The organism is Flavonifractor porci, assembly GCF_037572415.1.
GTDB lineage: Bacteria > Bacillota > Clostridia > Oscillospirales > Oscillospiraceae > Flavonifractor > Flavonifractor porci.
The window spans coordinates 54,801-112,027 of sequence record NZ_JBBHLB010000010.1; the positions used below are offsets into that span (position 1 = coordinate 54,801).

At 61.0% G+C, this 57,227-nt stretch carries 55 protein-coding genes and 1 other annotated feature (2 of these 56 cut by a window edge); of the genes, 41 read left to right on the forward strand and 14 right to left on the reverse strand.

The genetic code is table 11. The features are described 5' to 3' along the window. On the reverse strand, positions 1-138 hold the 5' end (the start) of the coding sequence (locus WHJ28_RS10255; RefSeq protein WP_340042037.1) for a D-2-hydroxyacid dehydrogenase. 819 nt of this gene lie to the left of the window's left edge; the window shows 138 of its 957 coding nt (coding positions 1-138); the start codon lies at positions 136-138; its stop codon lies beyond the left edge, outside the window. Between the two features lie 267 nt (positions 139-405). Continuing rightward, complete coding sequence (locus tag WHJ28_RS10260; protein ID WP_340042095.1) at positions 406-3,834, reverse strand: pyruvate carboxylase; 3,429 nt, start codon at positions 3,832-3,834, stop codon at positions 406-408. A 263-nt stretch (positions 3,835-4,097) separates the two neighbouring features. Between WHJ28_RS10260 and recG the strand changes: the two genes are divergently transcribed. Then, positions 4,098-6,185, forward strand: coding sequence for an ATP-dependent DNA helicase RecG (gene recG / locus WHJ28_RS10265; RefSeq protein ID WP_340042038.1), 2,088 nt, complete (start codon positions 4,098-4,100; stop codon positions 6,183-6,185). Between the two features lie 23 nt (positions 6,186-6,208). Beyond that, a complete protein-coding gene (locus WHJ28_RS10270; protein WP_340042039.1) occupies positions 6,209-6,595 on the forward strand; it encodes a C-GCAxxG-C-C family protein in 387 nt (128 codons plus the stop codon). A 57-nt stretch (positions 6,596-6,652) separates the two neighbouring features. Here the strand turns inward: WHJ28_RS10270 and WHJ28_RS10275 are convergent, their stop codons facing one another. The 3 genes from WHJ28_RS10275 to WHJ28_RS10285 all read right to left on the reverse strand — a co-directional run bounded on the left by WHJ28_RS10275 (position 6,653) and on the right by WHJ28_RS10285 (position 10,512). After that, positions 6,653-8,026, reverse strand: a complete 1,374-nt coding sequence (locus WHJ28_RS10275) for a DUF4179 domain-containing protein (protein WP_340042040.1) — start codon at positions 8,024-8,026, stop codon at positions 6,653-6,655. A 3-nt stretch (positions 8,027-8,029) separates the two neighbouring features. Then, positions 8,030-8,494, reverse strand: a complete 465-nt coding sequence (locus WHJ28_RS10280) for a sigma-70 family RNA polymerase sigma factor (protein ID WP_340042041.1) — start codon at positions 8,492-8,494, stop codon at positions 8,030-8,032. Between the two features lie 107 nt (positions 8,495-8,601). Further along, positions 8,602-10,512, reverse strand: a complete 1,911-nt coding sequence (locus WHJ28_RS10285) for an FUSC family protein (RefSeq protein ID WP_340042042.1) — start codon at positions 10,510-10,512, stop codon at positions 8,602-8,604. Positions 10,513-10,671: 159 nt separating this feature from the next. Here WHJ28_RS10285 and mutY point away from each other — a divergent pair, with 159 nt between their 5' ends. The 34 genes from mutY to ftsZ all read left to right on the forward strand — a co-directional run bounded on the left by mutY (position 10,672) and on the right by ftsZ (position 43,855). Beyond that, positions 10,672-11,748, forward strand: a complete 1,077-nt coding sequence (gene mutY / locus WHJ28_RS10290; protein WP_425461125.1) for an A/G-specific adenine glycosylase — start codon at positions 10,672-10,674, stop codon at positions 11,746-11,748. Further along, entirely contained in the window at positions 11,718-12,293 is a 576-nt protein-coding gene (locus WHJ28_RS10295; protein WP_340042044.1) for a thymidine kinase, read from the forward strand. The genes mutY and WHJ28_RS10295 overlap by 31 nt, the downstream gene beginning before the upstream one ends. 30 nt (positions 12,294-12,323) lie before the next feature. Further along, complete coding sequence (locus tag WHJ28_RS10300; RefSeq protein ID WP_340042045.1) at positions 12,324-13,196, forward strand: radical SAM protein; 873 nt, start codon at positions 12,324-12,326, stop codon at positions 13,194-13,196. Positions 13,197-13,296: 100 nt separating this feature from the next. Further along, positions 13,297-13,578, forward strand: a complete 282-nt coding sequence (locus WHJ28_RS10305; protein ID WP_087188098.1) for a YabP/YqfC family sporulation protein — start codon at positions 13,297-13,299, stop codon at positions 13,576-13,578. 16 nt (positions 13,579-13,594) lie between these two features. Then, positions 13,595-14,824 (forward strand): sporulation protein YqfD, encoded by a 1,230-nt coding sequence (locus WHJ28_RS10310; protein WP_340042046.1) that lies wholly within the window; start codon positions 13,595-13,597, stop codon positions 14,822-14,824. Beyond that, entirely contained in the window at positions 14,821-15,786 is a 966-nt protein-coding gene (locus WHJ28_RS10315) for a PhoH family protein (protein WP_340042047.1), read from the forward strand. Before WHJ28_RS10310 ends, WHJ28_RS10315 begins: the two co-directional genes overlap by 4 nt. Then, positions 15,783-16,268: a hypothetical protein gene (locus WHJ28_RS10320; protein ID WP_340042048.1), complete on the forward strand. Its 486-nt coding sequence runs from the start codon at positions 15,783-15,785 to the stop codon at positions 16,266-16,268. The genes WHJ28_RS10315 and WHJ28_RS10320 overlap by 4 nt, the downstream gene beginning before the upstream one ends. Then, entirely contained in the window at positions 16,265-16,762 is a 498-nt protein-coding gene (gene ybeY, locus WHJ28_RS10325) for an rRNA maturation RNase YbeY (RefSeq protein ID WP_340042049.1), read from the forward strand. The genes WHJ28_RS10320 and ybeY overlap by 4 nt, the downstream gene beginning before the upstream one ends. Continuing rightward, positions 16,755-16,958 carry a hypothetical protein gene (locus tag WHJ28_RS10330; protein ID WP_340042050.1) on the forward strand — a complete coding sequence of 68 codons (204 nt, stop codon included), beginning with the start codon at positions 16,755-16,757 and terminating at the stop codon, positions 16,956-16,958. Before ybeY ends, WHJ28_RS10330 begins: the two co-directional genes overlap by 8 nt. A 199-nt stretch (positions 16,959-17,157) precedes the next feature. Then, complete coding sequence (locus tag WHJ28_RS16525) at positions 17,158-17,430, forward strand: transposase (protein WP_425461126.1); 273 nt, start codon at positions 17,158-17,160, stop codon at positions 17,428-17,430. A 9-nt stretch (positions 17,431-17,439) separates the two neighbouring features. After that, entirely contained in the window at positions 17,440-18,333 is an 894-nt protein-coding gene (gene era, locus WHJ28_RS10340) for a GTPase Era (RefSeq protein ID WP_087334516.1), read from the forward strand. Between the two features lie 83 nt (positions 18,334-18,416). After that, the gene (locus WHJ28_RS10345) at positions 18,417-19,814 is read left to right on the forward strand and encodes a S41 family peptidase (RefSeq protein WP_340042052.1); all 1,398 of its coding nucleotides are present in this window, start codon (positions 18,417-18,419) and stop codon (positions 19,812-19,814) included. A gap of 69 nt (positions 19,815-19,883) precedes the next feature. Beyond that, positions 19,884-20,639 (forward strand): DNA repair protein RecO, encoded by a 756-nt coding sequence (gene recO / locus WHJ28_RS10350; protein ID WP_340042053.1) that lies wholly within the window; start codon positions 19,884-19,886, stop codon positions 20,637-20,639. A gap of 1 nt (position 20,640) precedes the next feature. Then, on the forward strand, positions 20,641-21,504 hold the full coding sequence (locus WHJ28_RS10355) for a PhzF family phenazine biosynthesis protein (protein ID WP_340042054.1): 864 nt from the start codon (positions 20,641-20,643) through the stop codon (positions 21,502-21,504). Between the two features lie 67 nt (positions 21,505-21,571). Next, positions 21,572-23,944, forward strand: coding sequence for an endonuclease MutS2 (locus WHJ28_RS10360; protein ID WP_340042055.1), 2,373 nt, complete (start codon positions 21,572-21,574; stop codon positions 23,942-23,944). A 305-nt stretch (positions 23,945-24,249) separates the two neighbouring features. Next, on the forward strand, positions 24,250-24,513 hold the full coding sequence (locus WHJ28_RS10365) for an HPr family phosphocarrier protein (RefSeq protein ID WP_007495691.1): 264 nt from the start codon (positions 24,250-24,252) through the stop codon (positions 24,511-24,513). Between the two features lie 65 nt (positions 24,514-24,578). After that, positions 24,579-25,421 carry a VanW family protein gene (locus WHJ28_RS10370; RefSeq protein WP_340042056.1) on the forward strand — a complete coding sequence of 281 codons (843 nt, stop codon included), beginning with the start codon at positions 24,579-24,581 and terminating at the stop codon, positions 25,419-25,421. 266 nt (positions 25,422-25,687) lie between these two features. Continuing rightward, positions 25,688-27,526, forward strand: a complete 1,839-nt coding sequence (gene uvrC, locus WHJ28_RS10375) for an excinuclease ABC subunit UvrC (protein WP_340042057.1) — start codon at positions 25,688-25,690, stop codon at positions 27,524-27,526. Beyond that, positions 27,523-28,080: a 16S rRNA (guanine(966)-N(2))-methyltransferase RsmD gene (gene rsmD, locus WHJ28_RS10380; protein WP_087188109.1), complete on the forward strand. Its 558-nt coding sequence runs from the start codon at positions 27,523-27,525 to the stop codon at positions 28,078-28,080. Before uvrC ends, rsmD begins: the two co-directional genes overlap by 4 nt. 7 nt (positions 28,081-28,087) lie before the next feature. Continuing rightward, entirely contained in the window at positions 28,088-28,585 is a 498-nt protein-coding gene (gene coaD / locus WHJ28_RS10385) for a pantetheine-phosphate adenylyltransferase (RefSeq protein WP_087188110.1), read from the forward strand. Next, positions 28,585-29,094, forward strand: coding sequence for a hypothetical protein (locus WHJ28_RS10390; RefSeq protein WP_340042058.1), 510 nt, complete (start codon positions 28,585-28,587; stop codon positions 29,092-29,094). The genes coaD and WHJ28_RS10390 overlap by 1 nt, the downstream gene beginning before the upstream one ends. A 327-nt stretch (positions 29,095-29,421) precedes the next feature. Next, complete coding sequence (gene mraZ, locus WHJ28_RS10395; protein WP_087188155.1) at positions 29,422-29,838, forward strand: division/cell wall cluster transcriptional repressor MraZ; 417 nt, start codon at positions 29,422-29,424, stop codon at positions 29,836-29,838. Position 29,839: 1 nt separating this feature from the next. After that, the gene (gene rsmH / locus WHJ28_RS10400; protein WP_340042059.1) at positions 29,840-30,790 is read left to right on the forward strand and encodes a 16S rRNA (cytosine(1402)-N(4))-methyltransferase RsmH; all 951 of its coding nucleotides are present in this window, start codon (positions 29,840-29,842) and stop codon (positions 30,788-30,790) included. A gap of 36 nt (positions 30,791-30,826) precedes the next feature. Continuing rightward, a complete protein-coding gene (locus tag WHJ28_RS10405; protein ID WP_340042060.1) occupies positions 30,827-31,378 on the forward strand; it encodes a hypothetical protein in 552 nt (183 codons plus the stop codon). Between the two features lie 185 nt (positions 31,379-31,563). Beyond that, the gene (locus WHJ28_RS10410; protein WP_340042061.1) at positions 31,564-34,008 is read left to right on the forward strand and encodes a penicillin-binding transpeptidase domain-containing protein; all 2,445 of its coding nucleotides are present in this window, start codon (positions 31,564-31,566) and stop codon (positions 34,006-34,008) included. Positions 34,009-34,044: 36 nt separating this feature from the next. Beyond that, positions 34,045-35,508, forward strand: a complete 1,464-nt coding sequence (locus WHJ28_RS10415) for a UDP-N-acetylmuramoyl-L-alanyl-D-glutamate--2,6-diaminopimelate ligase (protein ID WP_340042096.1) — start codon at positions 34,045-34,047, stop codon at positions 35,506-35,508. Positions 35,509-35,604: 96 nt separating this feature from the next. After that, positions 35,605-36,585 carry a phospho-N-acetylmuramoyl-pentapeptide-transferase gene (mraY, locus tag WHJ28_RS10420; protein ID WP_340042062.1) on the forward strand — a complete coding sequence of 327 codons (981 nt, stop codon included), beginning with the start codon at positions 35,605-35,607 and terminating at the stop codon, positions 36,583-36,585. Positions 36,586-36,619: 34 nt separating this feature from the next. Then, a complete protein-coding gene (locus WHJ28_RS10425) occupies positions 36,620-37,831 on the forward strand; it encodes an FtsW/RodA/SpoVE family cell cycle protein (protein WP_340042063.1) in 1,212 nt (403 codons plus the stop codon). 243 nt (positions 37,832-38,074) lie between these two features. After that, positions 38,075-39,208, forward strand: a complete 1,134-nt coding sequence (gene murG, locus WHJ28_RS10430; protein ID WP_340042064.1) for an undecaprenyldiphospho-muramoylpentapeptide beta-N-acetylglucosaminyltransferase — start codon at positions 38,075-38,077, stop codon at positions 39,206-39,208. A gap of 63 nt (positions 39,209-39,271) precedes the next feature. Beyond that, the gene (murA, locus tag WHJ28_RS10435) at positions 39,272-40,519 is read left to right on the forward strand and encodes a UDP-N-acetylglucosamine 1-carboxyvinyltransferase (RefSeq protein WP_340042065.1); all 1,248 of its coding nucleotides are present in this window, start codon (positions 39,272-39,274) and stop codon (positions 40,517-40,519) included. An 89-nt stretch (positions 40,520-40,608) separates the two neighbouring features. Further along, positions 40,609-41,520 carry a cell division protein FtsQ/DivIB gene (locus WHJ28_RS10440; RefSeq protein WP_340042066.1) on the forward strand — a complete coding sequence of 304 codons (912 nt, stop codon included), beginning with the start codon at positions 40,609-40,611 and terminating at the stop codon, positions 41,518-41,520. Positions 41,521-41,536: 16 nt separating this feature from the next. Continuing rightward, the gene (locus WHJ28_RS10445) at positions 41,537-42,289 is read left to right on the forward strand and encodes a DUF881 domain-containing protein (protein ID WP_340042067.1); all 753 of its coding nucleotides are present in this window, start codon (positions 41,537-41,539) and stop codon (positions 42,287-42,289) included. After that, a complete protein-coding gene (locus WHJ28_RS10450; protein ID WP_340042068.1) occupies positions 42,290-42,679 on the forward strand; it encodes a small basic family protein in 390 nt (129 codons plus the stop codon). Between the two features lie 60 nt (positions 42,680-42,739). After that, positions 42,740-43,855: a cell division protein FtsZ gene (gene ftsZ, locus WHJ28_RS10455; RefSeq protein ID WP_340042069.1), complete on the forward strand. Its 1,116-nt coding sequence runs from the start codon at positions 42,740-42,742 to the stop codon at positions 43,853-43,855. A gap of 74 nt (positions 43,856-43,929) precedes the next feature. Here the strand turns inward: ftsZ and WHJ28_RS10460 are convergent, their stop codons facing one another. Both WHJ28_RS10460 and fumC read right to left on the reverse strand, forming a co-directional pair. Further along, entirely contained in the window at positions 43,930-45,099 is a 1,170-nt protein-coding gene (locus WHJ28_RS10460; protein WP_340042070.1) for an NAD(P)-dependent malic enzyme, read from the reverse strand. Between the two features lie 18 nt (positions 45,100-45,117). Next, positions 45,118-46,482, reverse strand: coding sequence for a class II fumarate hydratase (gene fumC, locus WHJ28_RS10465; RefSeq protein ID WP_340042071.1), 1,365 nt, complete (start codon positions 46,480-46,482; stop codon positions 45,118-45,120). A 328-nt stretch (positions 46,483-46,810) separates the two neighbouring features. On the opposite strand from fumC, the gene glnA reads away from it, so the two are divergent. The 4 genes from glnA (at position 46,811) to WHJ28_RS10485 (ending at position 50,811) form a co-directional block, all read left to right on the forward strand. Then, positions 46,811-48,142, forward strand: coding sequence for a type I glutamate--ammonia ligase (glnA, locus tag WHJ28_RS10470; protein ID WP_340042072.1), 1,332 nt, complete (start codon positions 46,811-46,813; stop codon positions 48,140-48,142). Positions 48,143-48,174: 32 nt separating this feature from the next. Further along, positions 48,175-48,687: an ANTAR domain-containing response regulator gene (locus WHJ28_RS10475; RefSeq protein ID WP_340042073.1), complete on the forward strand. Its 513-nt coding sequence runs from the start codon at positions 48,175-48,177 to the stop codon at positions 48,685-48,687. A gap of 93 nt (positions 48,688-48,780) precedes the next feature. After that, positions 48,781-49,575, forward strand: a complete 795-nt coding sequence (dapF, locus tag WHJ28_RS10480; protein ID WP_340042074.1) for a diaminopimelate epimerase — start codon at positions 48,781-48,783, stop codon at positions 49,573-49,575. Between the two features lie 18 nt (positions 49,576-49,593). Further along, positions 49,594-50,811 carry an LL-diaminopimelate aminotransferase gene (locus tag WHJ28_RS10485; RefSeq protein ID WP_340042075.1) on the forward strand — a complete coding sequence of 406 codons (1,218 nt, stop codon included), beginning with the start codon at positions 49,594-49,596 and terminating at the stop codon, positions 50,809-50,811. A 49-nt stretch (positions 50,812-50,860) separates the two neighbouring features. On the opposite strand, the gene WHJ28_RS10490 is transcribed toward WHJ28_RS10485, so the two are convergent. Next, on the reverse strand, positions 50,861-51,430 hold the full coding sequence (locus WHJ28_RS10490) for an ECF transporter S component (protein ID WP_340042076.1): 570 nt from the start codon (positions 51,428-51,430) through the stop codon (positions 50,861-50,863). A gap of 148 nt (positions 51,431-51,578) precedes the next feature. Then, positions 51,579-52,961: a uracil-xanthine permease family protein gene (locus WHJ28_RS10495; protein ID WP_340042077.1), complete on the reverse strand. Its 1,383-nt coding sequence runs from the start codon at positions 52,959-52,961 to the stop codon at positions 51,579-51,581. A 319-nt stretch (positions 52,962-53,280) separates the two neighbouring features. Between WHJ28_RS10495 and WHJ28_RS10500 the strand changes: the two genes are divergently transcribed. Continuing rightward, the gene (locus WHJ28_RS10500) at positions 53,281-54,540 is read left to right on the forward strand and encodes a diaminopimelate decarboxylase (RefSeq protein ID WP_340042078.1); all 1,260 of its coding nucleotides are present in this window, start codon (positions 53,281-53,283) and stop codon (positions 54,538-54,540) included. A 90-nt stretch (positions 54,541-54,630) separates the two neighbouring features. Here WHJ28_RS10500 and rplL read toward each other — a convergent pair whose 3' ends face one another. The 5 genes from rplL to nusG all read right to left on the reverse strand — a co-directional run. Beyond that, positions 54,631-55,005 carry a 50S ribosomal protein L7/L12 gene (rplL, locus tag WHJ28_RS10505; protein ID WP_065534595.1) on the reverse strand — a complete coding sequence of 125 codons (375 nt, stop codon included), beginning with the start codon at positions 55,003-55,005 and terminating at the stop codon, positions 54,631-54,633. 51 nt (positions 55,006-55,056) lie between these two features. Further along, entirely contained in the window at positions 55,057-55,590 is a 534-nt protein-coding gene (gene rplJ / locus WHJ28_RS10510) for a 50S ribosomal protein L10 (protein ID WP_340042079.1), read from the reverse strand. A 45-nt stretch (positions 55,591-55,635) separates the two neighbouring features. Further along, positions 55,636-55,771 (reverse strand) — a sequence feature (ribosomal protein L10 leader region). Between the two features lie 115 nt (positions 55,772-55,886). Then, positions 55,887-56,579 (reverse strand): 50S ribosomal protein L1, encoded by a 693-nt coding sequence (gene rplA / locus WHJ28_RS10515; RefSeq protein ID WP_087188133.1) that lies wholly within the window; start codon positions 56,577-56,579, stop codon positions 55,887-55,889. Positions 56,580-56,600: 21 nt separating this feature from the next. Next, positions 56,601-57,026 (reverse strand): 50S ribosomal protein L11, encoded by a 426-nt coding sequence (gene rplK, locus WHJ28_RS10520; RefSeq protein ID WP_340042080.1) that lies wholly within the window; start codon positions 57,024-57,026, stop codon positions 56,601-56,603. Positions 57,027-57,118: 92 nt separating this feature from the next. Next, on the reverse strand, positions 57,119-57,227 hold the final stretch of the coding sequence (gene nusG / locus WHJ28_RS10525; protein ID WP_087328325.1) for a transcription termination/antitermination protein NusG. The gene runs 413 nt beyond the window's last position; only the last 109 of its 522 coding nucleotides appear in the window; its start codon lies beyond the right edge, outside the window; the stop codon is at positions 57,119-57,121.

The following is a 57,227-nucleotide window of genomic DNA, read 5'->3' on the forward strand; positions in this document are numbered from 1 at the left end:
CCGCCAGTCCTGGGGGATGGCCGCCGACCCCCGACGGTCGCTGGTGGGGAGAAAGAGGTGCTCCTCGTTGGGAGCGGCGGTACGGAAGCGGTCCTGCTCTTCCAGGGTGAGGGGAAGCAGGTGGAGAATGGTTTCCATAGGATAAGCCTCCAGATATGGATAATGTAGAAAAGAGGGCTGGTTGGAAAACCAGCCCTCTTAAGCAATTACTTAATGGTAATGAGCAGCTCGCCGGCCTTGACAGAGCCGCCTGGCCCGCACAGACTTGCCTGTGCGGGAACCCGTGAGAATTTAAATCAGGTATCACGGAGCGGAAGTGAATCCCGCCCCGCTCCGCCGCAAAAGCGGCGGTTCGCTGCGCTCACAGGAAGGCGGCGAGGTGTTGAAAAGCCAAGGAAACCGGTCTTACTTAATGGTGATCAGCAGCTCGCCGGCCTTGACAGAGCCGCCTTCCTTGATGAGTACCTCGTCCACGGTACCCGCCATGCGGGCTACCACGGAGGTCTCCATCTTCATGGCCTCGATGACGGCCAGGACCTGGTTTTCCTCCACCTTGTCGCCGGGCTTGACGTTCACCTTGGACACCATGCCGGGGATGGAGGCGCCCACCTGGCTCTTGTCGGAGGGATCGGCCAGATTGACCTTGCGGGCCTGGGCGGTGGCGCTCTTGTCGGGCACGGCCACCTCGCGGCGCATACCATTGAGCTCGAACTGCACGTTGCGGGTGCCGTCCTCGTTCAGGTCGCCCAGACCCATATACTTGATGACCAGGGTCTTGCCGTCCTCGATGTTGATCTTGTTGGTCTCGCCCAGAGCCATGCCGTTGAAGAACACATGGCTGCCCATGCGCATGATATAGCCGTACTCCTGACGGTGACGGTAGAAGTCCTCCACCACCTTGGGATAGAGGCACCAGGAGATGACGTTGTGGTCGGAGGCGTCGGGATAGAACTTGCGGACCTCCTCCCGGGCCTTCTCAAAGTCGATAGGCTCCAGCAGCTCGCCGGGGCGGCAGGTAATGGGCTTCTCGCCCTTGAGGACCACCTTCTGCAGATCCTCGGGGAAGCCCCAGGCGGGCTGGCCCATCATGCCCTTGAAGTAGCTGACCACGGAGTCGGGGAAAGTGAGGGCCTCGCCCCGCTCCACGATATTCTCGGGAGTCAGGTCGTTCTGCACCATGAAGATGGCCAGGTCGCCCACCATCTTGGAGGAAGGGGTCACCTTCACGATGTCGCCCAGCATATGGTTGACGGTCTTGTACATCTCCTTGACCGCCTCGAACTGGTGGCCCAGGCCGATGCTCTCCACCTGGCTCTTCAGGTTGGTGTACTGGCCGCCAGGCATCTCGTAGCGGTAGATGTCGGTGGAGGGGTTCTTGATGCCCGCCTCAAACTTACTGTAGCGCAGGCGCACGTCGGCCCAGTAGTCGGACAGCTTCTGCAGCTTGTCGCCGTCCAGGCCGGTGTCCCGCTCCTGGCCGTGGAGGGCGGCCACCACCGCGTTCATGGAGGGCTGGCTGGTCATGGAGGACATGGAGTCGATGGCGCAGTCCACAATGTCCACACCAGCCTCGGCGGCCATCAGATAGGCGGCCACCTGGTTGCCGGAGGTGTCGTGGGTATGCAGGTGGATGGGAATGCCGATCTCCTGTTTCAGGGTGGACACCAGCTTCTTGGCAGCGTAGGGCTTCAGCAGGCCGGACATATCCTTGATGCACAGCAGGTGCGCGCCCCGCTTCTCCAGCTCCTTGGCCATGTTGACGTAGTACTCCAGGGTGTACTTATCCCGCTTGGGGTCCAGGATGTCGCCGGTGTAGCAGATGGTGGCCTCGCACAGCTTGCCCTGCTTGAGGACCTCATCCATGGCCACTTCCATGCCGGGGATCCAGTTCAGGGAGTCAAAGATGCGGAACACATCGATGCCGCCGATGGCAGCCTCCTTGATGAAGGCGCGGATCAGGTTGTCGGGGTAGTTGGTGTAACCCACAGCGTTGGCTCCCCGCAGCAGCATCTGGAAGGGGATGTTGGGGATCTTCTCCCGCAGCAGCCGCAGACGCTCCCAGGGGGACTCGTGGAGGAACCGGTAGGCCACATCGAAGGTGGCGCCGCCCCACATCTCCAGGGAGAAGCAGTCGTTGAGGATCTCGGCGGTGCCCTCGGAGGCCTTCAGCATATCGCGGGTACGCACCCGGGTGGACAACAGAGACTGATGGGCGTCCCGCATGGTGGTGTCGGTGATAAGCAGCTTCTTCTGGTCCAGCACCCAGTCCCGCACCGCCTCAGGACCCTTGCTGTCCAGCAGCTGCTTCAGGCCGGTGCACTTGGGCGGGGTGTTCTCGTAGGGCGGGAAACGGGGGATGTCATGCTGAGGACGCTCGGCAGAGGGGGAGTCCACCTGGATCTGGGCAATGTATTTGAGGATCTTGGTGGCGCGGTCCCGTCCGGTGTCGATATCGAAGAGCTCGGGAGTCTCGTCAATGAACTTGGTGTGGCAGGCTCCCGCCCGGAAAGTGGGGTGAGCCAGAATGTTGGTGACGAAGGGGATGTTGGTCTTGACGCCGCGGACATGCTCCTCGCTGATGGCACGCATGGCCTTGCGGCAGACGCCCTCGAAGGTGTTGTCCCAGGAGGTGACCTTCACCAGCAGGGAATCGTAGTAGGGGGAGATCTCAGCGCCGGTGTAGGCGTTGCCGCCATCCAGACGGACGCCGAAACCGCCGCCGGAACGGTAGGCGGTGATCTTGCCGGTGTCGGGGGCAAAGTTGTTGGCCGGATCCTCGGTGGTCACCCGGCACTGGAGGGCATAGCCGTTCATGTGGACGGCATCCTGAGAGGGAATGCCGATCTCCGGGGTGGAGAGGGGATGCCCCTCGGCGATGAGGATCTGGGCCCGCACCAGGTCCACGCCGGTGACCATCTCGGTGACGGTGTGCTCCACCTGGATACGGGGGTTCATCTCGATGAAGTAGTGATCGCCGTTCTTGTCCACCAGGAACTCCACGGTGCCGGCGGAGACATAGCCCACGTGCTTGGCAACCTTGACGGCGTCCTCGTACAGTTTCTGGCGGGTGGCCTCGGGTACGCTGAAGGCGGGAGCAAACTCCACTACCTTCTGATAGCGGCGCTGCAGGGAGCAGTCGCGCTCACCCAGGTGGACCACATTGCCGTGCTTGTCGCCCAGGATCTGCACCTCGATGTGCTTGGGCTCCACCAGGTACTTCTCAATGAAGATATCCTCGTTGCCGAAGGCCTTCTTGGCCTCGCTCTTCACCAGATTGAAGGCGGGGATGACCTCCTCCGGCTTGTCGCAGCGGCGCATACCGCGGCCGCCGCCGCCGCCGGCTGCCTTCAGAATGATGGGGAAGCCGTAGGAGATGGCCTTCTCCAGGGCCTCTTCCCCGCTTTTCAGGGGTTCAGAGGAGCCGGGGATGGTGGGCACATTGCAGGCCTTGGCGATGGCCTTGGCGGTGAGCTTGTCGCCCATCTGAGCCAAAATTTTGGAGGAGGGGCCAATGAAGGTGATGCCGGCGTCCTCGCAGGCCTTGGCAAAGTCGGCGTTCTCGCTCAAAAAGCCGTAGCCGGGATGGATGGCGTCCACGTTGCGGCGCTTGGCCAGATCGATGATGGAGGGAATGTCCAGATAGGCCCCCAGGGGGGACTTGTTTTCTCCGATGAGGTAGGCCTCGTCCGCCTTGGTGCGGAAGAGGGAGAAGGTGTCCTCGTTGGAATACATGGCCACCGTGTGCAGGCCCAGATCGTAGCAGGCCCGGAATACCCGGATGGCGATTTCGCCCCGGTTGGCCACCAGGACTTTGTTGAACTTACATTCCGCCATGCTGTCCTTCCTTTCTGAATCAATGTCATCATAATCTGTCATAAACCCCCGCGTATCAGATACGGCGGGGGAAGGCGCGCCCGGCATCCCGCCAGGCTGTAATTCCAGTCATATGTGTAAGTGTATTATATCTGTACGCTAAAGTTTTTGCAATCATTTTTTGGCGGAATTGCAATTCTTGGCGGGAACAACAGGAATTGCAGGGGCCGCTTGCCGGGAAATAGGAAATATGCTACACTGAATTATGCAAAAGAGGTGAGATCATGTCGCTGACATTAAAGACTGGCGTGGAGGCCCTGCCTGGGGTGGGACCAGCCCGGGCCAAAGCGCTGGCCCGGCTGGGGCTGACTACCGCGGGTGATCTGCTGGGCTACTATCCCCGGGACTACGAGGACCGGCGGAAGAGCGCTTCCATCGCCTCGGCGCCGGCGGATGTGCCGGTATGCCTCACTCTGATGGTGGCCGAGCCGCCCCGGCTCTCCCGCATCCGAAAGGGGCTGGAGCTGGTGAAGGTGCGCATGGTGGACGATACCGGCAGCCTCACCGCCACCTTTTTCAATCAAGCCTATTTGAAGGATGCCCTGCGGACGGGGGAAACTTACGTCTGTTTCGGCAAGGTGGAAGGTGAGGGCAGCCGGCGGCAGATGACCAACCCGGTGTGCGAGCGGGTGGATCGGGTGCGCTTCACCGGCGGCATTTTGCCGGTATATTCCCTGACCCACGGGGTGTCCAACAACCTGCTGGCGGGGCTTACCCTCCGGTGTGTGGAGGAGTGTGCCGCCCAGGTGGAGGAGAGTCTGCCCCATGACCTGCGGCAGGCCCACCAGCTGGCCGAGGCCGAGTTTGCGGTCCGCAATGTCCACTTCCCCGCCGATGAGGATGCCCTGGCGGTGGCCCGTCGTCGGCTCATCTTTGAGGAGCTGTTCTACCTCACCTGCGGCATGGCCCTGCTGCGTACCCGGCGGGACAAGGCCGCAGGGCTGCCCTTTGAACAGTTCCCGGAGGAGAATTTTCTGAATCTGCTGCCTTTTGCCCTCACCGGGGCACAGCGGCGGGTGATTGGGGAGATGACTGCGGATCTTACCTCAGGCTCCCCCATGAACCGGCTGGTCCAGGGGGACGTGGGCTCGGGCAAGACCATGCTGGCGGCCTATGGAGCCTGGCTGGCGGCGAAAAACGGGTACCAGTGTGCCCTGATGGCTCCCACCGAGCTGTTGGCTGAGCAGCACTACCGCTCTTTGGCTCCCTTGCTGGAGCGGGCCGGGCTGCGGGTGGGGCTGCTCACCGGCGCGGTGAAGGGCAAGGCACGCAAGACGGTGTATGCCGCCCTGGAGCGCGGCGAGCTGGATCTGGCCATCGGCACCCACGCTCTTTTGAGCGAAGGGGTGACCTTTGCCAGATTGGGTTTGGTGGTCACCGACGAGCAGCACCGCTTTGGCGTGGGTCAGCGGGCTGCCCTGGCGGCCAAGGCCAACGGCACCCCCCACGTGCTGGTCATGTCGGCCACACCCATCCCCCGTACCCTGGCCCTCATCATTTACGGCGACCTGGACGTGTCGGTGGTGGACGAGCTGCCTCCCGGCCGCTCCCCGGTGGAGACCTATGTGGTGGGAGAGGACAAGCGGCAGCGGATGTACAATTTTGTGCGCAAGCTGGTGGGAGAGGGCCGTCAGGCCTATATTGTCTGCCCTGCTGTGGAGGAGGGAGAGACGGATGGAGAGGAGCCGGGTCCCGGCAGCCCGGCGGCTGACCTGAAGGCCGCCGTCACCTACGCCCAGACCCTCCAGACTCAGGTTTTTCCCGACCTGCGGGTGGGACTGGTCCACGGAAAAATGAAGAGCAAGGAGAAGGACACGGTCATGACCGCCTTTGCCACCGGGGAGCTGGATGTGCTGGTGTCCACCACCGTCATCGAGGTGGGGGTGGATGTGCCCAACGCCGCCCTGATGATCGTGGAGAACGCCGACCGCTTCGGCCTTTCTCAGCTCCATCAGCTGCGGGGCCGGGTGGGCCGTGGCAGGCACCAGTCTTACTGCGTGCTGGTCACTTCCACCCGCAGCCAGGACAGCCGGGAACGACTGCGGGTCTTGTCAAAAACCAACGATGGGTTTAAAATCGCGGAGGAGGATCTGCGCCTCCGTGGCCCGGGCGACTTTTTCGGCTCCCGCCAGCACGGCCTGCCTCAGCTGGGTATTGCCGATCTGGCGGGGGATATGCGGGTGCTGAAGGAGGCTCAGACTGCCGCCGAGGAGCTGCTTCGCTCCGATCCCGGCCTGATTCTGCCGGAGCACGCCGGACTGCTGGGGCGGGTAAAACGCCTCTTTGCCGAGCAGGGGGACGTATTCAATTAACAGAAAAGGAACGAAACTGTTTTATGGACCGTATGGAAGAAACCAAGGGTCTGCGTGAGCGGACCGATATCCACTTTAACTGCTGCCAGTCGGTGCTGGTGCCTTTTGCAGACCAGTGCGGACTGAGCAAGGAGGCGGCCTATCAGCTGGGGGCCCACTTCGGAGCCGGCATGAAGCACGGCGGCACCTGCGGCGCGGTGACCGGGGCCCTGATGGCCCTGGGTATGGCGGAGGCCGACAACAACGCCGCTCTGGAGCTGATGCGCCGGTTCCGGGCGCACAATCAGGCTCTGGACTGCGCCACCTTGCTGCGGTTGGCGTCCGAGCGGGGCGAAGAACGCAAGTGCCACTGCGATCGGATGGTATATGAAGCGGTGGAGCTGCTGGAAGAGCAGCTGGAGCAGAAATGAGCATGAAAAGGGGCTCGGCCTGTTCACACAAAACAGGCCGGGCCCCTTTTTGTCGGTTTAATTCAAAGAAAGCACGATGAGGGTATCCAAAGTGGTGACATGGTAATCCAGAATCTCCAGCTCCACCTGATCGAAGGGATAGTCTTTCAGGGGAATGGACTCTTCAAAGATGCCCTCGACCTCCGTGCCGCTCTCATCCATGGCAATGGTGTGGGAGGCCATATTGAAGTCGTATTCGCTCCCGTCGGGTGCCCGGCAGGTGGGACCCACCACCTGGCGGAACATCATGCCGTCCGCCAGGGTGGGGGCCCGGAAGGTGAGGGTGGGGATACCGTCTATTTCCTCGATGCGGGCCAGGGTGATGCCGTCGGGCAGAGGATCGGTCCGGCCGGTGGTCAGATCCACCGTGACCCAGTGCTCCTCCTTGTCCTGCCAGATGGCCCCTTCGATATGGAGGGTCAGGTGCTGGGCATCCTCAAAATAGCTGCTCTCGAAGCGGTAAGAGGTGACCCGGGGGGAGCCGCCGGAGCCGTGGGCAACCAGCCCCTGGGGCCGGTCATAGCGCACGCCCTTGTCGTCCTCCAGCCAGCAGCTCAGGCTGTGGAGTTGGGCGGCGTTGGCTTCGTCCTCCTGGATGTCCACCCGGACGTGGGTGGGGTAGATCTCCAGTCCCACCACCTTCAGCTGCTGGCCGTCCAGGGTAAAGGGCTGGTCCAGGGTGATCTGGCTGCCCTGGCTGGTAAAGTTGGGATCGAATTGCAAGGTAAAGGAGAAGTTGGCCACCGCTTCCGGCTCGGCGGGGGAATCATCCCACAGGCCGGAACCTTTCGACGGAGCAGCGGCTTCGGTGTCGTCTGCCGCCCACACCTTGTAGTCCAGAATCAGGGTATCGGGGACGTCCTCCTCCTGGAAGTCGATGGAGATCCGCCGCAGCCCCTTCGGGTCGCTGGGGGTCTGGGGGAAGGAGAGGCTGACGGAGGCCTGCTGGCCGTCGGCCATACGGATATCCCCGGAGCCGTCCAGATGGGAATAGCGGTCGCTGTGGAGGGAGAAAAAGACGTTGACCTGCTTCTGATCCACGATAAGATACTCCACTGTCATAGTCACGTCGCTGTCGGTCTGGCTCTGTGCTACCCGCTGGACGTATTCGTGCTCAATGGCGGCTTTCAGGCTGGGGGAGAAGGCAACGGCGGCGGTAAGCTCCTTCAGGATGGGGATGTTGGAGCAGGCCAGGGCAAAGGGGGTCACCAGGTTGACCAGCAGCACAAAGACGGCAAACATAGCGGCCACGCTGCTGGCGGGGGCTGCGATCCAGCGGCTCAGCCGGCGGCGCCGACATCTGGCTCTGGCCCGGGGCAGGGCGGACTCCAGCCCGGGGGGCGTCTGCTCCAGCTCATCCAGGAGCAGGCGGTATTCTTCCATACGGTCCATGGTTCAAGCCTCCTCGCTTAATTCCAATTTCAGCAGGGACAGGGCTTTGCGCTGCCGGGTGGAGACGGTGCCGGTTGGGATATCCAGGGCTTCCGCTGTCTCCGCCAGGGTGAGACCCTGGAAGTAGCGCAGGATGATGACTGCCCGCAGGTCCCGGGGCAGGCGGCCCACCGCCTCTCTCAGTGGCAGGGCATCGTAGGCCTCGGCCGAAGTCTCGGGCAACTCCTCCACCGCCAACTCCCGCTTGCGGCGTCGGAGCTCGGCGTTGCAGGCGTTGATGAGAATGCGGGTGAGCCAGGTATTGAAGTGTTCCGGCTGGCGCAGCCGCCTATAATGCAGCAGCCCCAGATAGATGGCCTCGTCCACCGCATCCAGGGCATAGGCCTCGCTGCCCAGATAGAGCCAGGCGGTGCGGTACAGCCGGGGCTTCAGGGCCTCGGCACGGGTCGCAAATTCCTGTTCGGTCAAGGGTGGCGCCCCCCTTTCTGCCTATTAGAGTATTTGGCGGGCCCTTTTCATTGCGTGGCGCGAAAAAATCAGCCGCGCCGCAAATTGCATCTGCGGCGCGGCTGTTATCATGCGTTCGCCAGGGTCTGGGCGTTTTCCATATAACGGCGGACCACATAGCACAGTTCCCCTTCGGGCAGCGTCTCCACCGGGACGCCGTTCAGATCGGTGAGGGGACAGATCCGGGCGCCAAGGGCGGCGGCCACGCTGTCCAGGGCGGTCTGCTCCTCCGGAGTGACGGCCCCCGACTGGATGAGCCCTTCTGTCTGCTCCAGTTCGGAGAACATATTCCACAGGATCACCAGCCGTTTCCGGTGGTAGTCGGCCTCCTCCGGAGACTGGTGGTCGGTGTACTGAGCAGCTTCATGATAGACCATATGGAACTGGGAGAGCAGTTCGCTGAACAGGGCGGGGTCCACCGGTTGGCGGAGGCTGCGGCGGATGACTTCCCAGTAGTAGGCCTGGAGCCGGTAGAGTTCTTGGAAATTCCGGCGGAACTGGGGTTCCTTCCGGTTGGGCAGCAGGAAGGTGTTGACCACCAGCACCAGCGCCACCGCCATACCCAGATACATGAGCCGCAGGCCGATGGCTTCGGTCTCCTGTACCGTCAAAGTGGCCATGGTGAGGGCGAAGGAGGTGGAGAAGATGGGGTGGACCCAGGTGCCGGGGGTGCAGCAGTACATCAGGGAGATCATAAGGAGGGAGAATACAAAGATACCCGGCAGGCCGGGCAGCCAGGGGTAGACCAGGTGGACGATGATACAGCCGATGGCGGTGCCCACGGGGCGGGTGACCATCCGGTGGGCGCTCTCCTCATAGCTGGGCTGGAGGAGCAGGAAGGCGTGGAGGGGGAACCAGTAGGTGTGCTCAAATTCCCACAGGAAGCTGACGGTTTCACTGATGGTCATGACTACCGCCAGACGCAGGGCGAAGCGGAACTCGAACCGGGCGGGGGAGAACCGCTGGCACAGGCTGCTCCAGGCCGCTCGCCAGGGCACCCTGCGGAAGAGGGGGTCGCGCTGTGCATGGAAGGACTCCCGGCACAGGAGCAGCAGAGTGTGGAGTACGCTGCGGTAAAAGATACGCAGCCGGCCCTGGGGCAGGTCGGTGTGGTCCAGAAGGACCTGGATGCGGGCGGCCAGCCGCTGCCGGGCGGCGGGCTCCCAGGCGCTTTGCAGCTGCCGCACCACCTCCGCCAGGGTGTGCATGGCATGGGAGAAGGCGGGGGTGTTTTTGGCGTCCTGCCAGGCGGGACCGTCGGTGACCAGATAGGAGGCCCGCTGGAACAGCAGGGCCAGCAGATGATAGCACCGCTTCTGCCGGTCAGGCAGGTGGAGCAGGTGCCGCCGGTCATAGCCCTTCCGGTGGAAACTGCGGGCCAGGTCGTAGAGCTCCTTGCCGGCAGCTTTGTCGTTCCCGCCGTCCGCCAGCCCGTCCAGCAGATCGGCCAGGCGCAGCAGGCTGGCGGAGATCTGACCCGCCGGGTCGCTGGTGATGTGGGTCACCCTGGCGTTGATGAGCAGAGCGATCACCAGCAGCACGCAGCAAAAGCCTACCGCCTCCAGCTGAATGGGCAGCTGCTCCAGCGTGGGTGGACGCAGCTCCAGAAAGACAAAGGTCATAGCGTAGCCGATGTGGCCTTTAGGGGTGAACTGGCTGCACTTCCAGAACACCAGGAAGAAGGGTACGGCGAAATTCAGGATGGCGCACAGCCACATATTAAGGGCGGCAACAAAGGCCAGCAGGCACAAAAGCAGGGACATGAGGCACATGGCCGCATAGTCCTCCAGCCGGTTGGCCTCCTTCCGGCGGAGCTGAAACAGGGTGGTGGAGCAGGAGACCACCATAGCGTAGGTGCTGCCGAAGATCCAGATCACCAACAGGAACTGGATCACGTAGAACAAAATGGTGGAAAAGGCCCCCTTCCAGCGACGCCAGAACAGCGCCGGAAAGCCCCTGATGCCGGAACCCGCGGCCACAGCAGATACCCCCTGTCGAAATTGATTGCTTATCTAACATTATAGAGGTAACCTGTCGGTAAGCGCAAGGGGGCGGAGAAAATTTTGTAGAACCGTGGGAATTGAAAAAGGAGGGCGGCCATTATATAATGAGCGGGATAACGATCAGACTTTGGAGGAATGCCCTTGGAACCCCTGGAACTGCTTCCCATCCCGCTGCTGCAATGGTATCGGGAAAATGCCCGGGTGCTGCCCTGGCGCAGCGACCCCACCCCCTACCATGTATGGATCAGCGAGATCATGCTCCAGCAGACCCGGGTGGCGGCGGTGCTGGATTATTACCGCCGCTTTCTGGAGGAACTGCCTACCGTGGCCGACCTGGCGGCGGTGGAGGAGGATCGGCTCATGAAGCTGTGGCAGGGGCTGGGCTATTACAACCGGGCCCGCAACCTGCAAAAAGCGGCTCGCCAGATCATGGAGGACCACGACGGCGTGTTTCCTGATACCTATGAGGCTATCCACGCCCTGTCCGGCATTGGCGACTACACCGCCGGGGCCATATCCTCCATCGCCTTCGGCATCCCCGAACCGGCGGTGGACGGCAACGTGCTGCGGGTGACGGCCCGCATCACCGGAGACGATGGGGATATCATGAAGACGGACACCAAGGCCCGGATGGGCCAGGCCCTGAAGCGGGTGATGCCGGTGGATGCCCCCGGGGACTTCAATCAGGCCCTGATGGAGCTGGGGGCCACCGTATGCCTGCCCAACGGCGCCCCCCTGTGCGATCAGTGCCCGGCCAAAGAGTTTTGCGTGGCCCGTTTGACGGACCGCACCGGGGAACTGCCGGTAAAGGCGGCCAAAAAGGCCCGGCGCTTGGAGGAGCGGACGGTGTTCCTCATCTTCCGGGAGAAGTCGGTGGCCCTCCGGAGACGAAAGAGCCGGGGGCTGCTGGCGGGGCTGTGGGAGTATCCCAACGAGCTGTCCCCCGCACGCTGCCCGGTGGAGGCCCTCTCCCTGGAGCAGGGACCCTCCGGCAAACATATCTTTACCCATATTGAGTGGCGTATGGAGGCCGTGCTGGTCCAGGCGGCTGACGATACCCTGCCCGAGGGCTGGGTGTGGGCCACTCTGGAGGAACTGGACCGGGATTACGCCGTGCCCAACGCCTTCCAGGCTTTCAAGCCTGCGGTGGAGGGACGGCTCAAAGGAGAAGGAGAGGAACCATGGCAAAGCTGTATTTCCGGTATGGAGTGATGGGCTCCAGCAAAACTGCCAACGCCCTGATGGTGCGCTATAACTACGAGGAGCGGGGCCAGGACGCTCTGCTGGTAAAGCCAGCCATCGACCAGCGGGACGGGGCCCGGTTCGTGGCCTCCCGGGCGGGACTGAGCCACGACTGCATCTATTTTTCCGACCTGATGGAGATGACCCCCCGGGAGCTGAAACCCTATGCCTGCATCATCGTGGACGAGGCTCAGTTCCTCACCCGGGAGGAGGTGCGCTACCTCACCGACCTGGTGGACGACTGGAACATCCCAGTGATCTGCTACGGCCTGCGTACCGACTTCAAGGGGGACCTGTTCCCCGGCTCGGCGGAGCTGCTGGCCAGCGCCGACGTGATCGAGGAGGTTAAGACCATCTGCTGGTGCGGCAAGAAGGCCCTGTGCAACGCCCGTTTCGACGAGCACGGCAATGTGCTTAAGGAGGGCGAGCAGGTGGTGCTGGGGGCCAACGACCGGTACATCGGCCTGTGCCGCAAGCACTGGAAAGAGGGCAACCTGGGCCCCAAGCAGAAGTAAGTCCCAGGAAAACGGAAAGGAACCATCAAAATGATCTGTAATCTCTGCCCCCGGAAGTGCGGGGCGGTGCGTACGGCGGACCGGGGCGAGGGCCGTTGCCGGATGCCAGAAGCCCCGGTGGTGGCTCGGGCGGCGCTCCACCTGTGGGAGGAACCCCCCATCTCCGGTACAAAGGGCTCGGGCACCGTGTTTTTCTCCGGCTGCTCCCTGGGGTGCGTGTTCTGCCAGAATGAGCAGATCAGCCACCGGGACTTCGGAAAGCCCATCACGGTGGACCGGCTGCGGGCCGTCTTCTTTGAGCTCATCGAACAGGGGGCCCACAACATCAATCTGGTGAACCCCACTCACTACGCCCATGTGGTGCGCTCGGCTCTGGCCGAGCCTCTGCGGGTGCCGGTGGTGTGGAACTCCGGCGGCTATGACCGGGTGGAGACACTGAAAGCTCTGGAGGGCAAGGTCCAGATCTATCTGCCCGACTACAAGTACCGCACCGGCGACTATGCCGGGCGCTACTCCGACGCCCCCGACTATCCCCAAGTGGCGGAGGAAGCCATTTTGGAGATGTTCTGCCAGACCGGCCCCGTCCGGTATCAGGACGGGCTGCTGAAACAGGGCGTGGTGATCCGCCACCTGCTGCTGCCCGGCAAACTGGCCGAGGCCAAGCGGGTGATGGACTGGGTGGCGGAGCATTTTGAGCCGGGGCAGGTGCTCTTTTCCCTGATGAGCCAGTACATCCCCTGGGGCCGTGCGGCGGAATTCCCGGAGCTCAACCGCCGGGTGCGCCCCTCTGAGGTGCGGGCGGCGGAGGCCTACATGGCGGACCTGGGGCTGGAGGGCTTTACTCAGGGAGCGGAAGCCGCCCAGGCGGAGTATATCCCGCCCTTTGACCTGACCGGCGTATAAATACTGCATATCCCATTCTGGGGCGGGCCGCTGGCCCGCCCTTTTCCTGTCAAATGGGACAACCACCCCGCATAAGCATAGGTGGGAGGGGGTGGAGGCCATGGAACGAGACCGGAAACGGCCCGGTCTGCTGGAAAAGACGGCGGAGGTGCTGGACCTGCCCGGGGACGTGGTGGCCGGCCTGCCCAGGGTGGAGCTCACCGGCAGCCGGGAGCTGCGGATGGAAAACCACAAGGGCATCCTGGCCTACGGCAGCCAGGAGATCCACATCTCCGGCGGCAAGCTGGTTATCAAGGTGCGGGGCAGCAATCTGGAATTGAAATCCATGAACGCCAGCCAGCTGCTCATCACCGGCGAGATCGACGGGGTGGATCTGACCTGAGAAAGGAGGTGGAGGAATGCTGCTGCGGCTGGTGAACGCCCTGCGGGGGAGCGTACGTCTGGAGGTGGAGGGGGCTTTTCCCGAACGGTTCCTCAACCTGTGCGCTCAGCGGGGTATTTTGTTCTGGAATGTGGAGTGGATGGAGGCCACCCGCCTGCGGCTCACCGTCACCCGCCGGGGCAGCCGTCAGGCCGCCGCCCTGGGGGAACGGACGCTGTGTACCGTCACCCATGCCGGACGAAGCGGGATGCCCTACTTTCTGGCCCGGTTCAAAAAGCGCTATGCCTTCTGGGTGGGGATGGGCCTGTCCATGGCGGCGGTGTGCGTTCTGTCCTCCTTTGTGCTCACCATTGAGGTAAAGGGCAACACCAATGTGCCCACCGCCCAGATCCTCACCGAACTGCGGCGACAGGGGTTAAGTATCGGTACCTTTGGCCCCGGTTTGGACGAGCGGACCGTGGGCAACAAGGTGCTGCTCCAGCTGCCCCAGCTGTCCTGGCTGTCCATCAATCTGTACGGTACCCGGGCGGAGGTGCTGGTGCGGGAGGCGGTGGAGGCTCCGGAACTGGTGGACGCCCAAGAGTACGGCAGTGTGGTGGCCCGGGCTTCCGGCATTGTAACCCGTGTGGAGGCCCTCACCGGCGAGGCGGTGGTGAAGGTGGGGGACACGGTGCTGGAGGGGGAGACCCTGATCTCAGGCACTGTCCACCTAAAGGGACCGGCCTACAGCGAGATGCCGGAGATCGGGCAGATGCAGGTGCGGGCCTCCGGCCGGGTGTACGCCCGGACCTGGCGTACCATGGCGGCTCAGCTGCCTCTGGAGGCCCAGGTGAAGCGGTACACCGGGGAGGAGACGGATCTGTGGTCAGTTACCGCCCTGGGCCGTCGGACCGATTTTTTTGGAAAGGGTGGAATTTCTTTTGACAGGTATGATAAAATAAGCCGTACCTGGACCCTGACCCTGCCTGGCGGCGAGGAGATGCCCCTGGCCGTTCAGCGGGAGACCTGCCGGGCCTATGAACTGGAGACGCTGGCCGTGGAGCCGGACGCGGCGGAGGCCATGCTGAAAGAGCGCCTGCTGGAGGCGCTGGAAGAGGCGGTAGGGGAGGGGGAGATCGTCAGCACTGAGTTTGCCGTGGAGACGGAGAATGGGATGCTGAAAGTGACCCTCCAGGCAGAGTGCCGGGAAGAGATCGGGACATTTGTGCCCGATCCCATCACACAAGAAAACGAGGTCGATCCATGATAGAACAGACCATCAATATCGAGCGGATGGAGGACGTGGTAGACGTCTTTGGATCCTTTGACGAGAATATCAAGCTGGTGGAGCATGAACTGGATGTGACGGTGGTGAGTCGGGACGACCAGCTGAAGGTGTCCGGCGAGGCGGAAAATGTGATGCACGCTGTTAAGGCCATCGAGGGCCTGCTGGGCCTGGCCGGGCGGAAGGAGACCATCACCGAGCAGAACGTGCGCTACATCATCAATCTGGTAAAGGCGGGCAACGAGTCCCACATCAACGACATCGCCCGGGACGTCTTGTGCGTCACCGCCAAGGGCAAGCCCATCAAGGCCAAGACCCTGGGCCAGAAGCGGTATGTGGATGCCATCAAGAAAAATACCATCACCCTGGGCATCGGCCCGGCGGGCACCGGCAAGACCTATCTGGCGGTGGCCGCCGCCGTGGCCGCCTTCCGGGACAAGCAGGTCAACCGCATCATCCTCACCCGGCCCGCCGTGGAGGCGGGGGAGCGGCTGGGCTTTTTGCCCGGCGACCTGCAAAGTAAGGTGGACCCCTACCTGCGGCCCCTGTACGATGCTCTCTTTGAGATGCTGGGGCCCGAGACCTACCAGAAGTACCTGGAGCGGGGCAACATTGAGGTGGCCCCCCTGGCCTATATGCGAGGCCGTACCCTGGACGACTCCTTCATCATCTTGGACGAGGCCCAGAACACCAGCCGGGAGCAGATGAAGATGTTCCTCACCCGCCTGGGCTTCGGCTCCAAGATCGTCATCACCGGCGACATCACTCAGATCGACCTGCCCCGGGACACCGTGTCCGGTCTGAAGGAGGCCATGCGGGTGCTGGACGGAGTGGAGGATATCGCCATCTGCCGCCTGAACGAGTCCGACGTGGTGCGCCACGTCATCGTCCAGCGGATCATCAAGGCCTATGAGGCCGATGAGAAGAGGAAGGGCAAAAAGTGAAACGTTTGACCTGGGAAGGGTATACGGTGGAGGTGGACGAGGAAGTTACCCGAAACTGGTATGCCCGGGGGTCGGAGTGGGGCTGTACCTGCGGTCACTGCCGAAATTTCCTGGCCCTGGCCCGGGAGCGGAAGCTGCCGGAAGAAATTCTGAACATCCTGGACAGCCTGTCCATTCCGGCAGAGAAAGCCACCTATGTGTGCGAGCTTTATCATGATGAGAACTGGAGAGAGAAGGGGCTGCTCTATGAGATCAGCTGGCGCGTGGCGGGCGTAGTGCTCCAGCCGCCGGAAGGGAAAGAGAATAACGGCACCGCCTGGGGCCCGCCGGTAGAATTCCCTGGATTCCAGATGATGCTGGGCCACGAGTATTATAATATCGAGCCGGAATTTCCCGAGCCAAGCTTTGATTTGGATATCAGTCTGTACCTGCCCTGGGTACTGGACGAGCCCGTTGAGGGGCCCGAGGAGGAGGAACCATGAACCACGAGATCATCATTGAGACCGAGGTGGACGGGGCGGAGGAATATGCCGACCTGCTGCGGCAGGTGATCCCCGCCGCTCTGGATGCCCAGGGGGTGGACGTGCCCTGCGAGGTGGACGTGCTGTTCACCGACGACGAGGGCATCCACCAGATCAACCTGGAGCAGCGGGAGGTGGACAGGCCCACCGACGTGCTCTCCTTCCCTATGTTTGAGCTCCAGCCTGGAGAGAACCCCACTGAGGAGGACGCCGACCCCGGCGCCGACCTGGTGCCCCTGGGGGATATGGTGATCTCTCTGGAGCGGGCAAAGGCCCAGGGGGAGGAGTACGGCCACGGTACCCGCCGGGAGGTGGCCTATCTGGCCGTCCACTCGGTGCTCCACCTGCTGGGGTACGACCATATGGACGAGGGCCCCATGAAGGCCCAAATGAGAGCCCGTGAGGAGGCCATCCTGGGCCAGCTGGGTATTGTCAGGGAGGAACAGGATGGGTAATGTTGGACGGTACGCCGCCGCCGGCGGGGCCATCTCCATTGGTATCTGCATCCTGCTGTGCATGGTGTTAGGCAGCATGGTGGAAGATGCCATGACGATTGTGACCTGCGGGGTGCTCTTTGCCCTGCCAGGCATTGTGGTCGGGTGTACCCTCTGGCTCCGGGAACAGTCCCAACGCCATGAGGGCGGCAAATGACCGCAAACCCCTGCGGCTGAAGGGGTGTGGTTACAGCCTGGGCGGGTACTATTTTGTCACGGTCTGTACCAGGGATCGTGTACCCCACCTGCGTAGGGGCGCACATTGTGCGCCCGAACCGCTTCCGCCTTTGACAACCGCTGGCCTGATTGCGGAGCAGGCCGTTCGGCAAATTTCTGCTCATTATCCTGGTGTGACCGTGGACACATATGTGGTCATGCCCAACCACGTCCACATGATTCTGGTGCTTCCTAATGGCGGCGGGCGCGCACTGCGCGCCCCTACGGTCTCCCGTATCGTCCGGGCGTGGAAGGAAACTATTACCAAAATGCTTGGAGAAGCAATTTGGCAAAAATCTTTCTACGACCATATCATTCGGGATGAAAATGACTATCTCCGCATCTGGAACTACATCGACACCAACCCCGCCAAATGGGCGGAGGACACATATTATATTGCTCAAGAAAGTTGAGGATCACCTATGGAAATTAAAAAATCTGGAATGATCAGCATTGTGGGCCGGCCCAACGTGGGCAAGTCCACCCTGACCAACGCCCTGGTGGGCGAAAAAATTGCCATCGTCTCCAATAAACCCCAGACCACCCGCAACCGCATCAGCGCCGTGGTCAACCGGGGGGAGTGCCAGTATGTGTTCCTGGACACCCCCGGCCTCCACAAGGCCCGCACCCGGCTGGGCGACTACATGGTAAAGGTGGTCAAGGAGAGCGTGGCCGATGTGGACGCCATCCTGCTGTTGGTGGAGCCCATCCCCCACATTGGCGGACCTGAGGCCGAGCTCATCGCCCGCATCAAGCAGCTGGGGGTGCCCTCCATCCTGGTCATCAACAAGATGGACACGGTGGAGAAGGAGGCCCTGCTGGCCGTCATGCAGACCTACGGCCAGGCCCACGACTTCAACGCCATTCTGCCCATCTCTGCCAAGCAGAACGAGGGCGTGAACGAACTGCTGGACCTGCTGGCGGAGTTTTTGCCCGAAGGCCCTCAGCTCTTCCCCGACGACATGGTCACCGACCAGCCCGAGCGGCAGGTATGCGCCGAGATCATCCGGGAGAAGCTGCTGCTGTGCCTGGACAAGGAGATCCCCCACGGCACCGCCGTGGAGATCACCCGCTTCTCCGAGCGGGACAACGAGATCATCGATCTGGACGCCACCATCTACTGTGAGAAGGCCAGCCACAAGGGCATTATCATCGGCAAGGGGGGCGCCATGCTCAAGAAGATCTCCACCCTGGCCCGCACCGACATCGAGGCCTTTATGGGCACCAAGGTGTTCCTCCAGACCTGGGTGAAGGTCAAGGAGGGCTGGCGGGACAACCTGAATCTCATCCACAACTTCGGCTACCGGGACGAGTAACAGATGTTGTGAATGGAAAAGCGTGTTCCGACGTGGCTCGGAACACGCTTTTTGCCAGACAAACGAAAAGAAGGTGTAGCATAATGAAATGGGTGCACAGAGCGGGAGCAGTGTGTCTTGCCGCCGGACTGGCCCTCCTGTCCGCCTGCGCCCCCTCTGAGGCGGAGCAGAAGCAGGCGGCGTGGAACGATTTTCTCTCTCAGACCGATGAACTGCACAAAACCAGCGTGACCCAGGGGACAGCTCCCGATCTGACCGCCTATCCATACCCTGATGCGCTGGCTGGGACCTACGATACCCAGGACGCCTGGTATCTGGACAGCGGGGAGGGCAAGTCCATCCTGACTGCCCAGGAGGCCAAAGAGGACGCGGAGGCATTTTTCCAGCTGCTCCACGATTTTTACGGCGGATACGGCTACTTTGGCGGGGATGAGACCTTTCAGCCCGCCCTGGAGCAGGTGCTGAACGACCTCTCCGGCGAGACGATGGTCAGTGCCAAAAGCCTCCAGCAGAGTCTGGAGGGTGCCCTGAGGCCCCTGATTCTGGACGGCCATTTTGCCATCAATGGGCATTACCTCTGTGCGCCCCAGCGGCAGAATATGTACTATGTGCCTGACCTCTATCTGGACGAGGAGCAGGCGGCGGCTATGGATTCCACCTACGTGAAGCCCACCATCGGGCCGGACGGGGCGCTGGCCTGGTGCTTTGCCACTCTGAGCAGGGATGGCAGCAGCCTGCCGGAGGAACTGGGGGAGTATACCGGCCTAGACTGGACTCTGGCGGAGGCCGCCCCCAATGCCGGCACTATCGTATATGAGCGGCGGGAGACGGACGGCCTGACAGTGCTGGTGAACCAGGTCCTCTCTGATGTGGGCACAGAAGGCGACAGCTGGTATGAGCGCATGGACCAGCTGAATGAATTTGCCGACAGCGGGGAGAGCTACCGGGATTTACCGGTGTTTGTTATTGATCTGCGAGGCAACATCGGCGGACAGCCCGCCTTTGCCCGGCGGTGGTTTGAGGGCTTTACCGGCGCCGCTCCCAGCCCCTGCCAGAGCACCCTTATCCGCTGGTCCCCCCTGAATGGCTACATGGAGGCGCTGGGCTATCCGGTGCCGGAGAAGCCGGGGGAGACTGTGATTCAGAAAACGGAAGGGGCCTGGATGGAACAGGACAGTGTGATCTTTTGCCTGACCGATTATGCCACAGCCTCAGCGGCCGAATGGTTTGTGGGGGATCTGCGTACCCTGGAACACATGGTCTTTGTGGGCAGCAACACCTGCGGGGCCACGCTGATGGCCAACAACCAGACTTATTGTCTGCCCCATTCCCACCTGAGCGTCTCCTTTGGAACCAGCCTGATGCTGACCCCTGATGGCAATCAAGAGGAGACCGGTTTTCAGCCCGACCTGTGGGCGCCGCCTCAGGAGGCACTGAAGGCGGTATCCCGGCTGTGTGAGTATTACGGCCTGAACCCCTGACGGGGGCCGCTTGCGTCCGCCATTCCCCGATGGTATAATGCAGCTACAAGCAACGGGGGAGGGACGGAGATGCACATTGCCACACAAGGCCTGGTACTGCGGGAGGTCAACTACAAGGAATCCGACAAGATCCTCACCGTCCTCACCGCCGAGGGGGGCAAGCGCACCGTAAAGGCCAGAGGCTGCCGCCGGAAGAACAGCCCCCTGGCGGCCTCCGCCCAGCTGCTGGTCTATTCCGACATGACGCTCTTCGCCTATCAGGACCGGATCACCCTCAATGAGGCCGAGTCCATCCGGCAGTTCTGGCATCTGAAATCCGATGTGGAGCTGCTGGCCCTGGGTTCCTACTTTGCCGAGGTGATGGAGGTAGTGTCGGTGGAGGGACGGCCCGATCCCGCCGCCATGTCCCTTATTCTCAACAGCCTCCACGCCCTGGACAAGCTGAACAAGCCCCAGGCTTTGGTGAAGGCGGCCTATGAGATGAAACTCATGGCCCTGGAGGGCTATGAGCCCCTGGCTGACGCCTGTGCCGTGTGCGGCAGGGCTGACCCGGAAAAGCCTATGCTGAACCTGGCGGAGGGTGTGCTCCACTGCGCGTCCTGCAAGTGCGAGGTGGGGGAGGGGCCCTCCCTGCCTCTGACAGAGGGGGCATTGTCCGCCCTGCGGCATATTCTCTACGGCGATCCCAAGCGTCTATTCTCTTTTCAACTGGACCAAGGGGGGCTGGACTGCCTGGCCCGGGTGTGCGAGGGCTTCCTGCGTACCCAGCTGGACCGGGGGTTCCGTACTCTGGATTTTTATCATGAACTGAAAGCGGGGATGTAACATGGAACTGTATGTGGCAGATGCCTTTACCACCGTGCGCTTTTCCGGTAACCAGGCCGGCGTAGCTCTTCTGGGGGAAGGGAACTTCCCAGAGGAATCCCTGATGCGTGCTCTGGCCGGGGAACTGAAGCACTCCGAGACCGCTTTTGTCCGCCGGACCGGGGACAAGGCCTTCCATATCCGCTACTTCACCCCCGCCGAGGAGGTGGACCTGTGCGGCCACGCCACCATCGCCGCCTTCGCCGTCCTGCGGGACACCGGGGCCATTGTTCCCGGAGATTACGCCCTCCATACCCGCTCCGGGGATCTGGAGATCGGGGTGGGAGCGGACGCCGTGTGGATGGATATGGCACCCCCCACCGATGGCCCCACCTTCTCGGAGGAGGAGCAGCAGGCGATCTACGCTGCCTATGGCCTGTCCCTGGCTGACCGGCCGGAGGGTCTGGAGCCCCAGGCGGTGAGTACCGGGCTGATGGATATCCTGCTGCCGGTGAAAGACCTGGCGGACCTGGACCGGGCCGTCCAGAACGAGGCTGAGGTCACCCGCCTGTCGGAGCACTACAACGTGGTAGGGGTGCATATGTTCTGCCCCAACACCCCGGACGCTGCCGCCCACTGCCGCAATTTTGCACCTCTGTACGCCATTCCGGAGGAGGCGGCCACCGGCACCTCCAACGGGGCCTTGACCTACTATCTGTTCCGCCGGGGCCTGATCCAGGCCGGGGCGGATAACCGCTTTGTACAGGGGGAGAAGATGAGCAAGCCCTCCGAGATCCTGAGCCGCATCACCGAGGACAAGAACGGCATCAAGGTAAGAGTGGGCGGCCGGGCGCTGATTACTTTGAGATGTGAATTGCTGGGATAAGACCGGGCCGATGAGGGCATCGGCCCCTACATCCTGTTGCTATGAAACCAACGATTTGGAGAACCGTATGACCGATTTATTTGAAAAATCCATACAGACCCTGGAGCTGCCCCGGGTGCTGGAGAAGCTGGCCGAGCAGGCGGTGACCGAGGAGGGCAAGGACCGCTGTCTGGCCCTGCGGCCCCTGACCGACGTGGACGACGTGCAGCGGGCTCTGGACGAGACCACCGCCGCGGTGAATATGACCGCCCTGCGGGGCTCTCCCTCCTTCTCCGGTGTGCGTCCGGTGGGGGCTTCCCTCCAGCGGGCCAACATGGGGGGCTCCCTTAACACCCGGGAACTGCTGGACATCGCCGCCGTGCTGCGCTCCGCCCGCTCCGCCAAGGAGTACGGCGAAGGGGAGGGGGACCGGGCCAAGACCTGCATCGACCACCTCTTCCGCTCCCTCACCTCCAACCGCTTCCTGGAGGAGCGCATCACCGGGGCCATCGTGGGGGAGGACGAGATCGCCGACGCCGCCAGCCCGGAGCTGGCCTCCGTCCGGCGGCACATCCGGGCCACCGCCTCCAAGGTGCGGGACATCCTGAACAAGCTGATCTCCTCCAACCAGTCCAAGTACCTCCAGGAGTCCATCATCACCCAGCGCAACGACCGCTATGTGGTGCCGGTGAAGTCGGAGCACAAGAACGACGTGCCCGGCCTGGTCCATGACGTGTCCTCCTCCGGCTCCACCTTCTTCATTGAGCCCATGGGAGTGGTGAAGGCCAACAACGAGCTGCGGGAGCTCCAGGCCAAGGAGGAGAAGGAGATCGAGCGCATCCTGGCGGAGCTGTCCGCCCAGTGCGCCCAGTACAAGGAGGACATCAGCCAGGACTATGACCTGCTCATTATCCTGGACGTGATCTTTGCCCGGGCCAAGCTGGCCTACCGGATGCGGGCGGGCGCGCCCCGGCTGTCCGACCAGGGCCTCTATCTGCGGAAGGCCCGCCACCCCCTGCTGGACCCCAACAAGGCGGTGGCCAACGACCTGATGCTGGGGGAGAACTTCGATACCCTGGTCATTACCGGCCCCAACACCGGCGGCAAGACGGTCACCCTCAAGACCATCGGCCTTCTGACCCTCATGGCCCAGTGCGGCCTCCACATCCCCGTGGGGGACGGCAGCTGTGTAAAAGTTTTTGACCGGGTGCTGTCCGACATCGGTGATGAGCAGTCCATTGCCCAGAACTTGTCCACATTTTCCTCCCACATGGTGAACATTGTGGGCATTTTGCAGGAGGCGGACGACCGCACCCTCATCCTTTTTGATGAGTTGGGAGCGGGCACCGACCCCATCGAGGGCGCGGCTCTGGCTGCCGCCATCATCGAGTCCGCCCGGGAGATGGGGGCCCTGGTGGCCGGCACCACCCACTATGCCGAGCTGAAGGTATACGCCATGACCACCCAGGGGGTGGAGAACGCCTCATGCGAGTTTGATGTGGACTCCCTGGCGCCCACCTACCGGCTGCTCATCGGCATCCCCGGCAAATCCAACGCATTTGCCATCTCTGAGCGGCTGGGCCTGCCCAAGTCCATCATCCAGAAGGCCGCCGCCCGCATTGACGCGGAAAACGTCCGCTTTGAGGATGTGCTCACCCAGCTGGACGAGCAGCGCCAGGAGATGGAAAAGGAGAAGGAGGCCGCCGCCAAGCTCCGCCGGGAGATGGAGGAGACCGCCAAGGCCTCCCGGGAGTACAAGGCCCAGATGGAGGCCCAGCGGCAGAAGGCGGTGGAGAAGGCCCAGGCGGAGGCCCGGGCTATTCTGGACGAGGCCAGAGACACCGCCGACCAGGTGTTCAAGGAACTGAACGAGATGCGCCGCCGCCAGCGGAAGGAAGAGGACTGGCAGAAGATCAACGACGAGCGGGCGGGCCTGCGCCACCGGCTCAACGAGGCCGAGGGCAAGCTGGGCCAGCGGCCCGAGGCGCCTGTGCCGCCGCCCACCCGTCCCGCCCAGGCTGGCGATACAGTGGAGCTGGTGAAGATGGGCACCCAGGCTACCGTGCTCTCCGTCAACAAGGACGGTTCCCTCCAGCTCCAGGCGGGTATCCTGAAGATCACCGCCAAGCAGGATGAGGTCCGGGTGGTGGAAGGGGAGAGCGTCAAGGCCGCCAAGAAGGTGGTGGCCCGGGCCGAGCACAAACTGCGCTCCCTTGGAGCATCTCCCGAGGTGGACCTGCGGGGGATGATGACCGACGAGGCCATTGGCGCGTTGGATCTGTTTTTGGACAACGCGGTGCTGGGCCGGCTCAACGAGGTGCGCATTATCCACGGCAAGGGCACCGGCGCGGTACGCAAGGCGGTGCGGGAGCACCTCAAGCGCAGCCGCTATGTGAAGTCCTTCCGTCCCGGCCGCTACGGCGAGGGTGAGGACGGTGTGACCATTGCTGAACTGAGATAGAACAGCCCCACGTCCCCTCGGAGAGCGGAGGGGGGCACGCGGGGGGGACTGGTTCCCGCCCGCGAGGCGCGGCTTTGGAGCGAAGCGACGGGCTTTCCGCAGAAAGCCTCCGCGCCGTGAGGATGGCGTGACCATCGCCAAGCTGCGGTGATGGAGTTTCTGTTCTGATTCGGAAATAAAACCAGGCGGTTCGTCATTCAAAACAGATTCTTGCACGGATTTTGTGCATTTTGTCATTGACGGTTTGGGATAAATTTGCTATCCTATAATACGAAGTATGCGAATGCATCTTGGGGGGAAACGCTATGTATATGAAAGAGGCAGTTGTGAACAACCAGGTCGGCCTGCACGCCAGACCGGCTACGTTCTTCATCCAGAAGGCCAATGAGTTCAAGAGCTCTATTTGGGTGGAGAAGGACGAGCGGAGAGTCAATGCCAAGAGCCTGCTGGGTGTGCTTTCTCTGGGAATCGTCAAGGGGACTTCCATTAACCTCATTGCAGACGGCCCCGACGAGAAGGAAGCTGTGGAGGCTCTGATCGAGCTGATCTCCTCCAACTTCTCTGAGTAAGCGACCAAAGCGAGAGAAAAAAGCGCCGCATCTGCGGCGCTTTTTTTGATAGTGGGGGTGGAACCATGAACGTATCCGTAACGCCCAAGCCCCGGAGCAGAAGCGGTTGGCGCCTGCGCCTGGGTGTGACCTTGTTCTGCCTGCGGCGCCGTGTCTTCTGGCATACCGGCGGGCTGCACTTTGCCCGTTTCAGACCGGAACTGGACCTGCCTCACCTGTGGGCGGAACACTGTACGCCCCTGTTCCGTCCGCTGCGAGGGGAGGAGATGGCCCTCCAGCGAAATAAGATCACCAACCTCCGACTGGCGCTGGCCAAGCTGGATGGGCTGACCCTCCTGCCTGGGGAGACCTTGTCCTTCTGGCGGGCGGTGGGAAAGCCCACCCGGCGAAAGGGCTATGTGGAGGGGATGGTCCTGCGCAACGGCCAGGTGGCTGCCGGCGTGGGGGGCGGTATGTGCCAGATGACCAATCTGCTCTACTGGATGACACTTCATACGCCCTTAACGGTGACGGAGCGGTGGCGGCATGGCTATGATGTCTTTCCCGATTGCAGCCGTACTCAGCCCTTCGGCAGCGGAGCCACTTGCTTTTATAATTATATGGACCTGATGGTGCGCAATGACACAGAGCACGCCTGGCGGCTCATCCTGCGCCTCACCGACACACATCTGGAGGGAGAGTGGCGGGCTGACGTTCCCTGTGATCGCAGGTATGAGGTGTATGAAAAGGAGCACTATATTCAGGGTGAGTATTGGGGTGGCTTTACCCGGCACAACACCCTGTACCGTCGATGCTTTTCCAGGGGTGGGGAGTTGTTGGAAGATGATTTCCTTGTGGAAAACCATGCCATGATGATGTATGACCCCATGCTGCCCGGTAATACCCCGGAGACCACAGCCTCCAAGTAAAACGGGCCGATGTGGGCATCGGCCCCTACGATCCATGACCTTTGACGAGTTAAAAGAAAAAACCATGCCCCATCCCCCCAAAAAGCGTGGTGCGCTTTTGGGGACCCCCAGGGGATGATCTCGCATCCTCGGGGCAAGTGAATTGCCCCTGCGGCGAGGTTTGGCCTGCGGCCAAACGCTCGGACGGCGCAGAGCGCCGGGTCGCTGGCACTCCCAGCGGCAGGGCATGATAAGTCTGGCAGAGAGGAGGGCCTGTAGCTTCTATTATGACCTTCGATGAACTGAAAGAAAAAGCCCATGCCCTGCCGCTGAAGCCGGGCGTATATATCATGCAGGACGCCAAAAATGTGGTCATCTACGTGGGCAAGGCCAAGGCCCTGAAAAACCGGGTCAGCCAATACTTTGCCAACCTGGCCTCCCACACCGAAAAGACCCGGGCCATGGTAAGCCAGATCGACCACTTTGATGTTATCGTGGCCGACTCGGAGTTTGAGGCCCTGGTGCTGGAAAACTCCCTCATCAAGCGCCACCAGCCCCGGTACAACATCCTGCTCAAGGACGACAAGGGCTACCCCTACATCCGTCTGACGGTGAAGGAGGAGTACCCTAAATTCTCCCTGGCCAACAAGGCGGCGGAGGACGGGGCCCGGTACTTCGGCCCCTACGGCAGCCGGGGCAATACCCAGAACATCATCGACGCCCTGCGGGTGGCCTTACGCCTGCCCTCCTGCAACAAGAAGTTCCCCAGGGACATCGGCAAGGAGCGGCCCTGCCTCAACTATCACATGGGCCAGTGCGACGGCTATTGCCGCAAGGATATGGACCAGAGCCGCTACCGGGAGGCCATCGACCAGGCCGTCCGCCTGCTGGAGGGTAAATTCCAGGAAGTGGGGGACGAGCTGAAGGCGGAGATGGAGCTGGCCGCCGAGGAGCTGCGCTTTGAAAAGGCCGCCGAGCTGCGGGACCGCTATAAAGCCATCGAGCTGCTGGGCAAGCGGCAGAAGGTGGTGGCCGGCTCCCTGGCCGACACCGACGTGGTGGGCTTCCATAAGGGGGAGGCCACCAAGAGCTGCTTTGTGGTGCTCCACTTTGTGGAGGGCGAGCTGGCCGCCAAGGACTGGGACCTGATCGACACCCCCATAGAGGAGGAAAATGCGGACATTTTGTCCGCCCTGGTACGGCAATACTATGGAGGCCGGGGAAACCTGCCCCGGCAGATCCTGCTGCCCTGTGAGTTGGAGGACGAGGTGCCTCTGATGCGGATGCTGTCCGAGGATGCTGGCCGCAAGGTGGAGCTGGTTACCCCCCAGCGGGGAGCCAAGATGGACCTGATCCGTCTGGCCAACAAGAACGCGGTAGAGGAAGTGGAGCGCTGGACCACACGGGAGGAGCGGCAGAGCAAGCTGATGGAGCTGCTGGGGAAGATGCTGGACCTGGAGGCCCCGCCCCGGCGTATCGAGTCCTACGACATTTCCAACCAGGGCGCCGACGACATCGTGGCCTCCATGGTGGTGTATGTGAACGCCCGTCCTCTGAAGCGGGATTACCGCCACTTCAAGCTGAAGGACATGGATGGTCCCGACGACTATGCCTCCATGGAGCAGGTGCTGACACGGCGGTTCAAGCGCTACCTGGACGGGGACGAGAAATTCGCGGACAAGCCCGACCTGCTGCTCATCGACGGCGGCGTCAACCACGCCAATGTGGCGGTGAAGGTGCTGGAGACGCTGGGACTGTCCATCCCCATCTTCGGTATGGTGAAGGACGACCGCCACCGTACCCGGGCCCTGGTGACGCCGGAGGGCCGGGAGATCGGCATCCAGGGCAACCAGGCCATCTTCTCCCTCATCGGCCAGATCCAGGAGGAGACCCACCGCTTTGCCATCGAGTTCCACCGTCAGCAGCAGAACCAGCGGGTGAAAGGCTCGGTGCTGGACCAGATCCCCGGCGTGGGGGAGAAGCGGCGGAGCGACCTGCTCAAACACTTCAAAAGCATTAAGAAAATCAAGGAAGCCACCCAGGCCCAGTTGGCGGAGGTGGTGCCCAAGAACGCCGCTCAGGCGGTATTTGACTATTTTCATCCGAAAGGGGAAGGACCCACATGAGAGTGATCACCGGAATTGCCCGGGGCCGTAAGCTGAAGGAGCTGCCCGGTCTGGAGACCCGGCCTACCACCGACAAGGTGAAGGAATCGGTGTTCAATATCGTTCAGTTTGATATCGAGGGCCGGCAGGTGCTGGACCTGTTTGCCGGCACCGGCCAGATGGGCATCGAGGCTCTGTCCCGGGGGGCGGCCTTCTGCACCTTCGTGGATCTGCGGCGGGAAGCGGCGGCGGTGGTGCGGGAGAATTTGGCTCACACCAAGCTGGCGGACAGTGCCAAGGTGATCCAGGGGGATTATCTGGCTTTTCTCACCGGCTGCCGGGAGAAATTCGACCTGGTGTTCCTGGACCCGCCTTACGGCACCGGTATGCTGGAAAAGGCCCTGGAGACCATCGCCAAGATTGACATCATGACGGAAAATGGTATAATAGTCTGCGAAAGCGCCGCCGAGTCGGTGCTGCCGGAGCTGGAAGGCCCCTACGAGAAGGGCCGGGAGTACCGCTACGGCAAGATCAAACTCACCCTCTATCACCGTACCGTCGGCAACAGGATGTGAAGCCCTTATGAAGACAGCCATCTACCCCGGCAGCTTTGACCCCATCACGCTGGGGCATCTCAATATTATCAAGCGGGCAGCCGTCTGCTTTGACCGGCTCATCGTCTGCGTGCTGGTGAACTCGGAGAAGGTGAACCGGGGTCTCTTCACCCCGGAGGAGCGGACAGAGCTCATCCGCAAGGTGGTGGCCAAGCTGCCAAACGTGGAGGTGGACTGCTCCTCTACTCTGCTGGCGGAATACGCCCGGCAGAAGAAGGCCTGTACCCTGGTGAAGGGTCTGCGGGCAGTATCCGACTATGAGAATGAGCTGCAGATGGCCCTGATCAATCGGAAACTCAATCCCAGGCTGGAGACCATGTTTTTGCCGTCCAGCGCCAAATATACCTATGTCAGCTCCAGCGTGGTGAAGGAAATGGCCCGCTACGGAGCGGATCTGTCGGACTTTCTTCCCCGTGAGATCATCGAGGATGTCCGGCAAAAAATCGAAAGCGGGAGGGATCGCTGATGGCCACCGGTGTGGAAGAATTACTGGATATGCTCTATGAGATGATTGAAGACGCTAAAAATATGCCCCTGAGCAGCGATAAGTGCATTCTGGAGCGGGACAAGGCTCTGGATCTGCTGGATGAAGTGAGGGGCCAGTTCCCCATGGAGCTCAGCGAGGCCAAGAAGCTGATCGCCGCCCGTACCGACTATATCAATTCCGCCAAGCGGGAGGCCGAGCTCATCCGCAAGCAGGCTGAGGAGCAGGCCCGCCAGATGGTGTCTGAGAACGAACTGCTGGCCCAGACCAAGCAGAAGGCCAACGAGATGATGCGTACGGCCGAGGAACGCAGCCGCGACCTGCGGAAGGCGGCCAACGACTACTGTGAGGACGCCCTCCGCCGCACCGAGGAGGCGGTGGCCGAGGCCTACGACGAGATCAAAAAGTCCCGCGCCCGGTTCCGGGCGGTGGCCGGGGGCAGCGCCCCCCAGAACAGCCGCCAGCCCTACGACGCTGAGGCCGACGAATAACAGCAAAACGGCTCCCTGCCCCACTGCGGCGGGGAGCTGTTTTTTTCCATTATCCTATTTACATAATACGATAAAATTGTGATTTTTTTTGCACCATACCACCAGGTATGGTGCTTTTTGCTGCCGATTGGAAACGAAAAGGAGTCGAACGTATGTTTTTGATGCAAAAAAGCGCGACTTTCGTATAAAAAACAGGGGGTTTGGGGGTTAAAAAAGAGTAAAAAACTATTGCAATTCCGTTACAGAACCTTTATACTGAAGGGGACGGTGGAGCAAAATGGGGGAAAACCCCGCTCAAAAACACTAAAGTGGAGGGAAGTGAAGGGCGTGACCGGTACCTACGAGCATAGCATCGACGGCAAGGGACGCCTTTTCATTCCTGCGAAACTGAGGGAGGAACTGGGGGTCACCTTCTATCTGGCTATGGGCGTGGATGCCTGTCTGGCCATCTATCCTCAGTCCACCTGGGACCGGTTTACAGAAAAATTTTCTTCCCTTCCCATGAGCCAGTCCAAGGCCATGCGTCCCCTCTTTGCCAATGCCGCCAAGTGCGAGCTGGACAGTCAGGGCCGCATTGTCATTCCCCAGAAGCTGCGGAAGTATGCCGGACTGGACAAGGATGTGGTTATCATCGGCGTCAACGACCGGGCTGAGATCTGGAGTGCCGATGCCTGGCAGGCCCAGGAAGAGGAAGAAATGACGCCGGAGAAGATGTCCGCCTGTATGGAGATGCTGGGGTTCTGAGATGAGTGAAACGGGATTTTCTCACAAGCCGGTGCTGCTGGCGGAATGTATGGAAGCGCTGAATATCCGGCCGGATGGTATTTATCTGGACGGCACCCTGGGCCGGGCGGGCCACAGCCGGGAGATCGTCAGGCGGCTGACCAGCGGCAGGCTGATCTGTGTGGACCGGGACCAGGCGGCCCTGGACGCGGCGGAGGAGCGGCTGGCCCAGTGGCGGGACAAGGTCACCTTGGTCCACAGCAACTTCTGCGAACTGGACGCCATTCTGGATAAGCTGGGTCTGGAGGGCGTGGACGGAATGCTTTTCGACCTGGGCGTGTCCTCTCCCCAGTTGGACGACGGGTCCAGAGGCTTCTCCTATATGGCGGACGCGCCGCTGGATATGCGGATGGACCAGTCCGACGGGCTGACCGCCCGCACCGTGGTGAATGAGTGGCCCCAGGAAGAATTGCGGCGCATCCTGTGGCAGTACGGCGAGGAGCGTTATTCTTCCGCCATTGCAGGGGCCATTGTGCGCGCCCGGGAGAAAAAGCCGGTGGAGACCACCCTGGAATTGGTGGACATCATCAAGGGAGCTATGCCCGCCTCCGCCCTGCGGGAGAAGCAGCACCCTGCCAAGCGGTCTTTTCAGGCCATCCGCATCGCGGTCAACGACGAGCTGGGCTCGGTGGACAAAATGGTGCGCTCCGCGGTGCCCCGCCTCAATGCTGGCGGCCGGCTGGCGGTGATCTCCTTCCACTCCCTGGAGGATCGGATTGTGAAGAACGGTCTGGCAGAGTACGCCAAGGGTTGTACCTGCCCCCCGGATTTCCCGGTTTGTGTGTGCGGGAAAAAGCCCCAGATCAAATTGGTCACCCGGAAGCCCATTGTATCCGGTCCGGAAGAACTGGAAGAGAATCCCCGTGCCCGCAGCGCCAAACTGCGGGTGGCGGAAAAGCTGAGAGAGAGATAACGGCAGATTTACGAATGAGAATGGAGTGGAGCAGCCATGGCAACTGCCGTGAAGCGCAGAAAATATTCCAAATATGACACCATCCCTTTCCCCATGTATGACGGCTCCGCGGCCCGGCAGCTGGAGCAGGAAGAGGTCCTGCGTCCCCGTCCACTGGTCCGTCCCCGGGAGCGGGCGGTGGTCCGTCCCAAGGTCCGGGTACGGGAGGCGGGTATCGTCTCTCCCTTTGCCGTGGTGGGTTTCCTGGCGGTGCTGGTTTTCGCAGTGCTGCTGTTGTTCAGCTATGTACAGCTGGCGGTGATTTCTGATCAGGTGGTAAGCCTGCGGTCCGATCTGACCGGACTGAAAACGGAGGAGGCCAAGCTGCGTGCCCAGTATGAGCTGGCCTACGACCTGGAGAGTATTGAGAAGAACCTGACGGACAGCGGCGCTATGGTCAAGCCCCAGAATGGTCAGGTCATCTATGTGGACCTGTCTGAGCCTGACGCCGTGACTTACTTCCAGCAGGAGGAAGAGGCCACCGGCCTGGATGGGGCTGTGGAAAGTATGCGTTCCATCTTTACGGAGATTGTGGAATATTTTAGTTGATGAGCGCCATATACTGCATCAGCGGGCAGAAAAGAAATCGGGCGGCTGTGAGACGCCCATAACAGAAGTCAGCAAGTGAGTGAGAGAGGGCGTAAGAAAAGAAATTTTCTTACGCCCTCCTGCGGTATTTCAAGCCGTGGAGCAGCATACAAGTGCTGTATGATCCCAAGCGAGGTGAGCCGGAAATGGCAGAAAAAAGAAAGAAAGGCACTCGAATCGTTCGGCAGCGGCCGGACCAGCGGGCCAACCGCACCATTCTCATCCGCAGCCTGTTCCTGATGGTGCTGTTCGGACTGGTGGTGTTTATCCCGCTGTTCTTCAAGCTGTGGCAGATCCAGATCAGCCAGCATGACCACTATCAGGAGCTGGCGGTGCAGCAGCAAACCAGAGACAGCACCGTCACCGCTAACCGGGGTACCATTTATGACAGCCAGGGGGCCGTGCTGGCCATGAGCGCCACGGTATACAATGTGCAGCTCTCCCCCAAGGATCTGTTGGAGACTCAGGAGACCTATCGGGAGAAGGTGGAGGACGCCCAGGAGAAGGGCGGCAAGCTGCCTGACTACCCGGAACCCACCGATCAGTTTGTGGCGGAGAACCTGGCGTCCATCCTGAATCTGAAAGTTGAGGATGTGATGAAGCATCTGGAGAACAAGAACTCCCAGTATGAGATCATCAAGTACCGCGTTGAACCTGAAGAGTCGGAGGCGGTCCAGGCGTTTATCACGGAGAATCATCTGTCCCACGGTATCTACCTGATGCCAACCAGCAAGCGGTACTACCCCAAGGGAAGCCTGGCGGCCCAGGTGATCGGCTGGGTCAATCCCAATCTGGATAATGTGGGCGCCTACGGCCTGGAGGCACAGTTTGAGGAGGAGCTGTCCGGCCAGACAGGCCGGGTGGTCACAGCCAAGGACGGTGTGGGCACCGAACTGCTTTACCGCTTCGAGGACTACTACGATGCCACAGACGGCAACAATTTGACCCTCACCATCGACGCCACCATCCAGTCCTACTGCGAAAGCATCCTGAAAGAGGGCGTGGAGCAGTTTGATGTGCAGGACGGCGGATTCTGTATTGCCATGGATCCCAATACCGGGGCTATTCTGGGCTGGGCCAATTCCCCTGCCTACGATCTGAATGATCCCTGGACGGTGAGCGACCCGGTGCTCCTCCAGTACCTGGAAGACGTGAAGAGCGGTAACTACACCAAGGAGGAGGCCTACCGAAAGGCGCTGGAAGAGGGGGCCAGTACCCAGGAGGCCTATGACAAGGCGATTCAGGAAGCGGAGAAGAACGTTCTGTATACCCAGTGGGAGAATAAGGCGGTAACCAGCTCCTACGAGCCGGGCTCCACCTTTAAGTCCATGGTGCTGGCCGCAGCCCTGGAGGAGGGTGTGGTTACCGAGAGCGACCACTTCTATTGCAGCGGTGTGGCCCAGGTGGACGGCTGGACCGGTGCGCCCATCCGCTGTTCCAAGCGTGACGGCCACGGCGATCAGGATCTGGCCAAAGCGGTGGCCAACTCCTGTAACCCGGCCTTTATCGAAATCGGCAGACGGCTGGGGGCGGAGAAGTTCTATGACTATCTGGAGGACTTTGGTTTCCTTGGCCCCACCGGCATCGATATGCAGGGCGAGGCCAGCGGCGGCGGCCAGTATGTCTGGGACCGGGACGACTTTACCAACGTGGACCTGGCGGTGGCCTCCTTCGGTCAGCGCTTCCAGGTCACCCCGCTGCAGCTCATCACTGCCGCTTCCGCTGTGGTCAACGGCGGCCACCTGATGCAGCCTTATGTAGTAAGCCAGGTGACCGACGCTAACGGCAACGTGCTTCAGCACACCGACCCCACCGAGGTGCGGCAGGTCATCAGCGAGAAGACCAGCGAGCGGTGCCGGGCTATTCTGGAGAAGGTGGTGGACGGCGGTACGGGTAAAAACGCCGCCGTGGAAGGCTACCGGATTGGCGGCAAGACCGGTTCCTCCCAGACCCTGAAGGGTGTGGATCACACCATCGTTTCCTTCCTGGGCTTTGCTCCGGCGGACGATCCCCAGATCGTCATCCTGCTGGCCTACGACAGCCCCAAGCCAGTGAGCCCCGGCTCCAACTACACGGAGGACAAATGGTACATCAGCGGCGGTAACATGGCTGCCCTCAAGGCCGGCGAGCTGATGGAAAAGATCCTGGACTATCTGGGCGTGGAGAAGAGCTACTCGGCTACTGCCGACGTCATGGTGCCCAACCTGACCGGCCTGAATCTGGCTGATGCCACCACGTCCCTGAAGAAGAACAATTTGTCCATCCGGGTGGTGGGCGACGGCGATACTGTCACCGGCCAGATCCCGGCCAAGGGAGCATCCATCCCCGGCGGCAGCGAAGTGGTGGTCTATATGGGGGCCGAGGTACCCACCGGTCAGGTGCAGGTACCCAATGTGATCGGCCTCAATGTGGAGCAGGCCAAGCAGAAGCTGGCTGCCCAAGGCCTTTACCTGAAGGCCAGCGGCGCCTCTGAGTTCGGCTCCACCGTGGTGGCCTATGAACAGTCTACTCAGGCAGGCGCCAGTGTGGACCGGGGCACCACCATCGAGGTGCGCTTTACCGACTCCACAGCCAGCGGCGACGGGCTGTAATTACTTTCCCAGCGGGGAAGAAAGCGGGGTGTGAGCATGAAGCTGAATGAGGTACTGGCGGGTGTGAAGTTCACTGCCCGTCACGTCCAGGATGTGGAAATTTCAGGCATCTGCTATGACACCCGAGATATGATCTCCGGCTGCCTCTTTGTGGCCCTGCCGGGCTACAAAACCGACGGCCATAAGTATATTCAGCAGGCGCTGGATCAGGGGGCGGCGGCCATACTGTGCCGCCGTCCCCCGGCGGAAGAGGGCCCATGGCTGGTAACGGAGGATCCAAGGGCGGCCCTGGCAGCGGTGTCCGCCAACTGGTTCGGCCACCCGGCGGAGGAACTGACGGTGCTGGCCGTCACCGGCACCAATGGCAAGACTACCACCACCTATCTGCTGAAAGCCATGCTGGAGGGGGTGCTGGGGGCTAAAGTCGGCCTCATCGGTACCAACCAGAATATGATCGGCCAGGAGGTCCTGCCCGCCCACCGAACCACTCCGGAGTCCTGGGAGGTGCAGAAGCTGCTGCGGGAGATGGCGGATGCCGGATGCAGCCATGTGGTGATGGAGGCCTCCTCCCACGCCCTGGTGCTCCATCGGCTGGACGGTATCCGGTTTGCAGCGGGCATCTTCACCAATCTGACCCAGGACCATCTGGACTTCCACAAAACCATGGAGGCCTATCGGCAGGCCAAGGGCCTGCTGTTCCGCCAGTGCGATGTGGCTGTGCTCAACCTGGACGACGAGGCAGGGCGGTATTATGCTGAAAATGTTTCCTGTCCCGCCTTTACCTATTCCGAGTGTCGGGACGAGGCCGGCCTCACCGCCAAAAATCTGCGGCTTTTCCCCGACCGGGTGGAATTTGAGGCGGTGACCATGGACGCCATTGCCCGGGTCCGTCTGCCCATCCCCGGGGGCTTTACCATTTACAATGCCCTGGGCGTCATTTCCTGCGGCCTGACCCTGGGCCTGCCTCTGGGACAGATCGCATCCTCTCTGGCCAATGCCAGGGGAGTGAAGGGCCGCATCGAGGTGGTGCCGGTGCCGGCGGACTACACGGTGCTCGTCGACTATGCCCATACCCCTGACGCACTGGAGAATATTCTCACCACCGTCCGGGACTTTACCAAAGGCCGGGTGATCTGTCTGTTCGGCTGCGGCGGCGACCGGGACCGGTCCAAGCGTCCCCAGATGGGAGCCATCGCCGGACAGCTGGCCGATGTGGCAGTGGTCACCTCTGACAACCCCCGTACCGAGGCGCCTCGGGCCATTATCGACGACATCCTGAAGGGGATGCAAGACGCCGGAGCGGAGCGCCATGTGGAGCCTGACCGGCGGCGGGCCATTGCCATGGCCCTCTCTCTGGCCCGGGCCGGGGATACGGTGGTACTGGCAGGCAAAGGCCATGAGACCTATCAGGAGATCGGCGGTGTGCAGTACCATCTGGATGAGAGGGAGGAAGTGGCCGCCTTTTTCACCAAAGAACGGCAGAAGTTTGTTGCATTTTAGAGTGGAAACCAGGGACAGTCTGTGATAGAATACCACGTTGGTCCATTTGGAACGGACAAAATTTGAGCTGTAAAGGCTTTGGAGGTTGCAAAAGAGATGTTGAGGATCGTCATCAGCTGCCTGATCGGGTTTGTGGTGGCCGCCCTGGCGGGGCGGGTGCTTATCCCGGTGCTGCGGCGCATGAAGGCCGGCCAGTCCATCAAGGAGATCGGCCCCACCTGGCATATGTCCAAACAGGGTACCCCCACCATGGGTGGGCTCATGTTCATCATCGCCGCCATTGTGGCGGTGGCCGCCCTGAGCTGGCAGGACTTTGCCGCCGGGAAATTCGGCGGCGGATTTGTTCTGGTCTTTGCCCTGGTGTTTGGCATCATCGGCTATATTGACGACTATTTTAAGGTAAAAAAGAAGCAGAACACCGGCCTGACCGCCCCTCAGAAGTTTATTTTGCAGCTGGCGGCAGCCATCCTGTTTACCGTACTCATGCGGAACTTCGGTTATCTGACCCCCGATCTGTACATTCCCTTCTTCAACGTGACCTTGTCCATCCCCTGGCCGGTGTATATGGTCTTTGCCGCCTTTGTTATGGTGGGATGCGTCAATGCCGTCAACATCACCGACGGCATCGACGGTCTGGCCAGCGGCGTTACCATGCCGGTGATGCTTTTCTTCACCGCCGTGGCCTGCTGGTGGGGGCACTATGAGCTGGGCATTTTCTCCGGCGCTCTGCTGGGCGGCCTGGCCGGCTTCCTGATCTACAATTTCCACCCCGCCAAGGTGTTCATGGGCGATACCGGCTCCCTTTTCCTGGGCGGCGCGGTGTGCGGTCTGGCTTTTGCTCTGGATATCCCTCTGGTGCTCATCCTGGTGGGTATCATCTACATTGCGGAAACTTTGTCCGACATTATACAGGTCGGATACTTCAAGCTGACCCACGGCAAGCGGATCTTCCGCATGGCCCCCCTTCACCACCATCTGGAGATGGGCGGTTGGAGCGAGGTCAAACTGTTCTGCGTATTCACCGGGATCACTCTGGTGATGTGCGCGCTGGCATTCTGGGGGGTTATATACCGCTGAACCCCTTGCATCGTCATACAGGAGGTGACAGGACATGGTAAAACGCAGACGCGACCTGACGGTGATGCAGCAGCTGGCCCGGGGGCCCATTGATATCCCCTTTCTGATGCTGGTAGTGATCCTTACCGCCATCGGTGTGATCGCGGTGTTCTCAGCCTCCTATCCCACCGCCATGAACGAGGGCCTGAATCCGGCCAACTATTTTATCAAGCAGGCTGGATTTGGCGCGGTGGGTCTGGTGGCCATGTTTCTGATCTCCAAGATCAACTATCAGACCTTCCGGGGACTGTCCATCTTTGTACTGGCCATCTCCATCGTTCTTCTGGTGCTGGTGCTCCCCTTCGGCTACGGCCGAAGCACCGTAGGCGCCCAGCGGTGGATCAGTCTACCGATCATCGGCGGTTTCCAGCCCTCTGAGATCGCCAAGGTGGGCGTCATCATGTATTTTGCCGCCCGCCTGTCCAAACGGAATACGGAGAAGCACAAGCGACTGCCTCCCCGTCACCCCCTCAGCGGCCTCTACGCCTGGCTGGATGAAAAGGGGGTCCTGGAACCAATTCCCTATTTTCTCATCCTGGGCCTGGTGGCCATACTGATGCTGATGGAGCCTCATATGTCGGGTACCATCCTGGTGCTGGTGGGCGGTGCGTCGGTGCTCTTTGCCGCCGGTATCAAACTGTATTGGTTTATTGGCGGCGGCGCCGTGGCGGCAGCGGGCCTCTTCTTCATCATGACCCAGACCAGTTACATGGCTACCCGTCTGGCTATCTGGAAGGACCCGTGGAACGACGGAATGAATGGTCGGGACAAGGGCTTCCAGATCATTCAGTCCCTCTATGCCATTGGCTCCGGCGGCCTGCTGGGCGTGGGCTTCGGCAAGAGCCGCCAGAAGTTCCTCTACCTGCCCGAGTCGGAAAACGACTATATCTTCTCCATCTGGTGCGAGGAGATGGGCTTTGTAGGGGCAGCTATTGTGATTATCCTCTTTATTCTTCTGGTGATCCGGGGCTATTGGATCGCTGTCCATGCCCGGGATCGCTTCGGTGCTCTGCTGGTGGTGGGAATTACCACCCTGACGGCTGTACAGGTCTTTCTAAACATCTCTGTGGTCACCAACCTGATCCCCTCCACCGGCATCTCCTTGCCCTTCTTCAGCTATGGAGGCACGGCATTGATGATCCAGTTGGCGGAGATGGGTATGGTGCTGTCAGTGTCACGACAAATACCCGCGCCCAAACAAGAATAGAAAGAAAAGTCCAGGGGGTATCCCATGGTGTCTGCGGTGATTCCATTTGGATTTCTATCGGAAGCGCCCCCGGCGCTTCCGACCCCTGGATACGAGTCTGCGTGCCGGCAAGGCCGGCGACTTGGCTCGATACCCCCGGTTTCGCGCCCTGTGGCGCGGGTTAAGGTGTCATTCCGGAAAGTGAATTCCCGGAATGACGGATTTCTAATTTCTTTTGCCCTTTGTGAGGAGGGAAAGACAGGCATGAAAATCCTCTTTACCTGCGGCGGTACCGCGGGTCATGTAAATCCGGCGGTGGCTCTGGCCCAGATGTTCCAGGCACGCAATCCGGGTTGCCAGGTGCTCTTTGTGGGAGCCGACGGCGGTATGGAGACCCGGCTGGTGCCCAAGGAGGGTTATGAGATCCAGACGGTGACCATCACCAATTTCCAGCGGTCCATCACCCCGGCGGCCATCGGCCATAACATCAAGACCCTGCTGAATATGAATAAATCCAAGAAGCAGGCCAACGCCATTCTGGACCGGTTCCGGCCCGACCTGGTGGTGGGTACCGGCGGCTACGCCTCCTACCCTGTGGTCAACGCGGCGGCAGCCCGTGGAATCCCCACCGCCGTCCACGAATCCAACGCCGTTCCCGGCCTTACCACCAAGACCCTGTCCAAGGTGGTGGACGCGGTGATGGTGGGCTTTGAGGAGAGCCGCAGCCACTATGACGACCCCTCCAAGGTGGTGGTGACCGGCACCCCAGTCCGGGAGGACTTTTTCCGCTGCAACCGGAAGGAGGCCCGGGGAAAGCTGGGCTTTACCGATGACCGGCCCTTGGTGGTATCGGTGTGGGGCAGCCTGGGTGCCAAGGTGATGAACGAGCAGATCACCGACTGTATCGTCCGGGAGTGCCGGGCGGGCGCGCCCTGGCGGCACATCCACGGCGCGGGCCGCAACTATGAGCAGGTCCTGGCCGGTTTGAAAGAGCAGGGCATTGACCTGGCTCAGTATCCCGGCGTGGAGGTGCGGCAGTACATCTATGATATGCCTCTGGTGATGGCGGCGGCCGACCTGGTGCTCTGCCGGGCCGGGGCCTCCACCATCGCGGAGCTTACCGCCATCGCCCGGCCGGCGGTGCTGGTGCCCTCTCCCAACGTGGTGGCCGACCATCAGACCAAGAACGCCCGGGTGCTGGCCAACGCCGGCGGAGCGGTGCTGCTGCCCGAGAGCGAGTCCAGCGGTGAGAAGCTCTATGATTTGGTCAATCAGCTGCTGGCTGACCCGGACCGCCGGGAGAAGATGAGCCGGGCATTGCGGGAGATGGGTTCTCCCGACGCGGCGGAAAAAATCTACCAGACTCTGAAGGAATTGCTGGAAAAGCGGGCAAAATGAACCGGCCTTCCATCGGACGCATAGGATGGCGTACATAAATCCTGAATGCGGAGGATGGAAGCTATGAGTGCATACGTGATAGAAGGGGGTCGGCCGCTGGAGGGTTCCGTGATGGTCCACGGGGCAAAGAACAGCGTGCTGCCCATCCTGGCCGCCTGTCTGTTGGCTCCGGGGGCCTGCATGATCCAGAATTGTCCCCGCCTTTCCGATGTGGAGGCCTCGCTGGCCATCCTGCGCCATCTGGGCTGCAGGGCGGAATGGCAGGGGGACGGCGTGGTGGTGGACGCCTCCGCGCCCAGCCGCTGGGACGTGCCCGACGCTCTGATGCGGGAGATGCGTTCCTCCGTCATCTTTTTGGGGGCCATCCTGGGGCGGATGGGACAGGCGCGGCTGTGTGCGCCCGGCGGCTGTGAGCTGGGACCCCGCCCCATCGACCTGCATCTGGCCGCCATCCGTGCCCTGGGGGGCAGGGTGGAGGACCGGGAAGGGGGACTTTCCTGTTCCGGGCAGCTGCGGGGTGCGGATATCGTCCTGTCCCTGCCCAGTGTGGGAGCCACCGAGAACGCCATGCTGGCAGCGGTGTGCGCTCAGGGAACCACGACCATCACCAACGCCGCCCGGGAACCGGAGATCGTGGACCTTCAGGGCTTTTTGCAGGCCCTGGGCGCCCGGGTCCGGGGAGCGGGCAGCTCGGTCATCACGGTGGAAGGGGGGCTCCCTCTTCACGGTGGGGCCTACCGGGTGATGGGTGACCGGATCGTGGCCGCCACCTATCTGGCGGCAGCTGCCGCCGCGGGAGGCAACGTGGAGGTGACCGGTGTGGACTGGCGCACCCTGTCCACGGTGACGGCGGTGCTGAAGGAGGCCGGCTGCCAGGTACACAGTGAGGCGGACCGGATCTGCCTTGGAAGTGACGGTGTGCTGAAAGGGGTACGTCCGGTGCGGACGGCGCCCTATCCCGGCTTTCCCACCGACGCTCAGGCCCCTCTGATGGCGGCCCTGGCAGGGGGGACCGGCTGCACGGTTTTTGTGGAGAATATGTTTGAAAGCCGCTACCGCCATGTGGATGAACTCATCCGCATGGGGGCGGATATCCGGGTGGAAGGCCGGGTGGCGGTGGTGTACGGGGTGTCCCGGCTCCACGGCGCCACCGTTATGGCCTCCGACCTGCGGGGCGGGGCCGCCCTGGCGGTGGCCGCTCTGGGGGCGGAGGGTACCACCACCGTTACAGGTTTGCACCACATCGACCGGGGCTATCAGTCTCTGGAATATGATTTACAGCGGCTGGGGGCTCAGATCCGGCGGGTGTGAGATAAGTTTGAGAAAATTGTAAGAATTTCTTATCAAAGAATCAACCATTCTGTGCGAGGATGGAGAAAAAAGAACAGGAGAACAGCACAATGGCGGCAAGACGGAACAGAAAAAGACGGCGGCGGAATCGGGGGCGCTTTGGCGTCCTCTATAAGCTGCTGTCCATTCTGCTCATCTTTGCCGCCATTTTGGTAGGCTGCATCATCTTTTTTCGAGTGAATACCATGGTGGTGGCAGGCAATTCCCGCTATACCCAGGAGGAGATCCTGTCGGCTGCCGGCGTGGAAAAAGGGGACAACCTGTTCACGTTGAACAAGTACCAGATCGCCGACCGGATCTTGACTCAGCTGCCCTATGTGGATGATGTGGCCATCAGCCGCAAGCTGCCCGATACCCTGATCTTTGAGGTGACGGAGAGTACCGGGGTGGCCTGGGTGGAGAGCGGCGGCGGCTACTGGCTGCTGGACGACAAATGTAAGCTGCTGGAGGTGGGGGACGCCGCTCTGGTCCGGGGCAAGCCCCAGGTGCTGGGTCTGGATCCAGTAAACCCAACGGTGGGGAACCTGCTCACCGTGGCCCCTGAGCAGCAGGACAAGCTGGAGCGTCTACAGGCCTTTTTGAAGGCCATTCGGGGCCGGGTGATGACAGGCAGTCTGAAGCACTTTATTGACCTGTCCTCCGGCAATGAGATCCGTTTCGGCTATGGTGAGAATCTGACGGTGATCTTCCCCATAAACGGTGACTTTGATGAAGAGACCTATGAACTGAAGCTGGCTCTGGAGACCATGGATAAGCGGGGGCTGCCCCGGACAGGTACCCTGGACCAGAACTATGATGAGCGGAAGATCCATCTGCTGCCGGAACGGTGGTTGCCTGAGGGTTGGAGTCCCCTGGAGGTCCCCACAGAGCCTGCGCAGCAGCCGGGGACCACAACTCCGCCGGAGGAGCCGGCCCAGCCTTCCCATACGCCCACGGTACCGGAACAGGCGCCGGAGCAATAACAGCAAGGAGTATTTCATGGCAGAAAAGAAACGACGCAACAAAGGCGAATTCGCCGTGGTGGTGGTGTGCATCATCGTGGGCTATCTGTTGGCGGCACAGCTGCGGACGGTCCAGCTCACCGGCGCGGCGGACGCCGCCAATGCCAGCCGCCTGGAGACCCTGCAGGAGCTGTACAACGAGCAGAGCAAGCAGAACGATGCCCTGGAGGATCAGGTGGCCCAGCTGCAAGGCGAACTGGCCATTTACCGGGACCAGGCGGCCTCCGGCGACGGGGGCAGCGAGGCCCTGCGAAAGGAACTGGAGCAGCTGGAGATCACTGCCGGCCGCACCGACGTGGAGGGACCGGGAGTCACTGTGATCCTGGAGGACTCCGCCCAGAGCAATGTGACCGGCGACGAGGCCAACTATCTCATTCACGACAATGACCTGCTGTCGGTGGTCAACGAGCTGCGCTCCGCCGGGGCGGAGGCCATCTCCCTCAACGGGGAGCGTCTGCTGGCCAACAGCGAGATCCGTTGCACCGGCGCAGTGGTGACGGTGAACGGCCGGCGGTACGCCGCCCCCTATGTGATCTTTGCCATCGGAGACCCGGATACCCTGTACAATGCCCTCACCATGCGCAACGGCGTGGTGGATGTACTGAGCCAGTGGGGGATTTCCGTGAAGGTGACGGCCAGCGATCTGCTGCTTATCCCCAAGTACAGCGGTACTGTGGAGTATCAATATGCCCACACTGTGGTGCCGGAGCGTGAAGAGGGGGGAGAGTAAATGCTGGAATTGATCGGTTTGCTGGTGGGTTTGCTGGTGGGCATTCTGGTGCCCTGGACCATTCCCAGTCAATATTCCCTCTATGTGGCCGCCGGACTGCTGGCGGCACTGGACTCGGCCCTGGGCGGTTACTGCGCCCGGCTGGAAAAACAGTTCCGGCTGTCGGTGTTCCTGTCGGGCACCATCGGAAACGCCGCTATTGCCGCTTTTCTTACCTGGCTGGGGCAGAAATTGGGCATTCCTCTGTACCTGGCGGCAGTGGTGGTCTTCGGCACCCGTATGTTCCAAAACTTTGCTAAAATCCGGCGGGAACTATTGACCTCGAAGCAAAAGAGAGATACAATAAATCAACTAGATATAGTATCTTCCCATGAGGAGGACCAAAGATAACAGGTCCTTCCTCTTCTACGTGTGTTTTTCACGAATACGTTCTACATAGGAGGAGCAGTTATGGCGTTTGGACTGGACACCGGGCCGGATAATGTGGTCACGATCAAGGTGATCGGTGTCGGCGGCGGCGGCAACAACGTAGTCAACCGGATGGTAAAGACCGGGACCAAGGGTGTTGATTTTATCGCTGTGAATACGGACAAGCAGGCGCTTGCCGTTTCCAGCGCGACCTTTAAGATTCAGATCGGTGAGAAGCTCACCGGCGGCCAGGGCGCGGGCAGCGACCCCGAGGTGGGCCGTAAGTCCGCCGAGGAGAGCCGTAACGCGGTTTCCAAGGCCCTGGAGGACGCCGACATGGTGTTCATCACCGCCGGTATGGGCGGCGGCACCGGCACAGGCGCGGCTCCCATCGTGGCTGATATCGCCAAGGAGATGGGTATCCTCACCGTGGGCGTGGTCACCAAGCCCTTCAACTTTGAGGGTCGCCGGCGCATGATGCAGGCGGAAAAGGGCATCGAGGAGCTGCGCACCCGGGTGGACAGCCTGGTGATCATCCCCAACGAGCGGCTGAAGTTTGCCACCGATCAGAAGATCACCTTCCAGAATGCCTTCGAGATCGCCGATGACGTGCTGCGCCAGGCGGTGCAGTCCATCTCCGACCTGATCAAGAACACCGGCTTCATCAACCTGGACTTCGCCGACGTGACCGCCGTCATGCAGAATGCCGGTATGGCTCACATGGGCGTTGGCCGGGCCGCCGGCAAGAACAAGGCCGAGGAGGCCGCCAAGATGGCCATTTCCAGCCCCCTGCTGGAGACCTCCATCAACGGCGCCAAGGGCGTGCTGGTCAATGTTACCGGCTCCGTGGACATCGGCCTGGAGGAAGTGGAGACCGCTGCCAACCTGGTGCAGCAGGCCGCCCATCCCGACGCCCTCATCATCTTCGGCGCAGCATTCGACGACACCCTGGAGGACGAGATCCGGGTCACCGTCATTGCTACCGGCTTTGAGGAGCTGGAGGGTGCCATGCCCAACAAGCCCTTCACCGCCGCTGCGGAGAAGAAGGCTGTGGCCCAGCCTGATCAGCAGTCCGCTGCCGGTCAGGAAGCGCCCGCCGCTCCCGCGGAGGACGATCCCTTCGACGATATCTTCAAGATCTTCAACCGCAACCGCTGAGCACGCGGCTGACGAACAGACAAAACACCCCCGTTCCGCTTTGGCGGAACGGGGGTTTTCTGTTTGAAAAGCGCTCAGATGCGGGCGATGCCCTGCTCTCTGGCCTCCTGGGCCACGGCGTCGGCCACAGCGTCGGCCACGGTCTTGTCCAGGGCGGAGGGCAGGATATACTCGGCGGTGAGCTGGTCGTCTCTCACCAGGGCGGCCAGGGCCTTGGCGGCCCGGATCTTCATGCCCTCGGTGATTTCCCTGGCCCGGACGGCCAGGGCGCCCTTGAAGATGCCGGGGAATACCAGCACGTTATTGATCTGGTTAGGGAAGTCGGAGCGGCCTGTGCCGATAACAGCGGCGCCGCCCTTCCTGGCCTCGTCGGGCATGATCTCGGGGGTGGGGTTGGCCATGGCAAAGACGATACCCTGATTCATGGTGGATACCATCCCGGCGGTGACCAGGTTGGGCCGGGACACGCCTACGAAAGCGTCGGCTCCCTTGAGGGCGTCGGCCAGGGTGCCGTGCTCACGGTTTAGATTGGAGATGTGGGAAATATCCTCCTGACCGGCGTTGAGGCCTTCGTCCCCCTCGCAGATGATGCCGCCCAAGTCGCACATGACGATGTTGCCGAAGCCCATGGAGATAAGCAGCTTGCCGATGGCGATGCCGGCGGCTCCGGCGCCGTTGATGACGATCTTCATCTGGCCCAGAGCCTTGCCGGTAACTTTGGCGGCGTTGAGCATAGCGGCGGCCACCACGATGGCAGTGCCGTGCTGGTCATCGTGGAACACGGGGATATCGCACACCTCTTTCAGGCGGCGCTCCACCTCAAAGCAGCGGGGGGCGGCGATGTCCTCCAGGTTGATGCCGCCGAAGCTTTTGGAAATGAGGGCGATGGTTTCCACCAGCTTGTCCACATCCTTGGTGTCCACGCAGATGGGGAAGGCGTCCACCCCGCCGAACTCCTTGAACAGGGCGCACTTGCCCTCCATCACCGGCATACCGGCGGCGGGACCGATGTCTCCCAGACCCAGCACGGCGGAGCCGTCGGTGATGACGGCCACCAGATTGCTTCGGCGGGTGAGGCGGAAGGACTGCTCGTAGTCTTTGGCGATGACCCGGCAGGGCTCTGCCACGCCGGGGGTGTACATCAGGGACAGGTCCTCCTGGGTCTGGATGGGTTGGCGTGAGATTACTTCGATCTTGCCCTGGAGCTGGTAGTGGAGATCCAGGGCTTGCTGATTGATGTCCATAAAAAAGCCTCTTCTTTCTTATGCCATTTCTTCCGGACGAAACACTTCGTCAAACCGCTCCGCCGTGAGGAAGCCCAGGCTGACACAGGCCTCCTTCAGGGAGATCCCCTCGGCGTGGGCCTTTTTGGCGGTCTTGGCGGCGTTGTCGTAGCCGATGTAGGGGTTGAGGGCGGTGACCAGCATAAGGGAGTTGTGCAGGTTGTGGCGGCACTTGTCCCGGTTGGCGGTGATGCCCACGGCGCAGTTGCGGTTGAAGGAGTCCATGGCGTCGGCCAGCAGCCGCACTGACTGGAGGAAGTTGTAGATGCACACCGGCATAAATACGTTGAGTTCAAAGTTGCCCTGGGAGGCGGCCATACCCACCGCCACATCGTTGGCCATGACCTGAACGGCCACCATGGTCACCGCCTCGCACTGGGTGGGGTTGACCTTGCCGGGCATGATGGAGGAGCCGGGCTCGTTCTCGGGAATGTGGAGCTCGCCCAGGCCGCACCGGGGGCCGGAGGACAGCCAGCGCACGTCGTTGGCAATCTTCATCAGGTCGGCGGCCAGGGCCTTCAGACCACCGTGGGCAAAGACCAGTTCGTCCTTGCTGGTGAGGGCGTGGAACTTGTTGGGGGAGGTGACAAAGGGTTTGCCGGTGAGCTGGCCCACAGCCTGAGCCACGGCGGCGTCAAAGCCCTTGGGGGCATTGAGGCCGGTTCCCACGGCGGTGCCGCCCAGGGCCAGCTCGTGGAGCGCGGGCAGGGCCAGCTCCAGCAGGGCCTTGTCCTTCTCCAGGCTGGAGCGCCAGCCGCTGATCTCCTGGGCCACGGTGATAGGAACCGCGTCCTGGAGATGGGTGCGGCCGCTCTTCACCACATCCTGATTTTCCACCTCCAAGCGCTTGAAGGTGGAGATGAGGGCGTCCAGAGCAGGGAAGAGCTTGTCCTCCAGTTCCACCGCGGCGGCAATGTGCATGGCGGTGGGGAAGGTGTCGTTGGAGGACTGGGACATATTCACGTGGTCGTTGGGGTGGAGCAGCTTTTTGCCCGCCAGTTCGTTGCCCCGGTTGGCCACCACCTCGTTGACGTTCATGTTGGACTGGGTGCCGCTTCCAGTCTGCCATACCACCAGGGGGAAGTGGCTGTCCAGCTTACCGGCGATCACTTCATCACAGGCCTGGGAGATCACATTCAGCTTTTCCTCGTCCAGCTTGCCCAGGCTGTGGTTGGCTATGGCAGCGGCCTTTTTCAGGATACCAAAGGCACGGACGATCTCCTGAGGCATCCGCTCCGTGCCGATTTTGAAGTTCTGGCAGCTGCGCTGGGTCTGAGCGCCCCAGTAGCGGTCGGCGGGCACCTGCATCTCGCCCATGCTGTCCCGTTCGATCCGATATTCCATGTGTAGACCATCCCTTTCTCCGTCTGTGGACGGGGCTGTTCTAATGCCTGCATTTTAGCACAGTTTCTGCCGGGATAAAAGTCTGACGCCTGGAGAGAACGGCCTTTTGTGTCGGATTTGTGCTGTCCGCACAAGGAAGAGGGGGCGAAAGCAGGCCTCCCTGCTCGTTGCCACAAAAATCTTTTTCTGGTAGGCTACTCCCTTGACAGGAGCGGGGCAAGCACTTATACTAATTTCAGTTGTGAACAAAGGCGTTCCGGCCCAGGGGGGCGGAGCGCCTTCTTTGCTATCTGAATCCAGATTTTGATGAGAGAAAGGGGCCCCTGTCATGCCGCACTCCAAAGAAGATATCATCCGCATGGTACGGGAAGAGGATGTGAAATTCATCCGTCTGCAATTCACCGACATTTTCGGCCAGCTGAAAAACGTGGCTATTACCGCCTCCCAGATCGAGAAGGCGGTGAACAATCAGTGTATGTTTGACGGTTCCTCCATCGAGGGCTTTGTCCGTATCGACGAGTCCGACCAGTACCTCTATCCGGATTTGAAATCCTACCGGGTGTTTCCCTGGCAGCCCCATCACGGTAAGGTGGCCCGGCTGATCTGCGATGTGCATAATACCGATGGCAGCCCCTTCGCCGGCGATCCCCGCTATGTGCTTAAGCGTGTTCTGCAGAAAGCCAAAAATATGGGCTTTGACGCCTTCAATGTGGGTCCCGAGGCCGAGTTCTTCCTCTTCCAGACCGATGACGAGGGCAAGCCCACCACCAAGACCAACGATGAGGCCGGCTACTTTGACCTGGGTCCCCTGGACCACGGTGAGTCTACCCGCCGGGAGATCTGCCTGGCCCTGGAGGCTATGAAGTTTGAGATCGAAGCTTCCCACCACGAGTGTGCGGAGGGCCAGCATGAGATCGACTTCAAGTATGAAGAGGCCCTCCACGCCGCCGACAACATCATGACCTTTAAGCTGGCGGTCAAGACCCTGGCCCAGAAGAACGGCCTCCACGCCACCTTTATGCCCAAACCCATCTACGGCGTGGCCGGTTCCGGTATGCACACCAATATGTCCCTCTTCCGCAACGGCAAGAACGTGTTCTATGATCCCAACGGCGAGCGGGGCCTGTCCAAGGAGGCCTACTCCTTCATTGCCGGTCTCCTGGCCCATGTGAAGGGTATGGCCGCCATCACCAACCCCCTGGTCAACTCCTATAAGCGGCTGGTGCCCGGCTACGAGGCCCCCTGCTACCTGGCCTGGTCCGCCTCCAACCGCTCCGCCCTCATCCGCATCCCTGCCTCCCGGGGCCAGTCCACCCGTGTGGAGCTGCGCTCCCCCGATCCGGCCTGCAACCCCTATCTGGCCTTTGCTGTGTGTCTGGCCGCCGGCCTGGACGGCATCGAAAAGGGCCTCACGCCTCCCGCCGAGATCACCGAGAATATCTATGCCATGGACGACGCCACCCGAAAGGCCCACGGCATCGACTCCCTGCCCGGCTCTCTGGAGGAGGCCATCCGTGCCCTGGAGGCCGATCAGCTGATCCTGGATACCCTGGGCGACCACGTGGCTCAGAACTACCTGGAGGGCAAAAAGAAGGAGTGGGAGGAGTACCGCACCCGTGTGTCCTCCTGGGAGCGGGAAAGATACATCATCAACTATTAATCGCCTGTCCACCCCAGCGGAATTGACCGGATATGGAAAAGGTGATCGTGGCTTTTGCCGGCCTTCAGAACGGCAAGCGCATCCGGGATATCCTGGAGCGGTCAGGCACCGCCGCCTGTTTGCTGTGTACCTCCGCCGACCAGGTGCGCCGTACTGTCCATGAACAGCAGGTGCCCGCCGTGGTATGCGGCTACAAATTTGCCGACGGCCCGGCGGAGCTTCTGTATGAGGATCTGCCCTCCTTCTGCCATATGCTGATGGTGGCATCTCAGAGTCAGCTGGACCTGGTGCAGAATCCGGAGATCCTGCGGCTGAGCGCCCCGGCGTCCCGCAGTGAGCTGCTGGGCGCGGTGGAGGAGCTGCTGGCGCAGGTCCAGCCCCTTGGGCGCAGTCAGGAGGAACGGGACTGCATTGCCCAGGCCAAAGCCAGGCTGATGGCCGAGGGCCTCAGCGAGGAGGAGGCCCACCGCGCGCTCCAGAAGAAGAGTATGGCGGCTGGAGTCAAGCTGGCTCGAGCGGCCCGGATGATTCTGGACCGGCGGTAAGAAGCATAAAATAGCAGGAGACGAAGCAGTCTCGCGGCGGCGGTCCGGGACAGGACCGCCGCCGCTGTATATTCCGACGACAGGAGGGTGCATATGCGCTTTACCAAGATGGAGGGCCTGGGCAACGACTATATCTATCTCAACGGTCTGGAGGGCCTGCCGGAGGACCTGCCCGCTCTGGCCCGGCAGATGAGCGACCGCCATTTCGGTGTGGGCAGCGACGGCGTCATTTGTATCTGTCCCTCGGACGGGGCCGACTTCCGAATGAGGATGTTCAACGCCGACGGCTCAGAGGGAGAGATGTGCGGCAACGGCATCCGATGCCTGGGCAAGTATGTCTATGACAAGAGGCTGACCAATAAAAAGAAACTGACTATTGAGACCGGCGGTGGCCTGCGTACTCTGGAGCTGCTGACTCAGGACGGCCTGGTAAAGGCGGTCCGGGTAAATATGGGCCGCCCTCAGGTGGGGGCAGCCATGGAGCTGACAGCGGGGGACCGTGGGTGGCAGGTTACCCCGGTGTCCATGGGCAACCCCCACGCTGTCCTCTTTGTGGACCAGCCGGAGGAGCTGGATCTGGAACGGCTGGGTCCCTGTTTTGAGCACCATGCCGCCTTTCCTCAGGGCGTCAACACGGAGTTTGTCCGCTGTGTTGCCCCGGACCGGCTGGTTATGCGGGTGTGGGAGCGGGGCAGCGGTGAAACGCTGGCCTGCGGTACAGGGGCCTGCGCCGCCTTGGCGGCGGCGGTGGTTCAGGGAAAGTGCGGCAGACGAGCCGCTGTGGAGCTTCCTGGCGGCGTGCTGGAACTGGAGTGGCCGGACGATGAGAGAGAAATGATGATGACGGGACCGGCCAATACGGTCTTTGAAGGAGAATACCCAGTTTAACGCAAAGGAGAGAGCACAATGGCAAACATCAATGCAAATTTCAACAAACTGCCCGGCAGCTATCTGTTTTCTGAAATTGCCCGCCGGGTGGCGGCTTACAGTGAGGCCAATCCGGACCGGACCCTGATCCGGCTGGGCATCGGGGACGTGACCCGGCCTCTGCCTGCCGCCGTTACCGCTGCCATGCACAAGGCGGTGGACGAGATGGCCACCGCCCAGGGCTTCCACGGCTACGGCCCGGAGCAGGGCTACGATTTCCTGCGGCAGGCCATTGCGGAGCACGACTACAAAGCCCGGGGCGTGGATATCCAGCCTGAGGAGATCTTTGTGTCTGACGGCGCCAAGAGCGACTGCGGCAACATCGGCGACATCTTCGGCGTGGACAATGTTGTGGCGGTGTGCGACCCGGTGTATCCCGTCTATGTGGATACCAATGCCATGGCTGGCCGGGCCGGGGACTACGACGCCAATACCGGCCGGTGGAGCAATCTGGTCTATATGCCCTGCGTGGCGGAAAATGGCTTCTCTCCCGCCATCCCGGAGCAGAAGGTGGATCTGATCTACCTGTGCTTCCCCAACAATCCCACCGGCGCTGTGGCCACCCGGGAACAGCTGAAGGCCTGGGTGGACCACGCCAATGCCACCGGGGCCGTCATTCTCTTTGACAGCGCCTACGAGGCATTTATTACCGATCCCGCCATTCCCCACTCCATCTTTGAGATTGAGGGGGCCCGCACCTGTGCCATCGAATTCCGCTCCTTCTCCAAGACCGCCGGTTTCACCGGTACCCGCTGTGCCTACACCGTGATCCCCAAGGACCTGGAGCGCAATGGAACCTCCCTCAACAGCCTGTGGAACCGCCGCCACTGCACCAAGTTCAACGGGGTGCCCTATGTGGTCCAGCGGGGCGCTGAGGCCGTGTACAGCCCCGAGGGCCGTGCTCAGGTGAAGGAGACCATCGACTACTACCTGAATAACGCCAAGGTCATCCGGGAGGGCTTGGCTGCTGCCGGTCTCACCGTGTCTGGCGGAGAGAACTCCCCCTATATCTGGGCCCGTACCCCCGACGGCATGGGCTCCTGGGACTTCTTCGACAAGCTGCTGCGGGAGGCCAATGTGGTCACCACCCCCGGCGCTGGCTTTGGTCCCAGCGGCGAGGGCTATATCCGTCTCACCGCCTTTGGTGAGGCCGAGGCCACCCGTCAAGCCGTGGAGCGCATTAAGGCTGTGCTTTGAGAAATGCAAAAATGCCCGCTGCAAGGCAGCGGGCATTTTTATACAATAATTAGGCCAGCTTCAAGTGGGAGCGCTTGAGGGCGGTACGGATCAGAAGGCACAGCAGAGGCGCGGCCACCAGCGCGATCACGGAGTTAAAGATGGAAGCAGGGATCTTGGCGTACAGGGTCAGCAGAGCCGCTGCGGGAGCCAGCCCCTCCACCAGCAGAGCATTGTAGAAGTAGCTCTTGGCAAAGTAGAGGATGTAGTAGATCACACAGCCCAGGGCAGCGCCGGACAGACAGCGGGGGTAGGTGGGTTCCTCCCGGCGGGAGGCCTTCCACATCACAAGACCGGCGCCCAGGCCCATGGCGCCCTTGGTCAGGAAGGTGATCCAGAATTCCGAGACAAACAGGGGATTGGTGAAGTCAAACAGCATGGAGCCCAGGCCGGAGGCCAGCCCGCCGATGGGGCCCAGCAGCAGGCCGGACAGGCAGCACATGATGTTGGCCAGGGTGAAGGAGGTATTGCCTCCGATGGCGATGGGCATGGTGATGCGCAGGTAGTTGCTGGCAAATACCAGAGCGGTCATCATGGCAAGAACGGCAATTTTCAGTGTGGAATTGGAACGGGATCGCATGGAGAACACTTCCTTTGATCTTTTTCTTCGTCATGATTATAGCGCTGGACTGACCTTTATTCAAACGTCAGATATAGAAAATGTAATGAGGTCAGTTTAAATAAAAAAGCAGCCACAGCAAAATGCTGCGACTGCCTGAATGGATAGCTTAATAGCGGCCGAAATCGCCGGAACGGCCCTCGGTAACGTCGGAGCCAAATTCATAGTCCTTGCCGGGCAGGATGGCGTTGAGGGCAATGCCGGCAATGGCGGCGATGGCCAGGTTGGTGAGAGTCACATGGACCTGACCCACGGCAAAGGTAATACCGCCAGAGAAGCCCAGGCCGCATACCAGAATGACTGCGGCAATGATCAGGTTGCGGGAGTTGGTGAAGTCCACCCGGTTTTCCACTACATTGCGCACGCCGATGGCGGAGATCATGCCGTAGAGGATGAAGGACACGCCGCCGATGATGGCGGTGGGGATGGAGTTCACGATGGCAGCAAAGGCGGGGGAGAAAGACAGAATCACCGCGTAAACGGCAGCCAGGCGCACCACCTTGGGATCGTACACACGGGAGAGGACCAGAACCCCGGTGTTCTCGCCGTAAGTGGTGTTGGCGGGGCCGCCAAACAGACCGGCCAGGGAGGTGGCGACACCGTCACCGATGAGAGTGCGGTGGAGTCCGGGGGCCTCCAGGAAGTTCTGGCCCACAGTGGCGGAGATGGCGGACATATCGCCAATGTGCTCCATCATGGCGGCGATGGCAATGGGCGCCATGACCAGAATGGAGGTCAAGTCAAACTTGGCCAGGAAGAAGGGCTGGAGGCCTACCGGAGCGGCCTGGGCCACGCCGGAGAAGTTGATGAGGGGCACTACATTGCCGGCGGCATCCAGAGCGGTAGCACCCATGGAGTTGGCGATGACGGCCACAAGGTAGGAACCAACCACGCCCAGCAGGATGGGGATGATCTTGACCATACCCTTGCCCCAGATGTTGGCGATGATGATAATGGCCATGGCAACCAGTGCCAGCCACCAACAGGTGGAGGCGTTGGATACAGCGTTAGGCGCCAGATTCAGGCCAATGAGGATGATGATGGGGCCGGTAACCACCGGGGGCAGGAAGCGCATGACCCGCTTGACACCCACCATTTTAATAACGGCGGCCAAAATCACATAGAGCAGGCCGGCCACCACAATGCCGCCGCAGGCATACTGCAGCTTGACGGCCGGGTCCATGCCGGCGTATTTGCCCACATCCAGCTTGGACATAGCCTCAAAGCCGCCCAGGTAGGCAAAGGAGGACCCCAGAAAAGCGGGCACCTTCAGCTTGGTGCAGACATGGAAGAAAAGGGTGCCGATACCGGCAAAGAACAGAGTGGTTTGGATGGACAGGGGCAGGCCATAGGCCTGGACCAGGATGGGTACCAGCACGGTGGCGCCAAACATGGCGAACATATGCTGCAGGCCCAAAATAAGCATTTTAGGCATACCCAGGGTACGCGCGTCCCGAATGGGCTCAGCGCCCGGCGTTTTTTTGTCGTTCATATTGCGCTCCTCTCTTTTCCGCAGGCAGAAAAAAAGCAACTGCTTTTTCAAAAGAAAAAACAATCGCTTCTTACAAGACGTCCGCCCTTCCACAAAGCCATCCTCATATCCATGACGAACACCTCCCGCTCTGCGCTGTAGATTCAAATTATTATACCAGTTCGTACTAGTATCTGCAAGTCAAGGGCATAAAATTCTTTCCTTTTGGGTATATTTCTAAAGAATAAACGGGAAGAGAGGAAAATACCTCACCATCTGTCCATTGACAGAAAGGAAAAGCTTTACTATAGTAAATAGCAAAAGAGAAGAAGGTGACCTCATGAAACGACCTTTTGTGACAGCGGAGCAGCTGCGCTCCATCACCCAGCAGTACCCCACGCCCTTCCATCTATATGATGAGAACGGCATCCGGGAAAATGCCCGGCGGTTGAAAGCCGCCTTTGCCTGGAATCCGGGCTTTAAAGAATACTTTGCCGTTAAGGCCACCCCCAATCCTGCCATACTGAAGATTCTGCGGGAGGAGGGCTGCGGCACAGACTGCTCCTCCCTGACTGAGCTGATGATGGCTCAGCGCTGCGGTTTTACCGGGCCGGAGATCATGTTCTCCTCCAACGATACCCCGGCGGAGGATTTCAAGCTGGCCGCCCAGCTGGGGGCCACCATCAATCTGGATGATTTCACCCACATTGATTTTCTCAAGGAGACCATCGGGTACATCCCCGAGACCATTTCCTGCCGCTTCAATCCCGGCGGTACCTTTACCATCGGTGAGTCCACCGAGGGTTTTCAGGTGATGGATACCCCCGGGGACTCCAAGTACGGCTTCACCCGGGCGCAGCTCTTTGAGGGCTTCAAAAAGCTGAAGGCCATGGGAGCCAAGCGATTTGGCATCCATGCCTTCCTGGCCTCCAATACCCTGTCCAACGAGTACTATCCCACTCTGGCCGGCATTCTGTTCCGGCTGGCGGTGGAATTGGAGCAGGAGACGGGCTGTGACATCTGCTTCATCAACCTGTCCGGCGGCGTGGGCATCCCCTATAAGCCCGACCAGGCCGCCAACGACATCGCCGCCATCGGTGAGGGGGTGCGCAAGCAGTTTGAGCAGATCCTGATACCCGCCGGCATGGGGGATGTGGCTATCTATACTGAGCTGGGCCGCTTCATGCTGGGGCCCAACGGCTGTCTGGTCACCAAAGTGCTCCACTTCAAGCACACCTATAAAGAGTATGTGGGAGTGGACGCCTGCGCCGCCAACCTGATGCGGCCTGCCATGTATGGCGCCTACCATCATATCACCGTCATGGGCAAGGAGGATGCCCCCTGTGACCACAAGTACGATGTCACCGGCGGCCTGTGCGAGAACAACGACAAGTTTGCCATCGACCGGATGCTGCCGGAGGTGGAGCGGGGAGACCTGTTGGTGATCCACGACACCGGCGCCCACGGTTTTTCCATGGGCTACAACTATAACGGTAAGCTGCGTTCCGCCGAGGTGCTCCTGCAGGAGGATGGAATCACCCGCCTGATCCGCCGGGCTGAGACCCCGGAGGACTATTTCGCCACTCTCATCTTTGAGTAAAACAAAACCGGGCCGGGCATTCATTCCCGGCCCGGTAAAAAAGACCTGCCGCACTGCGGCAGGTCTTTTTTGTCCGATTGGAAAGCGGAATTACTTCAGCTCCACCTTGGCGCCGACCTCTTCCAGCTTCTTCTTCAGCTCCTCGGCCTCGTCCTTGGAGACACCCTCCTTGATAGCCTTGGGGGCAGCCTCGACAGCAGCCTTGGCCTCAGCCAGGCCCAGGCCGGTGATCTCACGGACAGCCTTGATGACCTTGATCTTCTCGGCGCCGACCTCAGCCAGCACCACGTCGAACTCGGTCTTCTCCTCAGCAGCGGGAGCGGCAGCGCCGCCAGCGGCGGGAGCGGCCATAGCAGCGGCGGAAACGCCGAACTCCTCCTCCAGAGCGTGGACGAGCTCGGAGAGCTCCAGAACGGTCAGACCCTTAACCTCTTCAATGAGGGCAGTGATTTTCTCAGAAGCCATGATAGGTAACCTCCTAAATAAATTATAATTGATACAGAATGGTGCGGGGAATTACTCGGCGGCAGCCTCGGCGGTCTCGACGGAGCCGCCCTTCTGCTCGCAGATGGCCTTGATAACGATGGCCAGGCTGGTGATGGGAGCCAGCATGGTGCCCAGGACCTGAGCCTGCAGGACCTCCTTGGAGGGCAGCTCGGCCAGAGCCATGATCTCGTCCATGGACAGGACCTTGCCGTCCATGAAGCCGGCCTTGATGGTGAATTTAGCACCGTTGAACTGCTTGGCGAACTTGTTGATCACACGCATGGGAGCGATGGGATCGCCGTTGGACAGAGCCAGAGAAGTGGTGCCGTTGAGCACCTCATCCATCTCGCTGAGACCCACATTGTTGACGGCGAAACGCAGCAGGGTGTTCTTCACCACAGCGTAGTCCAGCTCGTTCTTGCGGCACTCGGCGCGCAGAGCGGTGTCCTCAGCCACAGTGATGCCCTTGTAGTCCACGAGCACGCCGCTGGCGGCGCCCTGCAGCTTCTCGGTCAGCTCAGCCACGATGGCCTGCTTCTCACTGAGAACCTTTGCGTTAGGCATTTGGATTCACCTCCGTTGAATTTGAGTTCAACTTTTCCGATGCAGTCACGCAACAAAAAAGCTGTTTTCGCATTCAAAGCAGCGAAAACAGCACAAAGAAATTCATTCCGTTGTGGCTGCATTCTCGGCAGGACTTATGGCTTGCGCCGCCTGCTGTCTTTGAACACGACTGATAGTATACAATAGAAGCTGCGAGATGTCAAGCACTTTTTTAGAGTATTAGCACTTTTTTGAAGGCATCTCAAAGAAAAACGAGAAGAATGGGGAGCAGGCACACACCTGCTCCCCACTTATCATCACATGAGTTTAGCGCCGTTGATCTTCACGCCGGGGCCCATGGTGGAAGCACACACGCAGGAGCGAATGTACTGACCCTTGGCGGCGGAAGGCTTGGCCTTGATGATGGCGCCCATCAGGGCGTTGAAGTTCTCGGTCAGCTTCTCAGCGCCGAAGGAGACCTTACCGATGGGGCAGTGGATGATGTTGGTCTTGTCCAGACGGTACTCAACCTTACCGGCCTTGATCTCGGTAACAGCCTTGGCCACGTCGGGGGTGACGGTGCCGGCCTTGGGGGAGGGCATCAGGCCCTTGGGACCCAGGACCTTACCCAGACGGCCCACAACACCCATCATGTCGGGAGAAGCCACGACCACATCGTAGTCGAACCAGTTCTCCTTCTGAATCTTCTCAACCATGTCCATCTCGCCCACGAAGTCGGCGCCGGCGGCCTTGGCGGCCTCAGCCTTGTCGCCCTTGGCGAAGACCAGCACGCGCTGGGTCTTGCCGGTACCGTGGGGGAGAACGATGGCGCCGCGGACCTGCTGGTCAGCGTGGCGGGAGTCAACGCCCAGCTTCACGTGCAGCTCAACGGTCTCGTCGAACTTGGCGGGAGCGGTCTTGACCACCAGCTCCATGGCCTCAGCGGTATCGTACAGAGCGCCCTTGTCGATGAGCTTGGCGCTCTCCTGATATTTCTTGCCTCTAAACATTGCTCTATTCCCTCCTTCGGCTTAGTCGCCCACCACGATGCCCATGGAGCGGGCAGTGCCGGTGATCATGCTCATAGCCGCCTCAATGCTGGCCGCGTTCAGGTCAGGCATCTTGGTCTCGGCGATCTTACGCACATCTTCCTTGCTGATGGTGGCCACCTTGGTCTTGTTGGGCACACCGGAGCCGGACTCGATGTTGCAGGCCTTCTTGATGAGGACGGCGGCGGGGGGAGTCTTGGTGATGAAGCTGAAAGAACGGTCGGCGTAAACAGTGATCACCACGGGGATGATCAGGCCCACATCGTTCTTGGTGCGCTCGTTGAACTCCTTGGTGAAGGCGGCAATGTTGATGCCGTGCTGACCAAGGGCAGGACCGACGGGGGGGGCGGGAGTCGCCTTGCCGGCGGGAATCTGAAGTTTCACATAACCAGTAATTTTCTGTGCCATTTGAAACAGCACCTCCTACGATAAATGTGGTTGGAAGCGGAACTGCTTTGCAGTCCCTCCCACGTGCGGGGGAAAGAGCCGTGCCCGGGGGCTTATTCGACTGGCTCGATCTCGTCCAGTTCCAGCTCCACGGGAGTTTCACGGCCGAACATGGAGACCACCACCCGGACCTTGCTGCGGTCCAGATCGATCTCCTCCACG

Bases quoted from the DNA above. Each gene is read 5' to 3' on its own strand.
- WHJ28_RS10415 (WP_340042096.1), top strand. From the start codon at position 34,045: ATGAAGCTGAATGAGGTACTGGCGGGTGTGAAGTTCACTGCCCGTCAC.
- mraY (WP_340042062.1), top strand. From the start codon at position 35,605: ATGTTGAGGATCGTCATCAGCTGCCTGATCGGGTTTGTGGTGGCCGCC.
- WHJ28_RS10355 (WP_340042054.1), top strand. From the start codon at position 20,641: ATGGAACTGTATGTGGCAGATGCCTTTACCACCGTGCGCTTTTCCGGT.
- coaD (WP_087188110.1), top strand. From the start codon at position 28,088: ATGAAGACAGCCATCTACCCCGGCAGCTTTGACCCCATCACGCTGGGG.
- WHJ28_RS10475 (WP_340042073.1), top strand. From the start codon at position 48,175: ATGGAAAAGGTGATCGTGGCTTTTGCCGGCCTTCAGAACGGCAAGCGC.
- WHJ28_RS10315 (WP_340042047.1), top strand. From the start codon at position 14,821: ATGATAGAACAGACCATCAATATCGAGCGGATGGAGGACGTGGTAGAC.
- WHJ28_RS10330 (WP_340042050.1), top strand. From the start codon at position 16,755: ATGGGTAATGTTGGACGGTACGCCGCCGCCGGCGGGGCCATCTCCATT.
- WHJ28_RS10500 (WP_340042078.1), top strand. From the start codon at position 53,281: ATGAAACGACCTTTTGTGACAGCGGAGCAGCTGCGCTCCATCACCCAG.
- WHJ28_RS10345 (WP_340042052.1), top strand. From the start codon at position 18,417: ATGAAATGGGTGCACAGAGCGGGAGCAGTGTGTCTTGCCGCCGGACTG.
- dapF (WP_340042074.1), top strand. From the start codon at position 48,781: ATGCGCTTTACCAAGATGGAGGGCCTGGGCAACGACTATATCTATCTC.
- rplA (WP_087188133.1), bottom strand. From the start codon at position 56,579: ATGTTTAGAGGCAAGAAATATCAGGAGAGCGCCAAGCTCATCGACAAG.
- WHJ28_RS10310 (WP_340042046.1), top strand. From the start codon at position 13,595: ATGCTGCTGCGGCTGGTGAACGCCCTGCGGGGGAGCGTACGTCTGGAG.
- rsmD (WP_087188109.1), top strand. From the start codon at position 27,523: ATGAGAGTGATCACCGGAATTGCCCGGGGCCGTAAGCTGAAGGAGCTG.
- WHJ28_RS10275 (WP_340042040.1), bottom strand. From the start codon at position 8,026: ATGGACCGTATGGAAGAATACCGCCTGCTCCTGGATGAGCTGGAGCAG.
- WHJ28_RS10410 (WP_340042061.1), top strand. From the start codon at position 31,564: ATGGCAGAAAAAAGAAAGAAAGGCACTCGAATCGTTCGGCAGCGGCCG.
- WHJ28_RS10260 (WP_340042095.1), bottom strand. From the start codon at position 3,834: ATGGCGGAATGTAAGTTCAACAAAGTCCTGGTGGCCAACCGGGGCGAA.
- ftsZ (WP_340042069.1), top strand. From the start codon at position 42,740: ATGGCGTTTGGACTGGACACCGGGCCGGATAATGTGGTCACGATCAAG.
- mutY (WP_425461125.1), top strand. From the start codon at position 10,672: ATGCCCTTGGAACCCCTGGAACTGCTTCCCATCCCGCTGCTGCAATGG.
- WHJ28_RS10485 (WP_340042075.1), top strand. From the start codon at position 49,594: ATGGCAAACATCAATGCAAATTTCAACAAACTGCCCGGCAGCTATCTG.
- WHJ28_RS10495 (WP_340042077.1), bottom strand. From the start codon at position 52,961: ATGAACGACAAAAAAACGCCGGGCGCTGAGCCCATTCGGGACGCGCGT.
- rplK (WP_340042080.1), bottom strand. From the start codon at position 57,026: ATGGCACAGAAAATTACTGGTTATGTGAAACTTCAGATTCCCGCCGGC.
- WHJ28_RS10360 (WP_340042055.1), top strand. From the start codon at position 21,572: ATGACCGATTTATTTGAAAAATCCATACAGACCCTGGAGCTGCCCCGG.
- rplJ (WP_340042079.1), bottom strand. From the start codon at position 55,590: ATGCCTAACGCAAAGGTTCTCAGTGAGAAGCAGGCCATCGTGGCTGAG.
- WHJ28_RS10440 (WP_340042066.1), top strand. From the start codon at position 40,609: ATGGCGGCAAGACGGAACAGAAAAAGACGGCGGCGGAATCGGGGGCGC.
- ybeY (WP_340042049.1), top strand. From the start codon at position 16,265: ATGAACCACGAGATCATCATTGAGACCGAGGTGGACGGGGCGGAGGAA.
- murA (WP_340042065.1), top strand. From the start codon at position 39,272: ATGAGTGCATACGTGATAGAAGGGGGTCGGCCGCTGGAGGGTTCCGTG.
- WHJ28_RS10300 (WP_340042045.1), top strand. From the start codon at position 12,324: ATGATCTGTAATCTCTGCCCCCGGAAGTGCGGGGCGGTGCGTACGGCG.
- WHJ28_RS10295 (WP_340042044.1), top strand. From the start codon at position 11,718: ATGGCAAAGCTGTATTTCCGGTATGGAGTGATGGGCTCCAGCAAAACT.
- glnA (WP_340042072.1), top strand. From the start codon at position 46,811: ATGCCGCACTCCAAAGAAGATATCATCCGCATGGTACGGGAAGAGGAT.
- fumC (WP_340042071.1), bottom strand. From the start codon at position 46,482: ATGGAATATCGGATCGAACGGGACAGCATGGGCGAGATGCAGGTGCCC.
- era (WP_087334516.1), top strand. From the start codon at position 17,440: ATGGAAATTAAAAAATCTGGAATGATCAGCATTGTGGGCCGGCCCAAC.
- WHJ28_RS10450 (WP_340042068.1), top strand. From the start codon at position 42,290: ATGCTGGAATTGATCGGTTTGCTGGTGGGTTTGCTGGTGGGCATTCTG.
- recG (WP_340042038.1), top strand. From the start codon at position 4,098: ATGTCGCTGACATTAAAGACTGGCGTGGAGGCCCTGCCTGGGGTGGGA.
- WHJ28_RS10460 (WP_340042070.1), bottom strand. From the start codon at position 45,099: ATGGACATCAATCAGCAAGCCCTGGATCTCCACTACCAGCTCCAGGGC.
- WHJ28_RS10390 (WP_340042058.1), top strand. From the start codon at position 28,585: ATGGCCACCGGTGTGGAAGAATTACTGGATATGCTCTATGAGATGATT.
- uvrC (WP_340042057.1), top strand. From the start codon at position 25,688: ATGACCTTCGATGAACTGAAAGAAAAAGCCCATGCCCTGCCGCTGAAG.
- murG (WP_340042064.1), top strand. From the start codon at position 38,075: ATGAAAATCCTCTTTACCTGCGGCGGTACCGCGGGTCATGTAAATCCG.
- rsmH (WP_340042059.1), top strand. From the start codon at position 29,840: ATGAGTGAAACGGGATTTTCTCACAAGCCGGTGCTGCTGGCGGAATGT.
- WHJ28_RS10370 (WP_340042056.1), top strand. From the start codon at position 24,579: ATGAACGTATCCGTAACGCCCAAGCCCCGGAGCAGAAGCGGTTGGCGC.
- WHJ28_RS10305 (WP_087188098.1), top strand. From the start codon at position 13,297: ATGGAACGAGACCGGAAACGGCCCGGTCTGCTGGAAAAGACGGCGGAG.
- recO (WP_340042053.1), top strand. From the start codon at position 19,884: ATGCACATTGCCACACAAGGCCTGGTACTGCGGGAGGTCAACTACAAG.
- WHJ28_RS10270 (WP_340042039.1), top strand. From the start codon at position 6,209: ATGGACCGTATGGAAGAAACCAAGGGTCTGCGTGAGCGGACCGATATC.
- WHJ28_RS10365 (WP_007495691.1), top strand. From the start codon at position 24,250: ATGTATATGAAAGAGGCAGTTGTGAACAACCAGGTCGGCCTGCACGCC.
- WHJ28_RS10445 (WP_340042067.1), top strand. From the start codon at position 41,537: ATGGCAGAAAAGAAACGACGCAACAAAGGCGAATTCGCCGTGGTGGTG.
- WHJ28_RS10405 (WP_340042060.1), top strand. From the start codon at position 30,827: ATGGCAACTGCCGTGAAGCGCAGAAAATATTCCAAATATGACACCATC.
- WHJ28_RS10490 (WP_340042076.1), bottom strand. From the start codon at position 51,430: ATGCGATCCCGTTCCAATTCCACACTGAAAATTGCCGTTCTTGCCATG.
- WHJ28_RS10425 (WP_340042063.1), top strand. From the start codon at position 36,620: ATGGTAAAACGCAGACGCGACCTGACGGTGATGCAGCAGCTGGCCCGG.
- rplL (WP_065534595.1), bottom strand. From the start codon at position 55,005: ATGGCTTCTGAGAAAATCACTGCCCTCATTGAAGAGGTTAAGGGTCTG.